Here is a 57,671-nt window from a genome sequence, read left to right on the forward strand (position 1 = left end):
GATTAAAGGAATCTTCTCACCACTTAAGGCAAAAGACACTGTAGGTCGCACACTAACCGTTTTATTAACCACTAAAGGCTCCATGCCACTAGGGTAGGAAGGCACCCGATCTACTGCATTTTTTACTTCCTGAACCATTAGGTCAATGTCCTGACCTTTCTCAATTTCTACAGAAATTGTCCCTGAGTTTTCATTACTCACAGATGTTACGCGGTCAATTCCAACGACACCCTTCAGGTTATCTTCAATTTTTAAAACAATTCCTTCTTCCACCTCAAGCGGCGAAGCACCAGGGTAGGTGATGGATACATTGATGATCTTCGATTCATTCAGCGGAAAGAATGAAGATTTCATTTTAAGTACACCGAAAATACCGAAGGCGATTATGGCGAACATTAAAATGTTCACTGCCACAGAATACTTAATAAAGTAGGAGATAAGTTTTCTCATCGTTTATTTTTCTACGTTACTAGCGCTAGGTGCAATTTTTACCAACATGCCATTATATGCTCCTGGGAGAGGTCTACTGATGATTTTTGTACCATCTTTCAAGCCCCTAACAATGGCGGTTTTATCCGTGAAGTAAACTGCTTCAACAGTTTTTGTAGTGATTTTTCCATCTTCAACAGCGAATATTTCAGATTGGTTGTTCAAGAGATTTCTAGGTATTTCTAAAGCATTTTTTTCAGAACGGGCCGCAATATTTGCTTCCAGATACATTCCTTCAATGAGTCCTTTTCCTTGTACTCCTATATATACCTTCACAGTTTGTGTACTCTGATCTAAACGCCCGTTCACTCTTCTTACAATGCCTTGCCACGTTCTTGAGCTATTCAAATCGCCTAAGGCTACCCGTTTACCAACTCTTAAAATGTCGATGTATTCTTGGTTTACATCAACTTCTAGTTCGAAGTCATTCATCGAAACGAATTCCCCAAGCTTTTGTCCTGACCTGATCAGCGTGCCAGGATTAACTAAGGACTCGGTAAGAATTCCACTGAAGGGTGCCGAAATCTCGTATTTACGATACCTCTCTTCTAAGTTCTTAATGTTGTAGTAAGTAGTAACAATCTGTTTTCCGTTTACAAAGTATTTTTCTTTGTCATTGATTGGCTCTGGTAATTCAGCCAGATCTTTATCTAAATCGAAGTTTTGGAGATAAGCTTCCCAGTTATCAAAAGAATCAGGATAGTCAAACTTCAAATCGGGCATCATGCCAGTGATGATGTCATAAAGCGTTGAGCGCTGCGCTAACAGGCTGGTGTAGAACTCTCTGCTGTCAATATCTAAAAGCACTTGACCACTTTCATAGGTCTGTCCAGCCTTAAATGGAAGGTCAGCTTCCTTGAAAATGCCCTGCACTTCAGAGAACAACTCAATTTTTCTTGAAGCCACCAAATTTCCGCTAGCTTTTACCACTATCGGAACATCTGTATTGAGAACAGGTTGGGTGAAAACGGTTTTAATGGTTTTGGGTACTTCTCTCGCTACCCGTTTGTTATTATCGATAAGTGTTTTCGATACATAGCCTGCACCTACTAAAAAAATGAGTCCTAAAACGACTCCAATAATCTTTCTTACCATGGTTTGTTTATTCGCTGAAATGTACAATGCATTTCATGTGTAAAATGTTCAGCGTTTTTCTGTTTTTTTGTCGAAAATTATACGAATGGGAGTCGAAAAAGACCAAATAGTTTAAGCTAAAATGGCATTAAGTTTTAAGTGGCTTTATAAGGGTAGGGAAGGTCAATTCTTTTTATCAATAGCGTTACTTTCTCATGACTGTAATCCGGTATATTTTTTCTTTTTTCACCTCGTAAATCACTACTAGTTCTATGGCGTCTCTACTTCCCATTCTACCAGTTATTAATTCATGATCTATGACTTGCTGACCTAGCACCATTCTGTTTTTTAAAACTGAATTCAATTCGGGTGATTTTTCAAATAAGTTGGTGTAAAGCGCCCTGACCTCCTTTTCGCCGCTCGCGATTTGTTGACCGTCGGCAAAGTTGAATAATGTTACTTCTTTGTCCATAACAGCCATAAAACCGTCAATATCTCGTGCATTATAAGTGTCCAGTTGTTTTTGAACAATCTGTTCGGGGCTTTGGGCAAAGTTCAGGCTCATAAGTATTAATAGTTTCAGGAAAGTCATGCTTTATTAAAGATATTTAGTGCACGAATTGTTCAAATTCAATGGTTCTTTCAAGATTTTCATTTCTGACGATGATCTAAACCTAATTTTTATTACCTTTTGCACATTCGGCAACTGAGATTTACTCAGGTGCATTTTTAAAGTGTAGAAAAACAATAGATGGAGAAAAAGGGAAGACCGGCCACTAAACCACCTACCTTAAAAGAGGGGTTTTATTTAGATGTAAGAAGTAAAGGATCTAGCTCTGGTGTTAAAATCAGACGTGATACTAAAGCGGATATGGAATTTGCTATCCGTCAGTACGAAAGAAGTAAGACAGTAACTTACTTAGGTGAAGTTCGCGCCGGCAGATGGGTAGATGGTAAAAACGCAGGTAAGAAAACCTAAGCGAGCCATTACTAGCTAACTTTTCAAAAGTTTTTTGATTGTGTTAGCGTAGGTTTGTCCTATGGGAATAAACCTATTAAGAATATTTATTTTACTTCCTTCAATAGCATTGATGTGATTTTTAGCCACAATGAAAGATTTGTGTGTTCTCAAAAATGTGGTTGAAGGAAGTATCTTTTGAAAGTCTGATATCTTTTCAGGCGTTATAATCATTTCCGATTCTAAGTATACCTTGCAATAGTTGCCGTAGGCTTCTATATAGCGTATGTCTGACAACCAGACTTGTCGAGATCTTCTATCCTCTCTTATAAAAATACTTTCAGGCTCACTGGTTTGTGAAACAGACGAACTGGCCAGTGTCTTACTGACATTAATTTTATTAATGGCCTTGATAAACCTTTCAAAAGAGAAGGGTTTGAGCAGATAATCTGTCACTTCGAGTTCGTACCCCTCTAAAGCAAACTCTTGATAAGCCGTAGTTACAATCACTTTTGGAGGGTGGGAAAGGGTTTTAAGTAAGTCGAAACCGGATAACTGGGGCATATTAATATCCAGAAATATTAAGTCAATTTGTTTTTCCTGAAGAACACTAATGGCTTCCATTGCATTGAAGCAATTGTCAACTTTATGCATCCATGTTAATTCTTTAGCATAGCCTTCTATAATCCTATGAGCGATAGGTTCATCGTCAATTATCAAAAAGTTAATCATGCAATTGAAATGTTTAAAGCTACTTTATAAGTGGTTTCATTCGCTGCTATTTCAAGTTGGTGTTGTTTTGGGTAAATGAGTTGTAGTCTTTGCTTCAGGTTTATTAAGCCCATACCCGATTCACCCTTTTCATTTTTAACGTAGTTATTTTCAATAGTAAATTCAAGTTGATGATTGGAAGCCTGAATTTCAATATCGACAAAAGCATCGTCCATTAAACTCTCAATGCCATGTTTAAAAGCATTTTCAAGCAGATTCACGAATAGTAAAGGTGCAATTTCAAGGTCTTGATTGGTAACGGTTTCCTGAAGGTCAATAGACACGTTTTTTTTATACCTGATCTTATGGATTTCTATGTATTGCTTTAAGTGTGCAAGTTCGTCTTTAAGCTTCACACGATTTTTAGCACCGTCGTAAATAGTATAGCGCATTACATCCGATAGTTTCAGGATTATTGGAGCTGTCTCATCAGACTTTTCAATGGCTAAGCCATAAAGATTGTTGAGCGTATTAAAGAAGAAATGTGGATCCATTTTACTCTTTAATAAGTCGAGTTGTGCCTGACTATGCGCTTGCTTTAGTGCCTTATAGGCTGACCACTTTTTGAATAAGTAATCGAAAATGATATAACCAATGGTTAGGAAAAAAATGAGCTGAGCGATCTTAAATTGATTTTCTAAGTTCGAGTTACGACTCATTTCATAGGCTGACTTGAGCTTTGTCATGGCTATAGCTGAAACGAAAAGAATCGCTACAGTAATAATGCCTTTAATATATTGTCTGAGCCAGTTAACCATTTCGCCAATTTAGTACTTCGCCTTATCTCACACAATTTGGACTTGCCAATCCAACTGTTTTTATGTCCAAACCACTTAAATCCGTGATGAACAGGATTTATTGACTAAATGTCATTGTTCATCATTTATCTATTGGTGTTGGTCAAGATTAGAAAAACATGTTGCGATGGAAGGCTAGGTTCGGCTTTTGAACATCAAAAAAATAAAACATGTCAATTTCTCGAATCGCTTATTTAATCATATTCTTAATTACCCTACAAAACCTAAATCTTCAAGCTCAAAATACGTCAGATTTCAGCGTTTTGTCCAGTTCTCTGAAAGAGGAAATTCCAAATCGAATGGCCTCAAAAAATGTCCCAGGTATGGCTATTGCCGTATTTGATAAGGGCAAAGTTGTTTTTCAAAATGGCTTTGGTTATGCCAACGTGTCTACTAAAACGGCTGTCAACGAAAAAACAGGTTTCAATATTGGCTCTATCTCTAAGCTTTTTACTGCTTGGGGAGTCATGAGCCTAGTAAAAAAAGGAAAGGTCTCTTTAGACGAACCTGTGGAAACCTATCTGACCCAATGGAAACTTCCAAAGTCGGATTTTGATGAAAAGAAGGTTACAATTCGCGCATTATTGAGTCATACGGCCGGTCTGTCCGTTCATGGCTATGAAGGCTATAACCCAAATGCAAAATTGCCATCCCTAGAAGCATCTCTCTCCGGAGAGAGTCGTGCTGACGAAAAGGTTGAGGTAATTCTTGATCCTCAAACTGAGTTCAAATATTCGGGAGGAGGCTACACTATTTTACAGCTAATGATAGAAGAGGTGAGCGGCTTGTCATTCCAGAAATTTATGAAACAGGAAGTGTTCATTCCATTGAAAATGTCTAGTACCACATTTGATATTGACAGGAAGACGCTTAAAAAATCGGCAACAGGATATAATGAAGCGGGTGAAGCGATATATTTAGAGCGATTTACTGCTCAAGCCGCCGCTGGACTACATACTAATTTGGAAGATCTAATCAAGTTTGCTCAAGCTACTTTTGATGGTAGTGCAGTGCTTACCAATGAAGAAATAGCCATGATGCGGCAGCCACTTCCTGTTACTAAAGGACGTTATGGTTTGGGATACATGACTTTACCGATGGGGCCTGTTAAAATGGTGGGACATGCAGGTTCTAATGACGGGTGGGAATCGGCCTTCTTATTCGATTTTACTGATAATAGTGGACTAATTATGCTCACAAATGGGTCTTTAGGCAAAGATGTGGCTATCAGTACAATGAGGCAATGGGTGATGTGGAAACAAAAGTCTAGCCGGTAATAGAACTTAACTTAATGTGAACGGCCTTGAAAAGCCGTTCACCTAATACTTCTGCCTTATGTCCATGGAGGTTCTTATCAAAGTCTTCATTCTTCAATAGGAAGTCTTCAGCTATAAACATCTCTCCAGGCTGAAAGTCTCGGTGATCGGCATTGTTGATAGTGATTCTGATGGTGCCTTCTTGTACAATTATTAGGGTTGGGTCTCCGGCGACATGGTAATCCGTTGAATAGCCGGGCTCACTGGCTCTGATCCTAAAATTTAAAGCATCGATTCTATCCGTTAACGTCATTCCACCTTTTAAGTCAGTAGGGTATTGCCGATGACCGAAACAAGATTTACCCAGTCCATCATTTGAAATAGTGGTAATCGTAATCAAATCACTCATTAAGAATAGTTAATTATCATTTTATGGCAGAAGTACATCGTTGATCCAAGTAGCTTGTAAACCTGCAAGCGTTTGATGTACACCATTTATAGAGAAAGAGTAGGCTGGCAAATCACGGCTAAAGGAATTCGATTGTCCCATAGTGATGATGTTTCTACCATCGAATATTAATTCGTCGATTAAATAGTTCACATTTTCAGGGTCATTGCTTAGGATAACTCTCTCTCCAGCTTCATAGTAAAATGCTTCATAAAGACGGTTGTAATCTACTTTCCATCCAGTATAAACTCTGTCGCCATTTACAACCCTCATTTTGGTAATCCCAATACGTCGATACTCTTCGTCGGTAACGATTACCTCTAATTCCCCATTTGTCCAAATGGCCATATACTCTCTTTCAGTTTCACGATCATATACAGATCCACCGATATAGGTAATGCCATCATCAATAGAGATTGAGCTGGCCGACCCACCTTCATATGTTCCTAGTGGGAGTTCTTGCACTGTGCCGTTTTCCCAAATAAGCGGTCTGATGAACCCATCCGTACTGTGAAACGAGCCCACACCGACTACCTCATTTCCCCGGAGCGTCATTTCTTGTACTTCTTGAACGTAGCCGGTAGGCATCATTGGTAAGGCTATTTTAATTCCATTTTTCCAATATACAGGTCTACCCGGGGTAATATCACTTTCACGTTCAATACCCACGACATATAGGTCGTTATTCGCTTCAAAGGCATCAATGCCAAATGTTGAAATTTCGGTATTGATATCAGTAATTGTTCCATCTTCTTTCCATACCTGTATCAGGTTGAAGTATCTGTTATCTCGTTGTTCAAAAGTCAGCCAAGTTATATTGATTTGACCATCTATAATGTCAATACTAATTGGCCTGACGCGTTCTGATCCTGGAATGATCTTTTGAACTCCGTTTTGCCAATAGGCGGCCATGCCAGTCTGACTTACATCATCATAAACCAAACCGACTACATAAAGTGATTCCGTTGGTATGGTGTCATCAGGGGTACAGCTGACAAAGCAAAGGCAAGCAATGATTAAAATAAGACTCAGGTGTGTTTTCATATAATGAAAATAAGGAAGCTATGGCAGAAAGACAATGAAAGTCATGCCTTAGGGCGATAATTTAATTTCTATGCACAGGTTTAAGGGTTGGGAGTAAGTATTCTATTGACTTCATCGAACAGTAATGCGACCCACTGGTTATACATTTTTCCTGATGGATGGAAGTTGTCGCCGCCTAGTAGTGTACTATCATTTACGACTTCACGAGAAATAGGAGTAATATCGAAGAATCGGACGCCCTGGATTGCGCAATTCCTTTTTATTACTTCGTTGTACTGGTCTATTTCGTGGCTAATTTCATCTCCGCCCAAGTATTGGCCAAAGACCGTTTTACCATAATCTGGAATGGAGAGTACGATAACTTTGTTAGGGTTACTGCCTGCAAAGCTTATAGCGGTAGATAATAATCCGGCAAATTCAACTTCGAAGTCAACGACTTGTTGTCCTTGAACTTGGTTGTTTACACCTATCAGCAATGAGACCAAGCCGTAGTTTCTGCCGAGGGTTAAGCCATTAGTCACGGTGTCTTTCAACTGGTCTGTACGCCAGCCAGTTTTAGCAATTATTTTAGGTGTGAGAATGTTAGCACCTGTCTGATTTAGGCTATCTGCCAGTTGATTTGGCCATCTTTCAGATTCATTGACGCTTTCGCCGATTGTATATGAATCACCTAAAGCAAGATAAGAGATAGCAGGTGAAGGTGCTTCTTCATTGGAACAAGCAAAAAACAGTATGCTAAAGATTGATATAAGACCTAGGATGCAAGTACGTTCCACATAAACTAAGATAAACTGTGAATGGTAATTGTTTTAGAAATGGGGCGGGTGTATGTTCTCTTGAAATCTTAATCGGTGATTTCTTCTAATGGAGTGCCGTTTTGGCCCCAGCAATCACCATAAATAGAACAGTATTTTAATTTTAGTCCAAAGAATCCGATTTCTTTGAAAAACAGGTCTTTATTGTAAAATGTGATTTGGAAGAGTACCTTTTCTTCTCCTGGTGCATATACAGTTTCAGTTTTTCTACTTAATCCGAATTTTATCAAGTTGTAATTTTCATCACCAATGAGACTATCCATTAAGTCAACAAATGGTTTGAAAGAATTATAGGGCTTTTCGTGAATGGTCAAATTCATATCGCTGACAATAGCCGGGCCTACACCTTTATTCTTGGCTGACCAGCTAAAAACAATGCTGTCCATCTGTTGAGTATTGGACTCAATCGAATTGAGTTCACTTTCTACAGCAAGATAAGGCCATGCGGAACCCTTCTGTTGCTCTACCATGACTCTTTGCTGATCGGCCATGATTTCTTGTTGATCAGCCATGATTTTGGCTTCTATAATACCAATACCTAATGCGGCAATACTCAGGACAACGGCTAGCATTGAAGCTATATCAGATTTGCTAAACTTATTCTTTGTGGGTTCACTCATTGGTTCAAGTTCGAATACTCATGCTAAGTATATTCAATTAAAACTTGACCTCAAAAAAAGATTCATATGCTAAGCTTACAAACTATCAGATAACAAGGTGTAAAAGCTGAAAAAATGCGATACCGGCTGCAAGTATCATGATAGCGACTAAAGTGTTTTTGGTTTCTACGATTACAGTTTTCATAATATTCATGTTTTGTTTCTATAGTAATGCGTTTGGCCTCCATTTACCCAACCCCCCTAATCTTAAAACTCTTAAAATCTATATGTCATCAATCAGGAAAAGCGCTGCATGTTAATTGTAATATGAATTCAGCTACCTCCTTAAATGAGTATGTAATATAAATGCAATTACGTTGCAATAATCCCTAGATTGTTGTTAATTCCTGTCTTTTAAAACACCTGAAGATTGATAAAAAGCGCTGTAAGATTTATTATTACTCTAGTTTTCTTTATTACCTGTGCTTTTACAGCTTACAGTCAAGAGAAGAAAACGGAACTGTCAATTTCTACCGGTTATGCGACTAAGTTGTCTTTCGATCAGAACGCCGTGGAAGAAGGAAACGGTTTTCATTTAGGCGTAAATCTTTATAAGCGTGGTGCTGAACGCTGGTCGTGGGATGCACAACTTTCAATTAACTTGATAGCTCCAAACCCTTCTCGCGATGAGCTCACAATCAATGCTTTGTACGGTGTGAGGTACTACTTTAATAAAATAAGTAGCCCGACTAGAATCTTTTTTAATGTTTTAGGCGGTGTTGCACTAAGGAATGAATTTGCAGATGATTTTACTGAAACCTTAATTGATGTAGGTTATTCAGGCGGTTTATTCGTAGAGCGAAAACAGCTCCTTTTCGGACTTTCGATTGATGCACCTCAAAACTTAATTTTCAAAGTGGGGTATAGGTTCTAACAATAACTCAAAATCTAAGCCTTAGGGTCTCTTTTATCTGGCATTGGGCCACGCAAATGAATAATTAGCCCATTTAGGAAATTCCGTAAGATTTGATCACCCGCTTCGACAAAATTATCATGATCAGCAGCACGAAACATATCGCCTAAAGCACCTTTGGATATTTCAAAATCTACCAACTTTAAAATATTAATAATGTCATCATTGCGCAGTTTATGAGCCACTCTCAATTTTTTGAGAATATCATTGTTAGTCAGTGAGGCTTTAGTTGTGCTATAATTGATCGGCATATACTTGTTTTCAATTTGCTTTAAAGGGGTATGTCTTAGGTTTGATAAAACCTTAATTCTATTAGGGCATCAATTAACTGTCACGGTGTAAAAATAGCGGTTTAATTGAATTAGAAGATTTTTTAAAGTCTTGAGTATATGAACATAAGTCTTCTTGTTCTATACACCCATGAAGATACAGCGTTCTATTGTTGATTTCAACCTGATTAATACTAACCTCTCATGCTAAGTTAGTAAAGCATGAAAAAGAGAGACTCCTTTTTGATACAGTTCGGGGACAAAAGTTTCTGGGTCGTATCTCTTGCTTTTCAAAGCATTTTGAAAATTCAAGAGTTTTTTTGGATCAATTAGCTCATTATAAAGTGGGGTATTCATTTTTGATTTAATCAGTGCATCAAGGTTGTCCATATCATCTTGATACCGGTTGATTAAGTCCGAGAGGTTTATGCCTTTCTTTTGATAATTAATAACCTTATTAGGTATCTTATCTTTAAATGCTTGTTTGAATAGGTATTTCTGTTCTCCTTTTCTATTAAAAATATGATTTGGGAAAGAGGTGAGCAATTCAAGAAGGTATTTATCTCTGGTGGGGTCGATAAACACAATGTCATAGCGTGTACCGATTTGATTCCACAAACCTAGTCGGCAATGGCTTCCTATTTTTAATTTTTTTCTGAATTTAAATTCTCCTTCGTTAATACGACTTTTCTTACCGTAAAGGTGCTCTTCAAAGAGCTCATAACCATTAACACTCTTGATGAATTCATCAGATAAAAGAGTCATCTTATCTATGATTTTGCGAACTCTTTTCTGTCTAGTTCTTGAAGCTTGATCGAATACTTTTTTCCCACTTGCCACAATCGACTTTGAAAGCAGTACGCAGAATTCTTGTAGATTCAGGTTGTATTTTAACCCTTCACTTAAATCGTTTTGGTATTGCCGAAGACTGCTATGACTTGGGGTTCCCTCAAATGTCAAACTTTGATTTCCTCCCTGGCCAATCATAAGATGTGTCATGCCTTTATCATGACCAGATTCGGCAAGAATATCAGCAAATAGAACTCCAGTCATATGAGGAGGGACACCAAAATCTTTAGTGTACTTTGACATAAAACTCCAGAAAGGCTCACTTTTGGTCACTAAGTCCAAATGTATATTTCCATTGAAATCTGCAGTTGCTTGAGCAAATTCTCTTTCATCACCTTCTTTAATCAGCGTGTCATATTCTTGAACGTTTTTGTAAGTGGGAACAAAACATAAGGCATGTGCAATTTCATTTCTTTTCTTCAAGTACTTTGAAGCTATACCAATTGTGGCGGCTGAGTCTAGGCCTCCGCTAATAGCAAAACCAAAATTTTTACGCCCAGTTAAACGATCTCTGACTGCCCGGTCGAAAGTTTCAAAATAAGCCTCGAAGTATTCAGTGTCATGTTTAAAGTTGACCTTTGGCTTTTCTAGAGGGTTCCAATATTGATTCAATTGTTTTCCTTGCCTTGATACTGACAAGTAATGAGCAGGTTTAAGAAAATGGATGTTCTTATAGAGCGTTCTTGATTCAAAACCAGAAGCAGTAAGTGTCTCCATAAATACCTTTTCTTTATCCAAATCATTAGGGATTCCAGTTACATTGACTAGTCCAGTCAGAATGCTTGAGAAAAAGACTCTATTATTGTCTGCATAGTAAAATAAAGTACCGTCACCATGAGGGTTTCTTGCCAAAAAGAGCTCTTGGTTAAACTTATCCCAAATGGCAAATGCCCAGTCTCCATCTAAATGGTGGACAATGTCTTTATTCCATTTTAAATATGATCTTAAGATAATTTCCTCATCAGAAATTGCTCCTAAATTTAAGTTGATATCCAGTTTTCGGCCTAAATCATCTAGCCGAATAAGCTGAGAGAATGATGCTAGCATAAAGCGCTCACTAATTTCCTCCATAAAGCTGGTCGACTCTGGGGCAGAAAAGCTCTTCGAATATAGATTTGCCATATGTGCCTTGTGATTTCGGGAGTAAAGCGGTTCATAAATACCGTTTATATTTAGTTTATGAGCCATTTGAATGACTATTTCAGGTTTAGTTTGGTTTTCGAAATCGACAAAACCACAAAAATTTCTGGACATTTTCTATTAGCTATTACTAAATGGGTTTGTGAGAGGAATATGATTCGTCTTTAATGTGTTTTATTGTGTGATTTGATAATATTAAAATAAATGTAATTAGTAAACACAATGAGAAATCAGTTTTCTGAGTTTGCGCTAAATAATTTCTTTCTTAAAAGAACGGAAGCACATTTAAACAGAATCTATTAGAAATATTTTATTCATTTTACTTTCAATAGTAAATCTGGAAGCATCATAATATTATTTTCCGACAGCATTATTATTTAGCATATCATGCTGTACTAGTCCTAAAAAGCAAAGTGAATAGATTCAAAAATGAACCAAGAACTGTTACTCTCTCACTATGCGAGCTTTCCTATGCTCAAAATTATTAGGGTTAATTGCAACCTGCCGTGCTTAAATTCTGATAATCAGATAATTGAATTGTAGGAATCTGTTGTGTTGGATCAATTTTTATGCAGCTTAACCCTGTATTTCTAGTGATTCTCAAATCATACAATAATGACAAGGATGAGATGTCTAATTGGCTTAATTCATTTGAAGATGCCCACAGAATTTCTAAGTTTTTGTTGTTAGTCAGATCAAGTGTTTTGATGTCATTGTTACTTAACTTTAAATGCTTTAACAAAGTATGATTAGAAGTGTTGAATTCTGCTATTTGATTACTTGTAGCTAAAATGTATTTCAGGTTTATACAATTCTCTAAATCCAGTTGAGTTATATCATTGTTTTCAACATTGATTCCTTCGAGGGATGGAAGCGATATACTGAGACTTTTCAAATAATTGAATCCTAACCACAGTTCCTTCATTTTGGTGGCATTCAAACCTTTTATTTCCTCAATTAAATTGGCTAAAGCATTGAGTTTAGTCAGGGCAGTGTTGTTGCTTACATCCAAGGATTCCAATTGGTTTCCTTCCACAAATAGGGTTTCAAGTTTTGTCAAATGCGATAAGTCAATAGATTCTAGATCGTTTCTTCCTATCGTAAGAATTGTCAATTCAGTATTGGCGCTCAAATCAATTTGTTTTAATTTATTGACGCTCAAATCTAATTTCTCTAGTGCGGTATTTTGGGATAAATCAACAGTTGATAGCGCATTATAACTTGCAATGAGTTGTTTGAGGTTTATGAACACTTCTATGCCTGTAAGATCAGCGATCTTGTCTTCTGCATTTGAGGTAAAAAGATCAAGGCTAGTGACTTTAAGAGCATCTTCCAGGAAAATTTGACCATTAATTTCTCCATCTGTATCGATTCCCCAATGACCGAGACGAGCCTCAAAATTTTCGTCAGGAATATTTACAGGAGTCTTCTCAAATGGATCTGGGTTAGGTGTTGGAGAGGGTGATGGTTGATCATCGTGTTCTGAACCACAAGCAAATAGAAATGTACATAGTACCGCCAATAGGGCACGGCTGCCTAATTTTTGACCTGTCATTGATTAGAGTTTTTGTATGTTAAAAAATTGACCGAAGATGATTACACGGTTGGTATGAACTTAGGTTACGGAAACTTAAAAATGATTTATAAATCATTTTTAAAGGCTCATAAATAGCTTGAAACCAGTTTATAAGTAATCATGATAGCTTCCAAAAAGTACATGTTATGGCACTGCAACTTTACTTCCCATTACAGCAAGCGCTAAAGATGTTGTTGTACAAATAGATTCGAATCTTATCGGTTTCATTAAATTGTGAATTAAAATAAATGAAATGAAAAACTTTTTGACCCTAATCGCATTGGCCATAACCTTCAATTTGGCGGCTCAAGATTCAACTTATTCAGTCAATTCATATTTGAAGGAGGGAATGAAAGCACCAAATACACATCATATAGGTGATGCCTGGTTGAACTTTTTGACTCAAGCTGATGAAGACTTTACGTATAACATCACTCAAGCCAAATTTGCAGCGAATGCCACATTAGATTGGCATAAGCATTCCACCCCTCAAGTGTTGATTGTAACTGAAGGTATTGGTTACTATCAAGAGAAGGGTAAAGAAGCCATTAAAATCAGAAAAGGAGATGTCGTAAAATGCAAGAAGAATGTCGAACACTGGCATACATCTTCTAAGAAGAGTATGGTTTCTTATATTGCTATTTATGGAAGTTCTCCTACGATATGGACTACTAAATTGACTAGGGAATATTACAACAGCGTAGCTAAAAAGCTAGAAGATCAGTAGAGCCTGTGTTAACTTACTTCCCAATACAGAACTTAGAGAAGATGTTCGCAAGTAAATCATCCGTGGTGATCTCACCAGTAATTTCACCGAGGTAGTGGAGTGAGCGCCTGATGTCCATTGCTACGAAGTCATTGGTGACCGAACCATCGATGCCGTTGATTACGGCCTCTAAAGAATTCTTCGTTTGTAGAAGTGAATCGTAATGGCGGATATTGGTGACCACCGTGTCGCCACGTTTGAATTTGTCTAAGTTGACAAGCTCGAGGATTCGCTCTTTTAGTAGTTCTACTTGCTCGTGGTCCTTCGCCGATAGGAAAAGCATATCGGGATGCTGTTCTTGTAGGCCTTCAACGACAGTTTCGTCTACTTTATCAAGCTTGTTACCCAGTTTTAAGAAAGGCACGCCAGTATTCTCCAATCGGTTAATTTCTTTATTCATCTCCACAGTAGAGGTATCGGCTAAATCGAATAGGTAAATGATCAGCGAAGCTTGCTTCATTTTAGCCTGTGTTCGCTCAACGCCAATCGCTTCAATGGTATCTTTAGTTTCGCGCAGCCCTGCCGTATCGATAAATCTAAAGGCTACACCACCAATAATCAGTTCGTCTTCAATAAAATCTCTTGTGGTTCCGGCGATGTCGGAAACAATGGCTTTGTCTTCGTTCAGTAGTGCATTAAGTAGGGTAGACTTACCTGCATTGGGTTTTCCTGCAATTACGGTCGGCACTCCGTTTTTAATTACATTTCCTAGGTCAAAAGAATGGATCAAGGCATTGATAACTTCAAGGAGTCGGTTCACCAATTTCTTCAAGTCATCTCGGCTGGCAAACTCCACATCTTCTTCGCCAAAATCGAGTTCTAGTTCGATCATAGAAGCGAAATGGATCAATTCTTCCCTCAGATGCTTGATTTCTCCTGAAAAACCACCGCGCATTTGATTTAGAGCAGCGTGATGTGCTGCTTCTGAATCCGCATTAATCAAGTCAGCCACGGCTTCGGCTTGCGCTAGGTCGAATTGGCCATTCATAAACGCCCGTTTGGTAAATTCGCCTGGTTTTGCGGGTCTTGCTCCTTTACGAATAAAGAGTTGGATAACCTGTCGGATAATGAAGTTTGATCCGTGACAAGATATCTCGGCTACATTTTCTTTTGTGAATGATTTGGGTGCTATAAACAGCGAAACAAGTACTTCATCTAGGATTTTGTCGCCATCCCTTATGGTTCCAAAATGGATGGTATGGCTTTCTTGCGCTTCAAGATTCTTCCCTTTAAACACTTTATTCACAAGGCTGATTGCTTCAGCTCCGCTCAGCCTAATTACACCGATAGCGCCAATACCTTGCGGTGTAGCTAGGGCAATAATTGTGTCTTGGTTTGGTGTTAAATCTTGCATACGGCCACAAAGATAATGGGAAAACTTTGTCACTTCTGATTCACATATCCTAAATTCAGAATTCACGTAGGTTATATAAAACCATTTGTATGTCAAACTTTTTAAACTGGTTCAGAAAGCATCTTCAATCATTGTTGTTAACAATGCTATGTTTTACAGTTTTTATTGTTTTTGAATCGTTTCAACAGCTTTTTTATTCGAACAACTTCAACAATGGCGTGCCTTCTGATGTAGGATTTTGGGATGTATTGCAAGGTGGGCTTTACCGATGGCTTATTTGGGGTGGTATTGCTATTCCCTTGGTAATGCTCATTAACCGATATCCGATTAAGGAAAATAAAAGGCAACATCTATTGGTACATAGCCTTTTGATTATCGGAGCACTTTTCCTGAATTTAATGTTGGTTACGAGTACTAATGGAGCAGTTCAAGCCAATTTCTGGGCAAGCTTCCCTGAAGTCTTTGAATTTTACTTTTTCCACAAAGCGCCCATTATACTCGTGGCACTGATCGTTTTGGTCCTGTTGGTCGATTACTTTAAGAATCAGGATATTCTTGAAGTTACACTCAGGCAGGTGGGGGAACTGAAAAAGGCGAATGAAGTCCTTTATCAGGAGCTGGAAAAAGGACAGCTCAGCGAAGATTCTTTAGTAATTGAAGTGAAGACAGGTAATCGTATTCGGTTAATCTCTGAGAATGTAATTCGATGGTTGGAGGCGGATGATTATTGCGTAAAGATTCACGACAATGATGGTAGTATTCATACCCTTAGAAGTTCTTTAAAGGCTTTCGAGCAAAAGCTTCCATCCAGTAAATTTTTAAGAGTGCACCGCAAGGCGATCGTCAACCTTGACTGCATTGTGGAGTATCAACTGGGTACTAACCCTACTTTAAAGCTTAGTGATGGTGCAGAGCTTCCAATTGCTCAATCGAGGGTTAAAGCGTTTAGAAATCAACTCAATTTAGCTTAGCGCTTTCAATTAAATTCCTCTTCATTCCCTGCATTTTGGCCTGTCCTTACTGCAAAACCTTAGGTTTCCTTGTCGCATTCGTATTTGTTGGGTCAAAATTCAAATACTATGATATCGAGAAGAAACACATTACTAGTTTTGGCACTTTTTGCTTCGAATATTCTTTTGGCGCAAGATTATGCGGCTTACGAGGTTAGTGCAAAAAATCCTTTTGGCTTACCAAATCCAAAAGCTCCAATTCAAATTAAAGACTATGCCGATTTGATCGGGATTTGCGATTGCACATCAGAAAGTAAAAACCAAGATCAAACTTGGGCAGAACCAGTGGCCATGACTTGGACTTTTAAATACATTATGAATGGCACTGCTGTTCAGGATGAAACCATAAAAGCTGACGGTTCTAATTCTGGCAGCATTCGCCAATATAGTGCCGATAGTGCTCGTTGGTATGTTCATTATTATTCCATTACCGGTACGCCGCCAGTGCTTCCGGCTTGGGAAGGGAATATCAATAAGGAAAAGGACAAAATAGTTTTGTATAAAGATTCACCCGCTCCAAATGGTATGGCGGGTAACTATCGCATTACATTTTCAGATATTAGCAAAGAAGGTTTTAATTGGTTAGGAGAATGGGTAGATAAGCAAGAAACCATCAATTTTCCGCTTTGGCGAATTAAATGTAAAAAGCGTGAGTCATAAAATAAACGCTGAATGATAGGAGGGCTAGGCTGTTTCTTGGCTTAGCCTTTTTGCCTCTTTTTTCTGAATTACCTTCTTAAATAAGATTCCATTACTCGGAGAGAAGAGATAGGCAATGGCGAATAAGATTCCCGCTACAGTGACAACTGCACCCGCGATAGATCCATCTAGCAGAACGGCTAAGTAGTAACCTAAAATGCTTATGACAATGGCGATGATACAGGTGATGAGAATCATTCTTTTGAAGTTATCCGTCAACAAGTAGGCAGTGGCCGGTGGAGCGACCATAAGGGCAACAACTAATATGGCACCTACAGAATCGAATGCGGCAACTGTTGTCATAGAAACAGAACCCATGAGTAGGTAATTCCATAAGGCAACGGATATGCCAGTAGTAGCTGCAAATGCTGGATCGAAGGTGGTAATGTAAAGCTGCTTAAAGCCGACTCTAACAAAAAGGATGATTAGGATTAAGGTAATGGACGAGATATATAATGCTCTTGGGCCAAGATTTTGGCCAGATTCTGTAATCCATAAATCAATCGGTACATACGCTATTTCTCCATAAAGCACGCATTCTTGATCTAAATCGACTTGACCAGCAAAAACTGATATCAGAATTACGCCTAAGGCAAAAAGTGAAGTGAATGTAACGCCTATCGAAGCATCGGTTTGAAGTTTAGCGCGTTTATGAAAGAATTCTATTAGGAAGGTGCTGAAAATGCCCAATAAACCGGCACCAATGATCATTTCAAAAGAATCTCTAGTTCCAGTTAGTAGAAATGCAATGACTATACCTGGCAGCACGGCATGGGAAATCGCGTCGCCCACCATAGCCATTTTTCTAAGCACCAGAAAGCAGCCTAGTATACCACAAGAAATGGCAAATAGGGAAGAGGTCAATATGATGTAGAGCGCGTCCATGAAATGCTTATCCGATAATATTCTTTGTCTTTTTATTGTTCATAGTTCTACTATTTAATATGGAATTTTCTCTTTATGCGGATCGAATTCTGGGTATTCCAGCATTTGTTCCAACTGTTGTTCTATTTCCGGTGTAATGATGTGTTCTATCGTTTCTGCATCTTCATGAACATGGTCAGGGTCAATTTTCATGTATTTGGAAAGGTATAATTCCCAAAGTCTATGAAGTTTTACCACGCGTTGCCCTTTGGTTTTACCCACTTCAGTATAACGCCAAGCATTATCTAATTTGATTAGATAGCCCTGTCGTTTAAGACGTCTTAAGCCAGAAATAAGTGGTTTTCTTGGGAAATACCTTTCCTCAATAAGTTCGTCGAGGGTTCGTCCTTTATAAAAATCATTGTCTTTTTCACCTAAATGGTAGAGTTCCTTCAAAAGGTTCTCGTCCATTATTTGTTGCTTTAGTTTGTTTTGTTGTACTGACCGGGCAAGAATTCCGCGTTTTGGTGCAATAAAGAAGGATACAATAGCTAAGATGGATATGATGATCACGATCCAAGGCCCTGTAGGCATAGAAGGAGCGACATAGCTCACGTAAGCCCCAGAAAGCCCAGAAAAACCACCTAATATGGCAGCAATGAGCGTCATTCTAAACACATTATTGGTCCAAAACCTAGCAGCAGCCGCTGGTGTAATCAACATGGCGGCCATAAGCACAACGCCTACGGCTTGAATTCCAGTTACAACGGCCAATACTGTCAAGGAGGTTAAAAGTAAGTCTAGTCGCTTTACTGGAATGCCCAGTGCTTTGGCGTAATGACTATCGAAGGCTATCAGCTTCAATTCTTTGAAGAATAAGGCTACCGTAACAATTAGGATAATGGCTACAATGCCAAATATGATCAAGTCTTGGCCGATCAGTGCAGCAGCTTTACCAAATAGGAAAGAATCGAGGCCGGTTTGTTCAGCGTTACCCGAATGCTGAATGTTAGTAAGCATTAATATGCCAATACCGAAGAAAACAGAAAGGATCAGTGCGATAGCGGTATCTTCTTTAATCTTCGATTTGGTTGTAATATGATCTATAATAACCAATGAGAGCCATCCTGTAACGAATGCGCCGATAATCATCCAGATTGGATTTTTGGTACCTGATATTATAAAAGCCAGACATATTCCCGGCAATACCGAGTGTGCAACGGCATCACCAACCAGTGCTTTCTTTTTCAAAAACGTGAAAGTGCCGACTACAGCAGATGATGCTGTCAATAGAATGGCGCCAACCACCACTGAAACGATGCTTGGGTCACTAAAAGAAAAGAATTCCTTGAAAGTTTCCATTCTAGTATTTCTCTCTGCTTGGCACTCTTCTTTTTCTTACTAATTCGCCAACTTCTGCAAGAACAGTAAGCTTTCCGCCATAGGTTTCTTGTAAAAGTTCGTTGTTGAAAACCTTGTCAATAGGGCCTGAGGCAACTAAACGCATGTTTAAAAGGATAATCCAATCGAAAAACTCAGCGGCAGATTGTAAATCGTGATGCACGACCACCACCGTTTTGCCGTTGGCGGTCATTTCTTGCATTATGGCGAGTATAGCCGACTCCGTTGCAGCATCAACGCCTGCAAATGGTTCATCCATAAAGTATAAGTCGGCTTCTTGGGCGAGTGCTCTCGCTAAGAATACTCTTTGCTGTTGTCCTCCTGAAAGCTGCGATATCTGGCGGTTTGTATAGGCTTCCATGCCCACTTTTCGCAAGCAGTTCATAGCCATTTCTTTGTCAGCTTTCCTAGGTCGGGTTAGCAGACCTAGTTTTGCATACCTTCCCATCAGTACAACATCTAAGACGGAAGTAGGGAAGTCCCAATCCACAGTTTCGCGTTGTGGCACGTAACTCACTTTGTGCCGAACCTTATCAAGTGATTGGTCGAACATTTTCACAAACCCGGAACCAAGAGGCAGTAATCCCATAGCTGCTTTTATTAGCGTGGATTTACCAGCACCATTTGGACCGATTATGCCAGTCAAAGCACCTTGTGGCAGGGTCATGTCTATATTCCAGAGCACTGGCTTTTTCTGATAAGCCACGGTTAAGTCATGGAATTCAACTACAGGGTTCTTTGCGTGTATCTTCATTACTTTTTACCTAAATCTTACTTCAATGCCTCTACAATTGTGCTCACGTTAGCTTTTACCATACCGATATAGTTTCCGGCAGCCGTATCCTCGGCACTCATGGCATCAGAGAATAGGTTGCCGCCAATGACCACCTCATGCCCTTTTTGTTTGCAGCCTTCCACAATGGCCTTGATGTTTTTTTCTGAAACCGAAGTTTCAACGAAAACGGCTTTCACTTTCCTTTCCACAATAAAATTTACTAGGTCTACACGGTCTTTTAAACCAAATTCAGAAAGGGTAGAAATACCTTGCAAGCCGCGTACTTCAATGTCATAAGCCCTGCCGAAATAGCTAAATGCGTCATGCGCAGTTACCATTAGTCGTTTTTCCTTTGGAATCTTCTCTACCTCTGTCAAAACCCAGTTGTGCAGTATTTGTAATTCATTTCGGTAGGCCGAAGCGTTGCTTTCATAGTAAGGTTTACTCTCAGGATCGCTCTTTATTAGCGTAGCTACTACTTCATCTATGGTTTTAAGCCATAGGCTTACATCGAACCAAATGTGTGGATCATGAGACCCTTGGAAAACAGGATTGTCAATTAAATTTGAGGTTTCTATCCCTCTCGATATCGGCACGACAGTTTTTATGCGCTCCAGTTTTTCAAAAACTTCGCCCATTTTACCTTCTAAGTGTAAGCCGTTGTAGAAAATGACATCGGCCTGTCTTAGTCTACCGAGGTCTCCTTGTGTCGCCTTGTACAAATGAGGATCAACCCCTGGACCCATTAAAGCATTTACAATGACAGAATCTTGGCCTATGTTTCTGGCGATATCAGCAATCATACCAGTTGTTGCGACAACACTGACTTTTTCAGCATTTGAGGCTTCTTTAACCGAACCGCATGATAATAGGGTAAGGGATAGCCATAAAAAGGTAAATAGCTTTCTCATATATTGGTGACCAGAATGTTTTCTGCTGCTGTTTGTGAAATGGTAATGCTTTTGCCTTGGTTGATGGTGATGTCTAATGAACCGTCAAAGTCGTTTTTATCTTCTATCACCACCTTCGTGCCGATGGTTATGCCTACTTTATCGAGGTATTTCAAAAATGCGGTTCCGGAATCATTTACGGTCACCACCTGACTTACAGCCCCAACTTTGAGAGTTGACAGTTGTACTTTTTTCACAGTTGTAAAAATTCCGTTTTCGTCCGGGATAGGATCTCCATGAGGGTCATGTTTGGGGAACCCCAAGAATTCATCAAGTCTGCTGATCAATAGGGGAGACTTGATGTGCTCAAGTTGCTCAGCAATATCATGTACTTCATCCCAAGGGAAATTAAGCTTGTCTACCAAGAACACTTCCCAAAGCCTATGTTTTCTTATGACTTTTAGAGCCACCTCTTTTCCCTTTTCAGAAACCTTAACACCTCGATACTTTTCATAGTCGACTACCTTCTTTTTTGAAAGTTTTCCGATCATATCACTTACCGATGCGGCAGTGGTCTGCATCTCCTCAGCAAGTGCATTGGTGTTAACACGTGCCACACCATGTTCTGAAAGATGGTAGATGGCTTTAAGATAGTTTTCTTCAGCAAAGCTAAACATAACAGCTGTCTTCATTTAAAATCAAATATACAGTTTAGATATATCTAAAAAAAACATGTGACATGACTAAATTAGGTATAATGTCACTTATATGATTGGTTATTAGTTACTTAATATAGGTAAATAATATTTTTAGACAAGTCTAAATTAAGGGTTTTGCTTGCTGATTAGGCTTAGGAGTTTAGGTGCTTCAGTGTGCCAAAGCGAATCTGAAGTATCTCCTTTTGTATAGAATTCAGAGGACTTCATTTGTTGAATTACATCATCCGCAACGAAGCTGTGAGGGCTCATGGTAATAGCTGCATTAAAGGTTTCGCAGAAGTCGATCCAATGCGGATTGTCAATCAATAAGATCGGCAGTTTATTTGCGGTGTATTCAAAAAGACGCGTAAGTAGCTTTTCGTCATTCATACCATTATTGCCTTTCTTGAAGACAAAGCCGTAATCGGCATTTTGAATGGCCTCGACGATCTCTGAATGCGGAACGAGGTGATCACCGCCGTTTAAAGACACATAGTCAAGGTCCTTAATTTCTTCCTTGAGTCTCATTAAATCACTCTTTAGCGCACAATAACCTACTATTTTTAATTCAATGCTATCGTCTAGTTCATATAAGCTCTTAGTAACAGATAGCGCTTCGAATATGCCATTCGAATCGGCAATAGTCCCTGTAAATACCAGTGTTGTATTGTCTGAATTATTGCGTGTATGCTTTTCGTCAATACGCGCTAAAGGCATGTACTTGTTTTCTATGACTGTCGTATGCTTACTTAAAAAGGGAAGTTGGTTCGCATACACCCTTTCTGCCAGAATATAGTGGTTAACAAACGGCTTAGTAACCCATTCTTTTAACCTAACCCAAGCAGCAATAAAGGGCTTTAAGAGGAAAGGGAAAACGTTCGTGTTACGGATGTTTTTTGCATAGTTTTCTCGAACATCATAGATGAAAGTAGCGCCAAATAATATTTTGTATAGCAATGTAACTAACAGTAATTCATGTGTATTAGCTATAATTACTTTAGGTTTTACTTTAATATATATATTGAAAACTTTGATGGGTTTGAATAACCTCGAAATACTGAGTCTACTAAAGCTGCCAAGCGGGTGAAATGTAATGTTGTCGACCGCTCTTATATTTTTTGAATCAAAGCCTATGATATTAACATCATATGTATTTGTTTCAGCGATTGAAAGACCAAATTTGTCCAACATACGAGTATCGTCTATTGGTTTTAGCAGTGAAGCAATGACTACTTTGGTCTTTTTCATTAGCGCATATTAAGTTAAAAAAATTGAAGCAATTATGGAATTGAGGGATATCATTGAAAAGGCATGGGATGATCGAAGCTTATTGAAAGATAAGGAAGTGATTTTGGCTATTAAAACCATTATCGAAGATTTAGACCGTGGTGATAGAAGAGTAGCAGAGCCAACTGCAGATGGCTGGGTTGTTAATGAATGGATTAAAAAAGCAGTGATTCTTTATTTCCCAATTCGCAAAATGCAAACCATTGAGGTGGGTCCTTTTGAATTTCACGATAAGATGAAGTTGAAAAGTGGATACGCTCAAAAAGGAATAAGAGTGGTACCGCATGCCATTGCACGCTATGGTGCTTATATCAGCAGCGGAGTCATTATGATGCCTTCTTATGTAAATATTGGCGCTTATGTAGATGAGGGTACAATGGTCGATACTTGGGCTACTGTAGGAAGTTGTGCTCAGATCGGTAAAAATGTCCATCTCAGTGGAGGTGTAGGCATTGGTGGAGTATTAGAGCCATTACAAGCAGCACCAGTTATTGTAGAAGATGGAGCGTTTATCGGTTCAAGATGCATTGTAGTAGAAGGGGTGAGAATTGGTAAAGAAGCGGTTCTCGGCGCTAATGTTACGCTTACGGCAAGTTCTAAAGTAATTGATGTCACTGGTCCTGAGCCGGTAGAATACAAAGGATTCGTGCCTGAGAGAGCTGTTGTGATCCCTGGAAGCTATGCTAAAAAATTCCCTGCAGGAGAATATAATGTACCTGCTGCACTAATTATAGGTCAAAGAAAAGAGAGTACGGATAAAAAGACTTCTCTAAATGATGCGCTTCGTGAAAACGACGTTGCTGTTTGATTTAGAGTCTAAAATTCCCCTTTTGGGATAAATAATTTCAAAAAAATAAGATAAGTCGCACATATACAGCGACTTATTTTTTTGGCTTATGGCTTGCTCCCATTTAATCGAAATTGTTGTGGTTTTGATTTTGGGAAGCAAACTAAGGTTTGCACGAGGGAGATCTTTCACCCTTCCCACGGAAAGAGGTCTTTGGACCTCTTTCTTATTTAAAAGCTACTCTGTCACTCACTCGACATCCAAATGAGATCAAACAACGTAAACGTTTAAAACGTTTAGTATTAGTTGCTTGCATTTAATGTGCTATGCTTTTGCAAGATTGACTAAAACCTTACATTTGCGCAGAATTATTGAGGAGAGAAGAATTCATGAAATATTTTAAGACCATAAGCCTTTTAATGGCTCTAATTTTGGTTTCGGCTTGCGGTGCAGATATTACCAGAGAGGCTGATAATCTATATAAAGCTGGTAAATACCAAGAAGCAATTCAGGCCTATAACGAGTATATTGATACTAAGCCAAAAGATATAAAGTCTTTGTACAACAGAGGGAGGGCCTTTGAGCAGATAGGGGACCTTGAAAGTGCGCGTAAAGATTTTACCCGTGTACTTGACCTTGATATCAATAATTTGAATGCTAACCTGAGCATGGGCAAGTATTGGTATGGACAAAAAGACTATAACAAAGCCATAGCCTTCTTTGATAAAGTGATTGAAGTAGATGGAAGAGAATCTATGGCGTATTTGCTTAAAGGACGCTCTTTGCATCAAAAAGCTGATTTTAAGAACGCGAGAGCTAATTATGACTTGGCTATAGATTTTGATAAGAAAAATGCTGAGGCATTTTTATATCGAGGTGCATTGAAAATAGTGCAAAACAAGAAGACAAGTGCTTGCAATGACTTGAATCGCGCTTTAGCTTTAGGTGCAGAAGATGCGAAGGCTGCATTAGCTAAGCATTGTAAGTAAATCTATGTGTTCCATATTGGGACTGTTCTTTTGAACTTCTTGGAAGACTTTTTAAATTGATCCGCAGGAAGAAGCAACCAATTTACAAAAGGTGGCGTCTGTATATCAGAAATAGAAAACTAGTACAAACTCAAACTCAAATGAAAAGATTTACAACAACCTCAAAAACAGCAATTTTAGCCTTTTTATTCTTAGCAGCGATAGCATTTCCAGCGAAACAGAGTGTTTCACAAACTTCGGATTTAGGGATTAACATTCAAGATAAGTACAGCCCAGTAGGAACTTGGGAGTACAAAGTATCTACACCGGATGGTGATCTAACTGACGAAATGACGATCAGTAAAGATGAAGATGGCGATTGGCAAGTATCGATCGAAAGCGATGTTTATGGTACGCTAAACCTTGAAGACATTACCTTTGAAAAGAACGTAATGGAAGCATCTGTTGATTTGAATGGCGATAGCGTAGCTTTCGAATTCGAATTCGACGGTGACTCAATGGAAGGAATGGTTTATGCAGGTGAAGATGAGCTTACAATTTCTGCAGAAAGAAAGCCAAGCAAATAGGTTTTAAAGATTTATCTAAGGTTAGGGAAACATTTGTTTCCCTTTTTTCGTCCACTTTTTGAGAATTACTGCCATATTTAACCAAATATCATAATTCCTATGAATAAATAGGTACGCAATAATTTAATCATACTTAGGAAAAACACGCTGATGAAAAAAATATTAACAATTACCCGATTAACACTTTTAGCTGCTCTTTTAATGACAGCGCCACTATATTCAGGCATTGCAAATCAGATCGATAAGCACAATTCAAGTAAGGTAAACATAATAGCCTATGATCCGAGTGGTACTTGGAATGCTGAAGTTGAAGTGCCAGGACAAACTGTTGAGCTCATTATAACAATTACTAAAGATGAAGATGGTGATTTTGAAGTATCAATGGAAGATACTACTGATAACGAAACCGTAGAGATGGATGATATTTCATTTGATGAGGAAGGGATGACAATGACTGGTGAAGTTGATGCAGACGGTACTATAATCGATGTAGAATTCGAATTTGACGGAGATTCAATCGAAGGTAAGCTTACCGCAGAAGGCATGGAAATGAAGCTGACTGGCGAAAGAGAAACAGAATAAAAAACCTAGAAATAGAATGAAGGGAACTTTCGAGTTCCCTTTTTTTATGCTAAAAGCTAGTTAAACCAAGGTGCTGTTGAAATGCTGCTCTCTAGCGCTTCTTCGAGGTCGTCTGGCATAGATGGAAAAAAATCAAGGTCTGTGAGCTCCTCTATTCGGTTAATGCTTACAACAAAAGAGCTGAGTGCTTCGCTACTTTTCTCATTTTTCATTAAGAACGCAATTGCTTTTATTTCTGGCTTCTGAATATCTAAAACTATTTTGTAATAATATTCTGGAATGGACACCTCTTCTTTTCCAATTGTATTTAATTTATTATTTAGAATAGGGCCTGTAACTATATAGATGTCAGAGTTTTCTGATGCCCAATTTCTCACTCTGTCTTCAAGCTTCTTCCAAATCCCTCTATTAAAAGATGGGTTTTGTGGGCTCATATTACTCATGTAAAACGATTGAGATAGTGCAAACTCATCATATGAAAAATCTGCCGCAGGAGCCAAATGCCCTCTATCGTAACCAGAGCCCTTATAATCGGCAAGCGTGGCAGACCCTGTTCTAATTCTCGGGTCTTTTCGGAAGTCATCTTTCCTTTTAAATTTTTCTTGTTTTAGACTATCCCCTGATAATTTGTAGGCTACCCACATGGCTTGCTCATGTTCCTCATTGTAGCGCAATGTATAATATGGACGTTCTATTATAGCCTCACCGGTTTTATAGGCTGGCCACATAAAGTCAAAGGCATTCGTAAAATATAGGTCAAAGTCATCGAAGTTAATCGTGCTGGAGGTAGGCTTAGTAGACGCTTTACTTTCTAAAGACCCCTCTTCTACGAGAGTTTCAGTAGGTTCGGGTTCTTCCGCTTCTATTTCGGCATTATCGTTTCCAAAGGATGGAATCTCAAATTCCTCCAGAGCCTTTGGCACCAAACGTCCTTCATTTAAAGCAAGACCTGCATATCCAAGGATTACTAGGATAAGCATACCTAAAGTAAACTTGCCAAGGTTAAAACCCTTTTTTGCCGTTTTACGACCTTTAAGAGGCCTTTTGCTTGTGGACTTTCGTCTTGTAGATGATGCTTTTTTAGCCATTCAGTTTTTTGCAATGATAAGTATAAATCCACTTTTCGCGAATTAGTATTTTACTAAATTACATGACTTTTTAAATCCAAAATCAACAACCTATGCAGAGAGTTTACAATACTCGATCGGCAAAAGGCATTCACAAATTGTGTTTAACCATCGCAATGTGTCTTTTTTTAGCCAACCAATCCACTTTGGCATTTGTGCCTTGGCAAGACGGGCAAGGTGATACTACCGAAACCGGACAAGAAAAATTCAAAGATCTGCCACTAAAGGCAGAACGTACCATAAAATTTAATACCACCGAAGGCACATGGCTTTCATTAGACATTAGCCCCGATGGCAAAACCATCATTTTTGATATGATGGGTGATTTATATACCATTCCTTTTACTGGTGGCAAAGCAACGAGAATAACGGATGGGATGGCCTATGATACTCAACCGAGATATAGCCCTGATGGTAAGCATATTGTTTTTACTTCTGATAGAAGTGGTAACGACAATATCTGGACTATGGAATTGGCTTCTGAGGAAACCAAACAAATCACAAAAAGTCAAAATGAGTGGTTTCAATCGGCTGAATGGTCACCAGATGGCGAATACATTGTAGTAGCTAGGGGTAGAAGATCGCATAAGCTCTTTATGTACCACAAAGATGGTGGAGGCGGTTTTCAACTCATAAAATCTCCAAATGGCTTAAAGACTATTGAACCGACATTTAGCCCTGACGGAAGATATATATATTATTCTAGACGAAATGGAGCATGGAACTATAACGCCCAGTTGCCACAGTACCAAATCGCGACATATGATCGTGAAAATGGTCAGAACGCAAATATTACATCAAGATATGGCTCAGCATTTTCTCCCACTTTATCACCTGATGGAAAATGGATGGTTTATGGATCGCGATACGAAGACCAAACTGGCCTAGTATTGAGGGATTTAAGCACTGGGGATGAAAAGTGGTTGGCATACCCAGTACAACGAGATGATCAGGAATCAATAGCACCACTTGGCGTATTACCTGCCATGACATTCACACCGGATTCAAAAGAACTTCTAGCATCATACGATGGTAAAATTCACCGTATTCCTGTTAATGGAGGTAGCGCAAAGGAAATCCAGTTCAATGTTGACTTAGAAATTGATATGGGGCCTAGAGTCAAATTTGACTACCCGATTTCTGATGAGAAAGACATGATTATCACGCAGATTAGGGATGCTGTACCGTCTCCTGATGGTAAAATGTTGGCTTTCACTGCACTGAATAAGCTCTACGTGATGGAAATGCCTTCAGGAGAACCAAAACGTCTTTCTGATGCTGAAATGACAGAAGCGCAACCGGCATGGTCTCCAGATGGTAAATCTTTAGTTTATGTGACTTGGGAAGATGCTGTTGGTGGAAGTATTTATAAAGTAAATGTGGAAGGTAGACCTCGCCCTGTGAAATTGACCAAAACATCTGCCATCTACAATAATCCTGCTTGGCATAAGAACGGGCGATTGGTATTTACTAAGGGTAGCGCTCAAAATTTACGCGATGCTGCAGGTCCGACTGCACCAAGATCGTCTGAAGACCTTGTTTGGATGTCTGCTGATGGTGGAGATATTAATTTCATTATGAAAACGAATGGACGTAGCAATCCTCATTTTGTAAATGCGAACGATAGAATTTATCTGAACAGTTTTCAAGGACTAAGTTCAGTCCGTTGGGATGGTACCGATGAGAAGCGCCACGTATCGATTACAGGAATTACAGTTTATGGTTCGAATCCGGCCGATGATCACTTGAAGCATGGTGCGCTCGGTCAAAGACGACCCGATGTACTACCAATGGATTTGGATGCGAAGGAAAATAATCCGCCATCTCGTGCAAGTTGGATTAAAATGGCACCAGAAGGAGACAAAGCACTAGCCCAAATTAACAATAATGTTTATGTAGTGACAGTGCCTAAAATAGGGCAGACACCGTCTATTTCTGTAGCTAACCCTAGTTCAGCCCAGTTTCCTTCATGGAAATTGACAGAAATTGGGGGTGAGTTTCCGGCGTGGTCTAGTGACGCTAAGAAAGTACATTGGTCGCTTGGTAATGCGCACTTTGTGTATGACTTAGGAGCAGCTAAAGCCTATGCTGATAGTGTATCCACGGCTAAAAAAGCTAAAGAGAAAGCTGAAAAGGCAATGTCGAAAGAGGAGAAGGAGAAGCTGAAAGCTGAAAAAGAAGCTGCTGAAAAGGCTAAAACTGATGAAGAAAAAGCAGCTGAAAAGGCCAAAAAAGAAAATGAAGGTTATCGGGCCGATGAATTTAAAGTTGAAATAACGGCTACAAAGGATATTCCAAATGGTATGGCACTGCTTAAAGGTGCTCGAATCATTACCATGAATGGAAACAAGGTGATAGAAAATGGTGATATTCTGATTGAGAATGCTCGAATCAAGGCTGTTGGGGAATCAGGTTCTCTGACCGTACCTAGAAAGGCTAAAGTGATTGATATGAATGGGAAAACTATTATTCCTGGTATGATCGATACACATGCACACATGTGGCCGGCTTGGGGAATCCATAAAAATCAAGTTTGGGTTTATGCCGCAAACTTGGCTTATGGTGTTACCGCAACAAGAGATCCACAGACAGCGACTACTGATGTGCTGACGTATTCGGATATGGTTGAAACAGGTGAAATCTTAGGTCCTAGGGTATATTCTACTGGTCCTGGAGTTGGTTACTGGATGTATAACTTAAAAAGCTTAGAACAAACCAAGAAAGTCTTAAAGCAGTATTCAGAGTACTACAACACCAAGACGATAAAAATGTATCTGACAGGGAATAGAAAGACCAGACAGTGGATTATTCAGGCATCTAAGGAACAAAAATTAATGCCTACCACAGAAGGTGGTCTTGATTTCAAGTTCAATATGTCAAATCTAATTGATGGTTACCCAGGGCATGAGCATTCCTTGCCAATACATCCATTATATAAGGACGTAACCAAAACCGTTGCAGATTCTAAAATGGCTTATACACCAACACTTTTAGTATCCTATGGCGGTCCTTGGGCTGAAAACTACTTTTACTCAAGAGAGAATCCTTATCATGATAAAAAGCTCCAGTTCTTTACGCCATATGAAGAGTTAGCGCAAAAATCTAGAAGAAGACCTGGGTGGTTTATGGATGAAGAGCATGTATTCCAGAAATTGGCTAAAGACCTAAACTCAATCGTTGAAGCAGGTGGAATAGCCGGTGTCGGTAGTCATGGACAGTTGCAAGGGCTAGGTTTCCATTGGGAATTGTGGGCAATGGCGTCCGGAGGAATGACTCCGCTAAATGCTTTAAAAGTGGCCACTATTCAAGGTGCTGAGGCTATCGGGTTGGAGAAAGACCTTGGCTCTATAGAGGCAGGTAAACTGGCTGATTTAGTGATTTTGATGGAGAACCCGCTCGATAACATCAGAAACACGAACGCCATAAGCCATGTAATGAAGAACGGTAGACTGTATAATGCCGGTACTTTGGACGAAGAGTATCCTAGGAAGAAAAAGGCAGGTAAGTTTTACTGGCACTCAGAAAAGCCACAAGATTTGCCAGGGATTAAGAAATAATCTCTTTAGCACATAAAAAAAGGATCAACGCTTTGAGCTCATCAAGGTTTTGATCCTTTTTTTGTTTTAAGAATTTCTTTTTTTAATGCAGAACTATTGACGGATTTGATCTAAATAAGCTTCCAGAGCTGTTTTTTGCGATTGATCCGCAGCTGAAAGATCAGCATCTAATAAGTTATCGTTTTCGTAAGGATCAGCATTTAGGTTGTAAAACTCTTCATTGCCATTTCCATTCACAATCAGTTTATGACTTTGATTTCTGATGGTCCATTCATCAGTGATTCCGTCAAAAAATTCAGAATAAGTAAAATCTCGGAAATCATTATTTGCTGTACTTAAGAGTTCTTGAAAATTCTGGCTATCGTTGGTACTATTTACTGAAACACCGGCAAATGAAGCTATTGTAGCAAAAAGGTCTGTGGCATTGACCAAGGCATTATCCTCGTCAATTCTTGTCACCCCTTTACCACTGATAAACATCGGCACGTTAATTCCACCTTGATACATGGTGCCTTTCGCTCGTCTTCTGCCATATGGAGCTTGAGAAACCTGGTTTGGAGATCCATTGTCTCCCATAAAAATGATGACTGTGTTGTCTAATTCTTCATCAGGTATACTTTCTAGCAATCGGCCAATCTGAAAATCCATGGCTTCAATACTGGCCATAAAATAGGGAGTAGGGTTTGCGTCGATGGAAGCTTGATCATTCGGCAGTGCGCCCTGAGCATGCATATTGGCTGGTGGTAAATGAAAAGGCGTATGAGGGGCATTATAGGCTAGCCATAGAAACCAGGGCTTGTCTTGCGCGTTGACCCAGTCAATGGCTAAGTCAGTAAATTTAGTGGTAGCATATTCCGTTTCATTGGTGACAATGCCGTCTTCGGTCAAGTTCCAGTCGTAATAATCACCAACTGCGCCAGAATAGAGACCAGCATAGTAGTCTATACCCATATCTTCGGGATTTAAAGTGAAGTTATTGCCCGATAAATGCCACTTTCCAACGATTGCCGTAGCGTATTTGTTATTAGTTTGATTACTGATGTATTCTTGCAATGAGGTTTCGCTACTTGATATTTCATCACCTGGTGATCGCACGCCGGTAGAGAATCCATACTTCCCTGTCAAAATCGTAGACCGCGTAGGGGAACAAACTGAGTTGCTCCAAAAGTTATTGAAGGTTACGCCAGCATTTCGGATTCCATCTAAATTTGGTGTGTTGGCTTTAATGCTTCCTTCTGTGTATCCATTGATAGCGTCTAAGCCTAAGTCATCAGCGATGATTAATAAAATATTGGTGTCATTATCTTCGGGAGAAGTGGGTGAACTCTGATCATCTGAAGAACATGAGGTGAACCATATGCTTATGCAAACTGTGAGTAGGATGTATTTCTTCATAAGGTGAATTTGCTGCTTACAAGACACTTAAAATGTGCTTTGGTTTAATACGTCCTCAAAATACTATCACCCTACTTTAGTTCGAATTGATTTTATTAATAAAATTTAAATATCTAATAATCAATTCATTGTGGTTTATTTTTCAACTGATGCTTTAATGTCTATTAAATCCTGTTCTATAGCTTTGATGGTGGCTTTTTTAAACATAGGTCCAAGTACTGCAGACATGATTTTAGCCATTATGGTTTGTGGCGTGCCATTAAAAGACATGGTTAAAAGCGTGCCACCTTCTATTTCCTCAAGCATGAGTTTTGAAATATAAACTGCTCCGTGACTTTCAGCTCTTGTAAGATAATAATCATTATCCTTAGCATCGGTAATCCACATCGTTTCAGTCGCAGATTTACCAAACATAATTCTCGTTTCCGTCCATTTTAATCCTATGAAACTGTCCTTTGGCTGCTCTAGGATTTCTATACTTTGGATAGCACTAATGCGGTCTTTTGCTCCTTCAATATCACTAATCACCTGCCAAACCTGCTCTTTTGTGGCTTCAATTAAAATGTCTGCTTTAAAATTCATTTGTTCAGTTTTTTAATTTCTCAGCGTTCTAACTTAAGAAACGCCCTTGATTTGATAAACCAAGGTGATAAGAGTAGCAAAATAGGTATTCATACTTAAGTATGATTTTAAGGAAAATTGACCTTGCAGAATAAATTTGTTACTCCAAGGTCATGCTGTAGGCTTGTTCAAGATCTTCCGTAGGGAATTTACAGGTCTTATTCTGACAGACATAAATCATTGTTCTACCTTCCATAAGCTTATTCGCTAGTAGGGGGACATTACCTTCTGATTTACCACCTAAGAAAATAATATCCGGTCTAAAAGATCTGTCAAGTGCTGCTTGAAACTGTTTAGCCCGTTCACCGAGTATAGCAACTTCGTATGGTGGGTTTTCGAGCAACATTAAAGACTGAATCCATTTACCAGTAAAAGCAGGTGCGATGGAGATTTCATTGCTTTCGGCTGCGATCATGCTAAACGCTAAATCCTTCCAGCTACTTCGAGAATCGTAAAACAGTTCGGCTAGTAAAATTAAGTTTTCAGCAGCCTGAGCATTTCCAGAAGGTAAATCGGAATCTAAAGTTGGGTAGCTTGCCATGAATAACTGATCTGTTGAGGCACTTTGCTTGAATAATGGTGAGTCGTCAGTTGTAAAGAGGGAAACTGTCTTAGCCGTTAGTTGTTCAGCCATTTCAACCCATTTTAAGTTGAAATCTACTTGGTATAAGGTGATGAAACTCGCAGAAAGCTGTGCGTAATCTTCTAAAAACCCAGCTTGTGATTGATCGTTGGTTCTTGAAAGAAATCCGTCACTGTTGATGTGATTTTGAAATAAGTAACTGGCTAATTCGTCTGCTTCTTGCAAGTATTCGATATTTTGAGTGGCTTTATAAAGCGAAACAAAACCTTGAATTACTAGGGCATTCCATCCAGTAATTACCTTTTCGTCCTTTGGTGGCGCATCTCTTCTAGATCGTTTTCTCAGCAAATCTTCTTTAGAAGAGGTTTTAGTCCACTTTAAGTAGTCTGCCTTACTATTTCCATTCGCAAAAAGCACGTTCTGATTATTCTCCCAGTTTCCCGCTTCGGTAATGTTGAATAATTCGATGGTTTTCTGGCTATCATCAGTTGATTCAATTTCGTTTAGCGTCCAAGTATAATAGCCGCCTTCTACTTCATTACTCACCGCATTAATGGACGAATAAAAGCCACCGTTCTTATTTTTAAATTCTGTTTGAAGGGAGTTGGCCGTACTTTCTGCGATATATAAGTAAAAAGGATCGTTGTATTTACGATAGGCCTTTGCGTAAACATCCATCAATTGCGCATTGTCGTAAAGCATTTTCTCGAAGTGAGGAACCTTCCAATCTTCATCGGTAGAATATCGGGCAAAACCACCGTTTAGATGATCGAACATGCCACCTAAGGCCATATTGTTTAAAGTTTGTCTTAAGAAATTGTCTAGATCTTTACTCGGTTTATAAAAAGTATAGTCTAACAAGGCGGACAAATAAGGCGAGTTAGGGAATTTCTGAGTGCCCTTAATACCTCCGACAATTGTATCGCTTTGACTCAACCAAAGCGCCTCAAATTCGGATAAATCCAAGTCGATGCCTTCTCCTTTTATGCCAGACTGCGCTTTAAGAGATTCGGCCAAAACGTTCGCTTGACTTAAGATTTCTTCTGGATTTTCTTTGAATAGATAGTCTGCACGCTGAAGCACAGCCTGCCAGTCGCTATTTTCAAAGTATGTGCCAGCAAAGAGTGGTGTGCCATCGGCAGTCGCTACTATGTTTAGTGGCCAACCAGAACTACCAGTCATTTTTCGAGCTGCTTCCGCATAAACCTGATCAATATCAGGCCTTTCCTCTCTATCTACTTTGATAGAGACATAATTGTCATTCATCAACTTGGCCACAGTTGTGTCCATAAAAGTCTCTTTTTCCATAACTTGGCACCAGTGACAGGCATAATAGCCAATGCTAATCACCACAAGTTTATTTTCATTTTTAGCCTTGTCAAAAGCTTCGTTACCCCAAGGAAACCAATCGATAGGATTGGTGGAATGTTGCAATAAATACAGGCTGCTTTCAGAGGCTAATCTATTCTTTGGTAGTATTTTTTTACCATCAGCACTACAACCATAAGCGAATAGTAAAATTCCAATAAGAAGGAAGGAATTAATCGTCTTCATTCTGTTACATTTTTTCAATAACAGCGTATTTTTTATACCCGAAACTTCTATCTTGAGCCTTTTATTGGACATTTGAAGTGATGTGTGGACTGATGTTACAAGTATACAGAACAAATCGTAAAAGACTACTTTTTACTTTTTCCGTGATTCTAGGTATTTGCTTGTTTTTTTCGTGTGGTTCGAATGAAACAATTGAAGAAAAACCAAAGGATATTCCTACAGAGACAACGCCTCCTGTGTTCAGCGAAGTGTCCTATGCGCTGTCTGGCATCAACTTCATTAACACCATTAGGGAGAATGAAACCCATAATTTTTTCAACTACAACTACATCTATAATGGTTCTGGTCTGGCGGTAGCCGATTTCAATAATGACGATCTTCAAGATGTTTATTTTGTATCCAATCAGTTTGGCGCGAAACTCTTTTTAAATAGGGGAAAACTAAAATTTAGGAATGTTACGGATAGCGCTGGGGTAAACGCGAGTGAGGGTTGGAAAAATGGAGTGACGATTGTAGATATTAATAACGATGGCTTTAAGGACATCTACGTATCAAGATCGGGTCGGTATGAAAAAGAGGAAGAGCGCACGAATCTTCTTTATGTAAACAATGGTGACTTAACTTTTACTGAGCAATCTAAAACATATGGCCTGGACGATCCTGGTTACGGGGTTCAGGCTTATTTCTTCGATTTTGACAGAGATGGCGATTTAGATATGTATCAGGTAAATCACCGGATCGATTTTGAGAATAAGAATACCATTAATATGCTGGCCCGGACTGATGACTCGGCGAGTAAATATGCCAGGGATAGGCTGTACGAGAACAGAGGAGGTAAGTATAGAGATATTTCTGATAAAGCAGGCATTGTGAATAATGCTTGGGGGCTTAGCGCGGTTTTAGGAGATTTTAATGAAGATGGTTGGGATGACATCTATGTGGCGAATGACTACTTAATGCCCGATTATCTATACATCAACCAAGGAAACGGCACTTTTAAGGAATCGATAGGAGATCACTTCAATCATATTTCATTCTACAGTATGGGTAGCGATTGGGCGGATATAGACAATACAGGTCATTTCGATCTTTTTACACTAGATATGGCACCTGAAGATCATGTAAGGTCTAAAAGGTTAATGGCCGCAATGAGTAATGATGTTTTTTGGACTATGGTAGATCAAGGATATCAGCATCAGTATATGGTCAATACTCTACAATACAACCATGGTAAGGGTAATTTCAGCGAAGTTTCTCAATTGGCGGGCATTAGTAAAACAGATTGGAGTTGGACAGCACTTTTTGGAGACTATGATGCTGATGGACTCAAAGATTTATTTGTAACCAATGGAATTCGTAAGGATATCACCGATAATGATGCCATGACGGCTACAGATAAGCTCTCAGCTTCTGGAAACCTCAAGTTAGGCCAGGTCCTTAACCTTTTACCTAGTGCAAAGCTTCAAAATCCGATTTTCAAGAATCGAGGCAGTCTAAATTTTGACAGATCGAATGATAGCTGGGGCATGAAGAATGCTTATAATTCAAATGGTGGTGTTTATGCCGATTTGGATAATGACGGCGATCTAGAGATTCTCACGAACAATATGGATTTGAATAGTAGCTTATTCAAAAACCTTACGGTTGAAAACACAGGAAGAAAATTAAAGAGGCTAAAGGTTATTGGTCCTAAGGAAAATCGAGATGCATTGGGTACAACGCTAAAGTTAGTTTCTGAAGACGGTAGTGTGAGGATGGAAAAAATCCGAGGCAGTAGAGGCTACTTATCGAATTCTGATCCAAGTGTTTTCATAGCAGATACAGATAAGGTTAAAGAAGTTCATGTGATTTGGCCTACTGGTAAAACATCAATTATCAACTTAACAGGAGATGATCTTTTGGAGGAGATCGACTATAATAAACTTGAATTTGTAACGCCTATTGTATCAAAAAGCGACACCTACTTTACAGAAACAAAGGATTCTAAAATAACCTACAGCCATCGAGAGAATGATTTTGATGATTTTATTGATGAAATTTTGTTGCCACACCGTCAATCCGAACATGGTCCTTTTATTTCAAAAGCTGATGTAAATAAAGATGGTTTGGAAGATGTGTTTATTGGTGGTGCTAAAGGCCAATCGGCATCATTATACGTTCAACAAGCGAACGGACAATTCAAGAAATCGTCAACCAGTACTTTTAGTAATGATAAAGGGCATGAGGATATGAATTCAGTATTCTTCGATGTGGATGGTGATAATGACCTTGACTTATATGTAGTTAGTGGTAGTGGTGAAATGTACAATGGTGCCAATGCTTTATTGAGGGACAGGCTCTATTTAAATGACGGGAACGGGAATTTTGAGAAATCACCGCAAGGTAGCTTGCCAAATGATCTTGCGGCAGGTAGCAAAGCACTGCCTACTGATTTAGATGATGATGGTGATGTAGATTTGATTGTTTTGAATAGAAATGTACCTGGCAAGTATCCATCAGGGCCAAAGAGTTTTATCTACGAGAATAACAATGGCCGTTTTGTGAATGCCACTAAACAGTTTTCCAATGACTTCTTCGATGCCAGAGATATGCTTGTTGATGGCACGCTTACAGATTTAGATGGTAATGGACATGAAGACCTAATAGTAGTTGGGGAATGGACAAGTCCAAAGATTTACTTGAATAATGGTGATGAGCTGGAATTAGCTTCATCGAAATTTGACGACTTGAAAGGGTGGTGGAATAGGATAGTGCATACCGATATTGACAACGACGGTGATATGGACTTTGTCATCGGTAATGTTGGCTTAAATAATAAGTATCATCCAACAGCAGAATCGCCACTTTACTTGTTCTACAATGATTTCGATGACAATGGTTTGGGAGATATCGTATTATCGAAAAGCAATGGAGGTGAATTACTCCCAGTAAGAGGGCGGGAGTGTAGTTCTCAGCAAATGCCATTTATTCTCCAAAAATTCGATAATTATGAGAAGTTCGCTAATGCCGATTTAACGGCTATTTATACGGAAGAACGATTAGATGAATCACTGAAGCTTGAAGTGAACAATTTTGCATCGGGGGTTTTAGTGAACAATGGCGATATGGAATTTGACTTTGTGCCTTTTCCTGCATTAGCTCAGTTTGGCTCTATGAAAGACATTATTCTAAAAGACGTAAATAACGATGGTTTGACCGATTTCATTACTGCCGGTAATTTCTATGGTGCAGAAGTTGAAACGGTTCGCTATGATGCCAATATGGGTTCTATAATTCTTAATAAAGGGAATGGCGCATTCGAGGTTATAAGCCAAGAACAGGCTGGTTTGTATTTAAAATCAGATGTTAGAGACTTAGCCACGATTACAATTCAAAACGATGAATACCTTATTGTAGCCTCCAATAATGATGAATTGAAAACTTACAAAGCCACTAAGTAAGTCTAACATCTGATTTATAAAACGTTTACACTTCTACAGTTTTCCATTTGCCTTTCTTAAAGAGGACGATAGAAACAACCGCAATCAAAATTTCAGCAAACGTAATGGCACTAAATACGCCAATAGGTCCCCAGTCGAACGTAATTGCCGCGAGGTAAGCAAAAGGCAATTGGAATACCCAAAAGCAGAAGAAATTAATGACAGTTGGTGTTTTCGTATCACCAGCCCCATTGAATGACTGCGTTACTACCATGCCATAGGCATAAAAGATATACCCGGCTGCAATCACTTGTAAGCTTAATGCACCATTTCTAACCACTTCCTCTATATCGCTAAAAAGACCAATAATGCTGTTAGCAAAGAAGAGGTAGACCAAAGAAATTACCATCATAAAAATGGCGTTATATTTCCCAGTTTTCCAGACTGATATTTCCGCGCGATCAGGTTTTTTAGCCCCTAAGTTCTGACCAACGAGTGTTGCCGCGGTATTACTCATTCCCCAGGCCGGCATTAAGGTGAACATCATAACCCGAATTGAAATGGTATAGCCTGCTAAAACATCGCTACCAAATTCAGACATAATCCTCATCAGGAACACCCAACTAGACGTACCAATAAGAAATTGACCTATGCCGCCAAGCGACACCTTAATCAAGTTCACCATCACGGCGAGATTGAGCACAAAGTCTCTAACGCCAATTTTAATTCTGCCCCATCCAAAGAACAGGATCATGAATTGGCCTGTTACAGCTACACCACGTCCTATGGTAGTGGCAATTGCTGCTCCTTCTACGCCATAAGCTGGTATAGGGCCTAGTCCGAATATGAAAATCGGGTCTAAGATGATGTTAAGGCCGTTAGAAAGGACTAATGTCCACATGGCAACGGAGGCATCTCCGGCACCTCTAAATATGGCATTTATAAGGAATAACATCATGATGGTGATGTTACCGCCAAGTAAAATGCGCGTATATCGGTAACCTTCCTCTATAAGCGACGCTTCGCCACCCATTAAACCAAGGATTTCCTTAGGGTAAATTATCCCGAGAACGCCCAGTATAACGGCCACTATGGCGCCTAAAAAGATAGCTTGAACGGATGCTTTTGCCGCACCTGCCTTATCTTTTTCACCAATTCTTCTTGCCACCACCGCTGTGGCCGCCATGCTTAAGCCAATGGCTACTGCATAGAGGAGTGTAATTACTGATTCTGTTAAACCGACCGTAGCGACGGCGTTGACCGAAATTCTGGAAACAAAGATGATATCTACCAAAGCAAAGGTAGACTCCATCAACATCTCTAAGATCATCGGTATAGAAAGCATGAATATCGCTTTCCGAATACTTCCAGAGGTAAAATCTTCTTGTTTACCTGCTATGGCCATTTTAAGGTATTGCCAAAACCTAATAAATCTATTACTCGATAATTGAGTCATTACGTGAGAATTAATAAAATAAAAAAATGAAATAAATGATGTGCGCGAAAGGGATTAACCGCACGCGTTCAGGACCAGGATTTTCGGTTCGGTCGATATGAACGTGATAATTCTCATAACTTCATGATGACACAAAGCAAGCACTATTTTTTTTGATTTTCAAAAAGAAAATTTTAAGAACCGATAATTTCCTTGAATTCTTGCATTCCAGCAGTGGCATTTTTCTGAATAAAAGTCACTTCATTCGAAATACTTGAAATTGCCGATTTAGGGTCGATTAAGTACTTTTTAGCCTGTTTTGGAGCGAAGTCAATTAAGCCTGCTGCAGGGTAGACTTGAAGGGAGGTTCCGACGATTAAAAAAATATCTGCTTGACTGGTAATTTCTATCGCCATGTCCATCATGGGGACCGATTCTCCGAACCAAACGATGTTCGGACGGAGCTGACTTCCTTTTTCACAAAGGTCGCCTATGCCTAATTTCCAATCGGTCATTTCATATATTATGGACTCTTCGACCGTGCTTCTTGATTGGAACAATTGACCATGTAAATGGTGCACATTTTTACTACCAGCCTTTTCGTGAAGATTATCTACATTTTGAGTAACGATCTGTACATCATACGCTGCTTGCAGTTCAGCAAGCACTAAATGTGCATGATTGGGCTTAGCATGCAAGGCCTGTTTTCTTCTTTGGTTATAAAACTCAAGCACCTGAGCAGGATTTTTAAACCAGCCTTGGGGTGAAGCTACTTCCATTACGTCATGACCTTCCCAAAGCCCATTTGAATCTCTGAATGTTTTAATGCCGCTTTCTGCACTAATTCCAGCCCCAGTAAGTACTACGAGTTTTTTCATTTGATCAGCTTCTTGTCAAAAATAAGCTTTTATAGAAGTTAAAAAGGCAGAAAACCTTCTTTGTCTCTCACTAAGGGCGTATTTTGAGGAATAAGCCAATGACACTCAAAACAAGCCGTTCTATTCTTGTATCAATCAAGCTCTTTTTATGGAGCATGTGCTTTATGGCCTATACGAGCCAGGCGCAAACCGGTACAACTGAAGGAAGGGAGTTTTATGTTGGCTTTATGGTAAATGGGGCAGTAGACAACCCAAATAAAAACACCATAATTATTAGTAGTAAAATCGCTACTCAAGGTAGAGCGGAGATTAGTGGAACTAGCTTCTCAAGACCTTTTACCATTGGTGCCAATTCAATCCATGAAATTGAAATACCAGAAGAATTTGAACCTTCTGGAACCCACGAGAACGAAAAAATATCAATACGAATTCGAACGAATGATCCAGTGAGTGTTTTTGCCTTTAATCAAGATCAGGCAACGTCCGATGGTACTATGGTATTGCCAGTTAACTCTTTGGGAGAGAATTACTTAATTAATGCCTACAATAATGACTTTTTTCTGCCTGGTGTAACTCAAAATGAGATTGTTTTGGTGGCTACGGCTGATTCTACCATTTACGAAATGCTGCCAAGCGCTGATATTCTCAATACAGATGGCGATGTAATTCACAGAAGAAATGTATCGTTTAGGGATACGCTCTTTTTAGGCGATCAGGTATTGTATTTTGCTAATGACAACTTATCAGGAACTTCGGTAGATGTGGTCAATGATGATCCAGATATTTTCTGCAAACCGATTGCTGTGTTTTCAGGCCATGTAAACACTTTAGTTGATGATTGCCAATCTGCTGACCATTTATATCACCAGCTTTACCCGACAGGAGATTGGGGTAAATCCTATGCAGTAGTGCCGTTTGCAACGAGAACCGGAGGAGATGTTGTTCAAATTCTCGCCGCTGAAAACAATACTAGTATTTCAACGACGAATGGCTCGCGCGTGCTGGATAAAGGGGAGCGCTGGGTATTTAAGACAGCCGTTCCAACTGCAATTGAAGCGAATAAGAGGATATCGGTTTTACATTTAAGCAGGGGCAAGGAATGCGATGCAGCTGATCGTGGGAACAATCTTGCAGATCCGTTTATGATTGTTTTGAGTCCTTCTAATCAAATCATAAAGGACATTGTCTTTTATGTGGCTTCAACCGATCGAACGAGTAAGTATTTTGTGAATATGGTTTCCGAAACTTCTAATCTGCAAGTGAGCTTTGAAGGAGTGGATATTTCGAGTCAATTTAGCCCGATACCCGGTAAGCCTGAATTATCGCAAGCAACGATAGAAACAAACAAAGGGTCAAGGTCGCTTAAGAGCACCAATGGCGTTGTTGCCCATGTTTATGGTTTCGGAGAATCCGAATCGTTTGGTTATGCAGTTGGCGGTAATCTTGGCGAATTTGAAGTGCTGATAAACGATGAACAGTTGGGTGTCGTAAATGAATCAATTTGCGAGGCATCTTTAGTCAGTATGAAGGTCACTTCCGACATTTCCATTTTAAAGGAGACCTATACCAGTTTTAGGTGGGAAATAAGCGATGGTACAATTCTTTTTGGCGATGACGTCACTCATGAATTTGCTGAACCGGGAGAATATGTCATTGACATGATCGCTTCTAAAGAAACCAGTCAATGTAGTAACCTGATTGTCAGGAGAACAGTGAATGTTATTCCCGATGGAATTGAAAGAATTTTGGGCCCAATATCTATTTGTCCGAGTGCACAAGACATTGTTTTTGAAGCTGATGGTATACTTCCTGGCTATACCTATGAATGGTTTGTTAATGGTGGAACTATAGATGGGTTACGATATGGTAATCAAGTTGTTATAGACTGGAATGTTGATGACAATAATCCACAAGTGCAGGTGGTAGCTCGCTCGCCGAATGGTTGTTTGAGCGATACGGTTACTTATGATATTCTTCTTAACGAAACACTGGAACCACTTGCGCCTTTTGGACCAAATCAGTTGTGTTCTGACGATGTACGAGAGGTACGGTATTGGACACCTCAGTCCACAGGATCGTCCTATACTTGGGAAGCTGTAGGAGGTGCTATAGTAGATGGACAAGGTACCAATGAAGTGCGGGTTACGTGGAGCTCTTTGGGGCAACATACTTTACGTTTTTACGAAACCACCACAGTAAACTCCCAATGTGATGGCGTATCTCAAGACTTGCTTGTGACTGTTCTGCAGCCTATTTCATTTACTTCCATAGAAACATCTGTTTCTTGTTTTGGAGAATCAGATGGTAAGACAGAATTGAGTATTGATGGAGGTTTAGCACCCTATACTGTCATTTGGGGTCATGGTGCTTCGGGAACACGTTTAGGTAACTTATCAACGGGTATATATAGTTTTACTATTACTGATGCGCTGAATTGTACATTGGAAGAATCCATTACCATAACATCGCCTGATCTTCTACAAGCTACTATTAATGCAATACCTGCAGTTTGTAATGGTTCAAGCGGAAAGGCAATTGCGAATGTAATAGGAGGAACAGCGCCTTTTCGCTTTAATTGGAGTGATGGGCGGTCTACAACCTTAAATGAAATTGGTGATTTGCCGGAAGGCAATTACTCAGTTCAAGTGCTTGATGCGAATGATTGTGAAACTTTAGTTAATTTTTCTATCGACGAACCGAGTGAGCTTGTAGCAATTTTTGAGGAAAAACAAGCTTGCCCGGGTGAATCCGATGGCATGTTGAGTATAGCCGTTTCTGGGGGTACTGCACCATATACTTTTAATTGGCAGATTCGTCCTAACAATCTACAATCGTCTATTGATCTGTTGAGTGCAGGCACCTATGAAGTAACCATTGTTGATGCCAATGGATGTGATCTGTCGGTTACTGCTGATGTTACTAATATTCGTCCTTTAGTGCGCTTTCCAACCGCATTTTCACCCAATAATGACATGATTAATGATACATTCGGTGCGGTTTTTAACTGCTCAATTGATTTCAATATGGTTGTTTACAATCAATGGGGTACGGTTATCTTCAGCACCAATGATATCAACGAACAATGGGATGGGACATTTGAAGGTAAAAAAGTGCCTTCGGGAACGTATTCTTATGCAGCGAGCTATCAGGCCGAATTCAATGGGAACCCATTTAGTGAGCGAGTGAGGGGCAGGATAAGCGTAATTTATTAGGCTATCCTATTTCGAGTTCAGTCTTATGTGCCGCTAAAACATCAATAATAAACTGAATATGTTCCGTTAAATCTACTTCCAGTAAATCAACTCCTGATTGAATTTCATCTCTTTCTACTTTCGCCGCAAAGCCTCTACTTTTTAGCTTCTTTTTAACAGATTTAGGGGTTAAACCAACAATTCCATCTGGTCTTACTTGACAACACGCTACAATAAAACCAGTCAGCTCATCACAAGCCAATAAAGCCTTATCCAATTTCGTATCATAGCTAACGCCCCATTTGGTGTAGTGAGCTGATATTGCATGTGCTATTTTGTCTTCACCCTTTTCTTGTAGCATTTTTACTATCCTGTTTGGGTGTTCTTCTGGGTAAGCCTCATAATCGGCATCATGCAAAAGTCCCGTTATAGCCCATTCATCTGCATTTTCACCGAAATGTTTGCCATAGGCCTCCATCACAATTTCTACCGTTCGGGCATGTCTTAGTAAGCTAGCGCCCTTGGTCATTGAACTTAGAATTTCTCTAGATTCTTCTCTGGTCATTACTTCTTAAGGTTTTGCTCGAAGAAATTTTTAATGAGCATTCTGAAATCTGGATTTAAGGGTAAATCAGGGTTTCCGTAGGTCGCTAAATTTTGTTGCCGATCGGCAGGTGCGTTCTTCAATACATGATTCATGCCATCGATAATGAACTGCTTAGACTTCGGATTCGCTTTGTATAGTCTATTCGCATCTTCCATCGTTACCTGAAAATCGGTAGTTCCATTAACGACAATAGAAGGGATGCTTAGTTTTTTGAAAGTTGATAGTGGATCGTATTTCATCCAAGCTCGCATAAATGGTTGAATACTTGGACGGAAAAGACTGGCAAAATAGCTCGGAACATTTTCAACTGCCTCACCTTTTCGAATGGAAGACATAATGTCTTCTGCTTCTTTAATTATGCTCTCAGGGTTGTTGGGGTTGGCCTTTAATTGTGACATTATGGTTTCAGAAATGTTAAGAGATGGGCCTGCTAAAGAGGCGAAAGCTGAAACATCTTCATCACGAGAAATGAGCATGCCGATCAATGATCCTTGACTATGACCAATTACACCTACTTTAGTAAATTTCTTGTTATTCAAAAGAGACTTTAGCCATGTTTTAGCATCTTCTACAAAAATGTCAAAAGTAAGGTCTGCTTCGGCAATCGCTGCGGATTGACTCATGCCCATACCACGTTTATCGAACCTTAAGCTAGCTATTCCGGATTCTGCTAGCGCTTCTGCAAGCATTTTTAAGGAATTGTTCTTTCCAGGTAATGCTGCAGAATTACCGTCTTTGTCAGTTGGGCCTGAGCCTTGAATAATTAATACGGCTGGTGTTTTTTTCTTGGTGTCAGGGTACATGACTACACCACCCAACGATCCATTTTCAACATCGATGAGTACTTCTTCTTCCTTAAAATTTTGGGCAATACTAAACGAGGAACTCGCAAAGCATATCAGGCAAATCAGTAGAATGTGTTTCATAGCTAATGGTTACTGAAATTTACTAAAATCAGTGTTAACAATGAAAAGTGGAATAGGGTGTAAGGCTACTTTTTCTTTTTAGCCTTCTTTTTAGTGGGTTTATTCTTTTCGATTAAGGCTTGAGCCTCTTCCAGAGTCATATCTGTAACATCGACAGTCTTTGCTAATTCAACTTTAAACTTACCCTGAATTACATGATGTCTTCCCCAGCGGGCTTTTTCAACTCTGATGCCTTCCGCTTCCCAGTGGTGGATAAGTTTATCCTTCTCCTTCTGAATTTTGTCTTCAATAAGCTGGACGATATCGGCGTCTGAAAGATTATCCCAATCATACTTTTTGTTCACATTAATGAACATGTTATTCCATTTGATAAAAGGCCCAAAACGACCTTTACCTTTTTGAACGGGCTTATCATCATATATGTAAATAGGAGCGTCTGCCGCCTCTTTTTCTTTAATAAGCACTATCGATTCTTCCTCGGTAATGCTCAATGGGTCGGCGCTTTTTGGCAGGGATACGAACTTTTCATCGTACTTAATGTAAGGTCCAAAACGACCAATTGCTACAATGATTTCTTTGTCGTTGTAGTGTCCTACTTCTCGTGGAAGTTTGAAAAGCTCAAGGGCATCTTCTAGCGTAATGTTTTCAATAAACTGACCAGTTTTTAGGCTCGCGAATTGAGGTTTGTTCTCTGGATCGTCAGGATCTGTTTCGCCAATTTGAACTAAAGGCCCAAATTTACCCAATCGGGCTATCACTGGCTTACCACTTTCCGGGTCAATACCCACTTCACGACTAGAACCTACTTCGCTACGGCTTATTTGCTCAGTTGCTTCTACTTTTTCATGAAAACCTCCGTAGAAGTTTTTAATCATTTTCTCCCATTCCTGACCACCTCCAGCAATATTGTCGAACTGTTCTTCTACCTGTGCTGTAAAAGAAAAGTCAATCACATTTGGAAAATGTTCGACAAGGAAATCATTCACCACCATGGCAATGTTGGTAGGGAAAAGTTTGGCTTTTTCAGCTCCGGTAATCTCAGTTTTTGTTTCTTCGGCAATCACATTATGTTGTAATGTCAGCTCAGCATATTTGCGTTCAACACCTTCACGGTTCTCTTTGAGTACATAATCTCTTTTTTGAACCGTAGAAATAGTTGGAGCATAGGTAGATGGTCTTCCGATGCCCATTTCTTCAAGTTTCTTTACCAAACTCGCTTCAGTATATCTGGCCGGAGGTCTTGAAAACCCTTGTCGCGCTTTGATATGATCTAGAGATAAAGACTGACCTATGTTAAGGGGAGGAAGGATGCCTTTCGCTTCTTCATTAGAATCATCATCATCGGTAGATTCGATATAAACTTTCAAGAAACCTTCAAATTTGATCACTTCACCTTGAGCGATTAATTTTTGTTCGTTACCTGAGATGTCAATCGTAACAATAGTCTTTTCTAATTGGGCCTCGGCCATTTGAGAAGCCACCGCTCTTTTCCAAATGAGTTCGTAAAGGCGCTGCTCATTATAGTCTTTTCCAGCAGTGCGCTGAGAAAAATTCGTAGGTCTAATCGCTTCGTGAGCCTCTTGAGCAGATTTTGATTTCGTTTTAAACTTTCTTGTTTTGACAAATTCTTCACCGAAAGATGATTTTATCTCGTTAACCGCTCCTTTAATGGCTTCATCCGATAGATTCAAGGAGTCTGTTCTCATGTACGAGATTTTACCTGCTTCATAAAGCTTTTGTGCTACCGTCATGGTTTGGACCACAGAATAGCCAAGTTTTCTACTGGCTTCCTGTTGTAAGGTAGATGTAGTAAAAGGAGCAGCAGGTGATCTTTTTGCAGGTTTTTTCTCGAGGTTCTCAATCGTGAACTCAGCGTTCACACAGTTGTCCAAGAATTCTCTAGCATCTTCCTGTGTGTTGAATCTTTTGGGTAGTTCTGCTTTCAATTCTCTGCCTTCGACATTGAATATTGCGCTAATCTTGAAAAAAGATTGTGTATCGAATTGATCGACTTCTCTTTCTTTTTCAACGACGAGTCTAACCGCTACAGATTGTACTCTACCTGCGGATAACCCTCTTTTTATTTTCTTCCATAAGACAGGAGAAAGTTCATACCCAACAAGCCTATCTAGGATTCTTCGCGCTTGTTGTGCGTTAACCAAATCCACATCAATATCGCGAGGACTGGACATGGCCGCTTGAATCGCTGACTTGGTAATTTCTCTAAAAACGATCCGCTTGGTGTGGGCAGGGTCTAGTTTTAAAGCTTCTTTCAAATGCCAACTGATGGCTTCTCCTTCACGGTCATCATCACTCGCGAGGTAAATTGTTTCTGCTGATTTGGATAATTTCCTAAGGCCCTTGATAACCTCTTTCTTATCAGCAGTAACTTCATAAGTAGGTTTGAAGTTGTTTTCTATGTCGATAGCCTTATCTCCTTTAGGTAAATCTCTAATGTGGCCATAACTGGAGACCACCTTGAAATCTTTACCCAAATATCCTTCAATCGTTTTCGCTTTAGCGGGAGACTCAACTATTACAAGGTTTTTCGACATACTTAACTGTTTATTTACACTCAGTGCGCCCAAAGATGCGCATAAAACTTTCAAAAAAACAAATGAAGATTTAAACGACTTTGTTCAGGATATATCAAAAAAGATTATTTCTCGTTGTCATAGCATCAATCAAAATATCAATACTATGGTCAAAAACATCCTTTTGATTCGGCATGCCGAAGCCGGATTTGGTTCAAGTCAAGAAAAAGACTTCCAAAGAAAACTTACTACAAAAGGTAGGAGTCAGGCGACAATATTGGGCGAATATGTAAATGCTCTGCCTTTAAGGCTCGATGCTTTTTATGTAAGTCCTGCCACAAGAACGCTTACTACTTGTGCACTTGTCAACGAGCAGCTAGAATATGAGCCAAGAATTATGGATGCAGAAGAGCTATATGAAGCCACAGAAAATTTGATGAAGGCTTTTTTGAAAAGAATCGACCCATTATTTAAAACAATTGCCATTGTAGCGCATAATCCAGCTATCGCACAAGTCTACTCTTATCTGACCATGGATTTTAAAGATTTCTACCCAGGTACTTGCGCATGGTTAGAATTAACCGTAGACGATTGGAAACATACATCTTCTAACGTTGGCATTGAAAAGGATTACTATTACCCGGGTATGAGCCGATGAAGTCTTGGAAATTTTTCTCTTTTTAATGAAGAGTCATTCAGGAAAATGATATTAATTTTGGCGCATGGCGTCATTAGGTAGACATATCATTGTGGAGTATTATGACTGTGCTCCAGAAGCTCTGAACGATGTAACTCATATTGAAAAGAGTATGGAGGGAGCCGCTGTTGAAGCAGGGGCTACTATCATTAACTCCACATTCCATCACTTTTCTCCTTATGGAGTGTCTGGAGTAGTGGTTATAGAAGAAAGTCATTTGGCTATTCACACATGGCCGGAATACGGGTATGCTTCGGTAGATTTATTTACTTGTGGCGAATCTGTTGATCCTTGGGTTTCTTATCAATATTTAAAAGAAGCCTTTAAAGCAGCTCACGGTTCCGCTGTTGAGTTGAAACGAGGTGAACTGGCACTTCTATCCAAGAAGGATTTCGATATTCATCAATTAAGAGACGAAAAGAGTACTGATGCTGGCGAGCCTATTCGTACAAGAGATGTATGGTTTACCGAACGTGATGATAAGATTGCACTTTCCATGAAACACAATGGCAAGTTATACGATCAGCAATCGGCCTTTCAGCGTGTAGAAGTTTACGAAACACAGGCCTACGGTAATATGCTAACCTTGGATGGGATGGTTATGACTACGGAGAAAGATGAGTACGTCTATCATGAAATGATAGCGCATGTGCCTGTACTAACACATCCAAATCCTAAGCGCGTACTGATCATTGGAGGAGGAGATGGCGGAACTGCTCGAGAGATATTAAGGCATACCGATTTGGAAGAGGTGGTGATGGTAGAAATTGACGAAAAGGTGATAGAGGCTTGCAAGCTTCACCTGCCAAACATTGCTTCGGCCTTAGATGATCCAAGACTTGACCTTATTGTGGATGATGGGATTAAATATGTAAATGAAGCACCTGATGGTAGTTTCGATGTTGTGATTGTCGACTCAACCGATCCTGTTGGACCAGCGGAAGGTTTGTTCTCCATCGACTTTTATAAAGAGGTATATAGAATATTATCTCCGAATGGCGTAATGGTTACCCAAAGTGAATCCCCAAGATTTAATAATAAAGTCTTTAAAGAAGTTTATCAGGTATATCGATCGATTTTTGGATTGGATAAAGTTCACTGTTATTTGGCTTATATTCCTACCTACCCAACTGGAATGTGGTCTTTCTCCTATAGCACAAAAGGAGCGTCGCACCCATTGAAAGGGTTCGATTTAAATAAGAGCAAGGAATTTGCAGAAAAGAATGGTTTAAACTACTATAATGAAGATGTTCATTCGGCCGCATTTGCTTTGCCTAACTTTGTGAAACAAATGATTGATCAATGAGCGCAATAGATGGTTTCAACCCGAATGGTGTTGGTGTAAAAGGAACGCTCTTTGGACTTCCGTTCAATACTGACAACGCCAAAGTAGTAGTAATTCCTGTTCCATGGGATGTCACTGTTTCTTATGGTTCAGGCACCGCTCATGCGCCCATGGCAATTTTGGCCGCATCATCACAAATTGATTATGAAATCCCTGATATTCCTGACGCTTGGAAGTTGGGAGTGGCTATGGCCGAAATCCCAGATGTTTGGTATTCACTGGCAAAGACACTAAGGCCAAAAGCTGAGCAGTACATTACTTGGTTAGAAAATGGAAGTACCTCTGATTTGGAGTCTGATATGAAAAATATATTGGATGAGATCAATCGAGAATGTGATCAATTAATGACTTATGTAGAGCAAGAGTCTAATTACTGGCATAAGCAGGGTAAAATGACTGTTTTATTGGGGGGCGATCATAGTACACCTCTTGGGCATATTCAGGCTTGTGCAGCGCGCGAGGGGAGTATTGGCGTATTGCAAATAGACGCTCATGCAGATTTAAGAAATGCTTACGAGGGTTTTAAATATTCTCATGCTAGCATAATGCGAAATGTGATTCAGAATGAGGCAATAACTCATTTAGTACAAGTCGGTATTCGTGATTATTGTAAGGAAGAAGCTGATGTTGTTACGGCAAGTAATGGACGCGTTGTTAGTTTTTACGATCAGCACCTTAAAGCAGCACATTATCAAGGGATTAACTGGGAAAAGCAATGCAATGAAATTGTGGCTGCTTTGCCTCAAAAGGTCTATATCTCATTCGATATTGATGGTCTTGATCCAAAGCTGTGTCCAAATACGGGTACACCAGTACCGGGCGGTTTTGAGCTAGATCAAGTCAATTTTTTATTCATGAAAATAAAGGAGAGCGGTCGAAAAATCGTAGGAGCAGATCTAACAGAAGTATCACCAGGTACTAATGAATGGGATGCTAATGTGGGCGCGAGAGCCTTATACAATCTTGTAAACCTATTTCACTAGACCATTAGTCTCTACAGTTTCCAGAACCTAAGTCTTCTTTATTCGGGTTGAACGCGTTTTCTCTTGTCAAAAACTCACCAACAAAATCTTGATTATTAATAAGATCAGAAATAACGCAGAAGTCACTCAGCAGTGGATTGTTTATAAAAACTACTCTACTAGAACTATTTAAACTTTGCAAGGCATCTATATTTTCCAAATTCTCATTTGAGGAGATTACTAAATCTTCAACCGTATTGACATTATTAAGTCCGTCCAAGTTTCTGAGGTTAGAAGCGAGCCCAATCACCAATTCGGTACTCACACTTCTAAGGTTTTCCAAGCCACTGAGGTCGGTAATAGGTATTAGCGCAATATCTAAAGATTCAAGTTCAGTGATTCCCTGAAGGCCGTCCAAACTACTAAGTTTTTCGTTTGCTTGAATAACTAGCCTTTTTAATGAATTTATACCAGAAAGTCCCGAAATACTCTCTAAAGCTGGGTTTTGGTTAATGAAAACACCAAAACCTAGCTCATTTAGACGCTCAAAACCATCTAAGCTCATAAGCCCTATGTTAGAATATACTCTTAGCTCTGATAAACTGTTTACACTTTCAAAACCAGTTAGGTTTGACAGTAGGGGATTAAAAGAGATATCTAAAATACCTTCAACTACACTTAATTCATTGATGCCGTTAGTGGCTATGAGGCTTTGATTGTTAAAGATTCTAAAATCACCACCAATAGATCGTAAACTTCCTAAGCCTTCAAGGTTTGATAATAGGTTATTGTCTTCAATTCTAAAATCTCCTAATATTTCCTCAAGCTTATTAAGCCCTGTCAATGAAGTAATGGAACTACTCTTAATTGTTATGTCCAAGTCAACCGATATTAAATCAGCCAATGGACTTAAGTCTGTAATTGGATCATCAGTACTTATCGACTCAATGGCCAGATTTCCTTTAATGATTTGGTATCCATTCATACCAAAAGCGTCAACTTCTTCTTGACTAGTTAGATAAATACTTTCTTCAATGGTTGGATTTGAGTCGTTGTTAGAACAGCTGTTTAATAACAGGGCTAAAAACAATATGCAGGCTGAATACTTGAAGGTTGATTTCATTATTTCAATAATATTTGATTTAATCTAGGTTTTATAATCGGCTTACGAAACAATAATTACACCAGAAATAAGATAATATCTTATGAGGGGAATTTCTTTCTAGAAGCTATCTACCGAAAGTAAAACCGCTCAATCCCATTTGTGCTAGTTGCTTAAGAATGAACGTGACGAATTCGTTGGGTGTTCCTGGCTCTGCTTTAATTACAATTCGTGTATTCTTAGTCGTTACATTTCTATAAGCCAATCTTTCTATTTCTTCGAATAAAACAGCCTCTAGACTATTGATCGGAACATTATCTCCTTTAAATTCTAAGAGCCTTTTCTCTGTAAGTATCAGTTCGAACTTGGAAAAATTAGAAGAGAATAGTTGGTAATAGGTAAACAGGGCAATATTCACCTGCGAAGCTTCATTGAGTGAGAGGATATCAATATTGGAGATGAATTCTTCGAAAGGGTTTTTGTCTATTACACCCTGAATGCCAAGGTCTAAGGGGTTTACGGATTCTTCAATGGCTGATAGTTTATCGTAGATAGCAGTTGTGCTATTGAGTTCTTCCTTTGTCAAAACCTGATTAGAAACTAATGTCTTTTTGAATTTTTGAAGTATTTGATCGACATCGATATCGAAATTGGCATCACTGTACGCACGTTGAATGGATTTTGAGATGGGTTCCTTGGCTTGAGAAACGATCAGCACAAAACAAATGATGAAAGCAGGAAGGATAATTAGTAGTTTCTTCTTCATATCATAAATAAACTAATTAATTAGTTATGACAATAAGGAAAATAGAATTTTCAACAGATCTCTCTAATCGTTATCACAGTCTTCGTCAATAATTTCCTGTAGGGTAGGGTTCTCGGCATTATCGGCAATTACGATTGGTAATTCTGTTCCTTCGGCTTCTACAAATTCTTGTAGTTGACAAAAGTCGTCCAAGAATGCATTGTCTCGAATAGATAATTCTCCGGTAATCTCATCTAAGTTTACGAGCCCATCTAAACTCATAAGAATTGTATTTGAATGAATTTGTGCCCAAGCAACCGTAGTCAAGCTTTCAAGGCCTGTTAATGATTCAATGTTTGTTCCCGTAATGCTAAGGAAGCCGTTGACACTTTGTAAAGAGATTAGGCCCCCAAGGCTACCTAGAAATGGGTTACCATTAATAATAAGGTTAGCAGAAATGGTATTGACATTACTCAAACCAATAAGACTAATCAGTTTAGTGTTATCTGTCACTTCAACTGTGGAAAGCGCGGTGAGTTGTGAAAGTGTATTGAAGTTTTGTAGTTCAGCGTTGCGCGCTATTGATAGTGCATTTAAGCTCTTAAGGTTTTCAAGGCCATCGAAGTTTATGAGTAGGGGGTTGTCATGAATGAAAAGCGAGCCACTAATTTCTTGTAATTGATTAAGTCCATTCAATTCTACTAAGTTGGTATTGGCTATTTCTAATATTCCTTGAATGTTTGTAAGACTCGCTGGGTTAATCACCGTAATATTCGATTCCTGGCCATCGTTTGAACCAATTCTAACATCACCGATTACAGTGGTATAACCTTCCACGATAAAATCGTCTAGTGCTTCCTGAGTATTTAAAAACAAATCGCCCCTAAAGACGAGTTCCGTTTGAGGTGGGTCATCAGAACTGCAAGCTGAAATAGATGCCAAAAAGATGACTAGTGTAAGGAAATTACCGATTCTCTTTTTCAATGAAATATTCTTAAGGTTAGCTATGGTATAACTGTGTGTTCGCTTATAGTAACGCAATTCGAATGCATTTCTTTTACTCTTTTTATAGGGTTTTAGTGTGCCAGACATTAAACTTCGCCTGAAGTTTAACGCCAATCTGGACTAAAAAAGTCGGACCACTTACCGTTCTACATAAGAAGTCTACTAATCGCATAGGGTATAGGCACAATTATATCATTCCGTTTGTATGACGGCTTCATAAGCACTATTATGCGTGCTGAATTAAAACGAGGTTACATTGGAAGTTATAGAAACCGCAGTACGGGATTTTAGTAATTGGATTTGGGGCATACCATTGCTCATCTTAGTGATGGGAGGAGGACTGTTCTTTATGGTTTACTCAAAGTTCACCCCTTTTCTTTATTTCCGACATGCCATTAATGTATTGCGTGGTAAATACGACGAAGATGATAAAGAGGGTCAAATAAGCCACTATGAAGCACTTTCTACGGCCATAGCCTCTACAGTTGGTATGGGCAATATAAGTGGTGTTGCGGTGGCCATTACCGCTGGTGGTCCAGGTGCTATTTTCTGGATGTGGGTCTCCGCATTCTTCGGAATTGCGACAAAATACTTTACATGTACACTGGCTGTAATGTACCGTGGTAAAGATTCTGATGGTGAAGTACGTGGTGGACCGATGTATGTTATTACTGAAGGGCTGGGACAAAAGTGGAAACCCTTAGCTGTTTTCTTCTGTATTTTCGCGCTAGTAGGGGCTTTGCCGATTTTTCAAGCCAATCAATTGACTGCTGCTTTAAACACCATTTTAGGGCCAGCTGTGGGTTACGACACAGCGTCTTCATTTTCGTTCTTAGGGGCTAATATTTCTTATGCTTCACTTATTACTGGCTTAGTGCTGATGGTATTAGTTTCTACCGTGATCTTCGGAGGAATTAAAAAGATTAGTAAGGTAGCTTCCAAGTTAGTGCCAGCCATGGTAGTGATTTACTTCATTTTAGTAATTTTTATTTTGCTTCAAAACATTGCGGCAATTCCCGGTATTTTCGGTTCTATCATTGAAGAAGCATTTACAGGAAATGCTATTCTTGGTGGTGGTTTAGGTGCTATTATTATACAAGGTGCTCGAAGAGCGGCTTTCTCAAATGAAGCTGGAATTGGTACAGCACCAATGGTTCATGGAGACACTAAAACAGACGAACCAGTTAGAGAGGGTCTTGTTGCCATGCTCGGGCCTGCTATTGATACTTTAATTGTATGTACGCTTACTGCTTTAGTAATCCTAAGTACGGGAGTTTATGAACCATATTTAGGAAAAGGTGTAGAGGGAATACCTGTAACTCTTGAAGCTTTTAACTTGGCTATTCCAGGTGGGGCAGGAGGATATTTACTTGGCCTATGTATTATGATTTTTGCGATATCTACTTTGCTCTCATACTCATATTATGGCGTAAAATGTATGTCATTTATGTTCGGAGCTGAAAAAGGCAAGCTTTATAACTACATCTACATTGGTACTATTATGCTAGGGTCAGTAGCATCTCTTGACTTTGTATTTACACTAATTGACAGCAGTTTCGCGTTGATGGCGATACCTACAATTCTATCGGCAATATTACTTGCACCGAAAGTGAAAGCAGCTTCTAAAGATTATTTTAAAAGACTTAAAAGTGGGGAAATGAGCTAATTACTCTCTTGGCTTTCTTCTGATAATTTGATCAATAGTTTGCGGAAACGTCTAGTATTATAATTGGCCATTCCCGTATGTCTTACAACAACTTCTCCCTTTGGAGAAATAACAAAAGTAGAAGGCACATAGCCAGTTTCGTACATGTCAGGTAGTCTACCAATCGTTTTATGAATTGGAAGATCAAAACCTTTTTTGTCAACCCATTTTATAGCAGTTTCCATATCACGATCCTCTGATATCATCAAGTACTCGATATTATCATAATCTACTAGTTTCTTCTTTAGACTGTTAATGCTTGGCATTTCTGCCACACAAGGTGGGCACCAGGTTGCCCAGATATTGATAAAAATAGTCTTTCCTTTAAGAGTACTCACATCTATAATATTCCCATCACGATCGGTTACTTTGAAGTCTAAATCTGCACTAAAGACAGCTGTTTCATCTAGCTCGGATGCACTCACAATGCCAGTTTCAAGAAATACCTGCTGTACTTTTCCAAAAACCTCTGCTTGTGCTCCCGTAATATAAATGATAGCGAAAATGGAGACGATTACCGTTAATTCGATAATGTCTCTTTTAGTCACTTTAGCTTTTTTGGGCTTCTTCATACCATTATGTTACATCAAATCTACTGAAGTAGTTCAGTTTAAGAAAAGTAATTTGTCAGCAACACAACGAAAATAATTGAAACCTTCATGCATTGTCCTTGTTATTGTTGAATATCGCGACAGAAATTGTATCGAAGCGAAAACCTTATTAGAGCAAACGTAAAATGAGATTATTTAAAAAACTTTTTGTCATCCTGATTATTATTTCGGCAGTATGGTCTTGTGGCCAAGAAGAAGGGGTGTCTTTTGAGAACCTTGAAGATGGACAGGAAGTAAATAGCCCATTTTTAGTAAAAATGGGTATTAGTGGAATGGAAGTTCAGCCAGCTGGTGAAGTAGTAAAAGGCACTGGACACCATCATATGATTATTGACGGAGGGTTCATTAAAACAGGTGATCCTGTACCAGCAAACAGTACGCATATCCACTATGGAAAAGGACAACTAGAAGCTGAACTTGAATTGGCTCCTGGAAAGCATACATTAACGCTCCAATTTGCAAATGGAATTCACCAATCTTATGGTGAAGCGTGGAGCAAAACCATTACGATAACCGTAAAATAAATTCTTGAAAAAGATAGTTGCAGATGGTGCGCCTAAAGCGCTCGGACCTTATGTTTCCGCTGTCAGAACAGGGAATTTAATTTTCTGTTCTGGGCAAACAGGGATTAACCCAGAAACGGGTAGGGTAGAAAAGACCTGTGTTGAAGGACAGACTAAACAGGTAATGAGAAACTTAAAAGCTGTACTTGAGTCACAGGGCCTAACGCTTCAAGATATCGTTAAATGCAACGTATACCTGAGTGATATGGCCAATTTCGAGAAGATGAACATTGTTTATGGTGAAATGTTAGAAGGTCATACGCCTGCTAGAACCACTGTGGCTGTAGCAGGGCTTCCTTTAAATGCTCTTGTAGAAATTGAATGTATCGCCGAGCTTAAATGGCTACTTTATTCTTTTTAGTCCTTCTTTAGCCAATTGCATTTTTGGATCATCCTTTAAGGAGTCATTGTAATACTTTTTGGCTTTAGGCTTATTGCCCATTTTTTCGTAGATCATGCCTAATCGCATTTTTGCTGCTGCGTAAGACGGTGCACCTTCTTGAATCGGTAGTGTTAAATAACGTTCTAAAGATTGAATTCCTAATTCCGTTTTTTCACCTGATAAAGCACTTGTACGTCCAAATTGATAAAGCGCATTCGTGTTTTCAGGTTGAGCAACTTGCAAAGCCACAAAGTGCTTAAAAGCTTTATCATACATTTTTTGATTTTGATAAAATGTACCAAGAGAAGTCGCATATCGACTATCGAGTGAAACAAGCTTAATCAGCGCCTCTTCAGCCTTACCATATTCCTCTTTCTTTTGATAAACAGTTGAGAGTGCTAGATAGCCTTCTTTTTCATTAAAGCTTTTTATCGTGTTAGCCGTCACAAGTGCTTTGTCTACACTACCCCCCATAAATGATGGGGCTTGCGTATAGTATTGAATTAAGCCTTTTTGGGCGTCAAGATTTTGAGGATCAATCGCAATTGCCTTTTCATAGTTCTTTCTGATTTTTGGAGCGATAAATCCTTGTCTTATCTTACTTGAATTTTGAGCATAAACACCATAGGCATTGCCAAGCCAGGTGAAGTAATCTGAATTTTGATCGTTTCGTTTAATTATAGTTTTGAAATGATCAATGGCTTTACTGTAGTCGTCGGCATCGAAGGCAATTCTTCCTAAATAATATTGCGCCTCTTCATAATCTGCTGAACGAGACTTTACCTCCTGGAGTATCCCTTTGGCGGACTTTGATTCTCCGTTGTTATAAAGTTTGATGGCTTCTTGAAGATTTTGAGCTATTCCCGAAGTAGATAATAGCACTAAGGAGATGTAAATAATTGACCGTTTCATGACTTGAGCTTTACAATCAGATGCATTATTCTATCAAAAGGTTGTCTAAGTTCCTATCTGAAGGTCACAGTCTAGAAAGTAAGGACATA

At 39.2% G+C, this 57,671-nt stretch carries 52 protein-coding genes (1 of these 52 only partly in view); 19 read left to right on the forward strand and 33 right to left on the reverse strand.

What is annotated here, in order from left to right:
• From JXQ92_RS17625 to JXQ92_RS17635, 3 genes are all read right to left on the reverse strand, one after another.
• Window positions 1-450, reverse strand: partial view of an efflux RND transporter permease subunit gene (locus JXQ92_RS17625; RefSeq protein WP_421987963.1) — the start only. The gene continues 2,739 nt to the left of window position 1, outside the view; the window shows 450 of its 3,189 coding nt (coding positions 1-450); it begins with the start codon at window positions 448-450; its stop codon lies beyond the left edge, outside the window.
• A 3-nt stretch (window positions 451-453) separates the two neighbouring features.
• Window positions 454-1,584, reverse strand: a complete 1,131-nt coding sequence (locus tag JXQ92_RS17630; RefSeq protein ID WP_421987964.1) for an efflux RND transporter periplasmic adaptor subunit — start codon at window positions 1,582-1,584, stop codon at window positions 454-456.
• A 184-nt stretch (window positions 1,585-1,768) separates the two neighbouring features.
• Entirely contained in the window at window positions 1,769-2,128 is a 360-nt protein-coding gene (locus JXQ92_RS17635) for a nuclear transport factor 2 family protein (protein ID WP_421987965.1), read from the reverse strand.
• Window positions 2,129-2,314: 186 nt separating this feature from the next.
• On the opposite strand from JXQ92_RS17635, the gene JXQ92_RS17640 reads away from it, so the two are divergent.
• Window positions 2,315-2,542 (forward strand): hypothetical protein, encoded by a 228-nt coding sequence (locus JXQ92_RS17640; RefSeq protein ID WP_069835897.1) that lies wholly within the window; start codon window positions 2,315-2,317, stop codon window positions 2,540-2,542.
• Window positions 2,543-2,557: 15 nt separating this feature from the next.
• Here the strand turns inward: JXQ92_RS17640 and JXQ92_RS17645 are convergent, their stop codons facing one another.
• Together JXQ92_RS17645 and JXQ92_RS17650 are read right to left on the reverse strand one after the other, a co-directional pair.
• A complete protein-coding gene (locus JXQ92_RS17645; protein ID WP_421987966.1) occupies window positions 2,558-3,253 on the reverse strand; it encodes a LytR/AlgR family response regulator transcription factor in 696 nt (231 codons plus the stop codon).
• Window positions 3,250-4,050 (reverse strand): sensor histidine kinase, encoded by an 801-nt coding sequence (locus JXQ92_RS17650; protein ID WP_421987967.1) that lies wholly within the window; start codon window positions 4,048-4,050, stop codon window positions 3,250-3,252. Before JXQ92_RS17650 ends, JXQ92_RS17645 begins: the two co-directional genes overlap by 4 nt.
• A gap of 209 nt (window positions 4,051-4,259) precedes the next feature.
• On the opposite strand from JXQ92_RS17650, the gene JXQ92_RS17655 reads away from it, so the two are divergent.
• Window positions 4,260-5,366 (forward strand): serine hydrolase domain-containing protein, encoded by a 1,107-nt coding sequence (locus tag JXQ92_RS17655; protein WP_421987968.1) that lies wholly within the window; start codon window positions 4,260-4,262, stop codon window positions 5,364-5,366.
• On the opposite strand, the gene JXQ92_RS17660 is transcribed toward JXQ92_RS17655, so the two are convergent.
• From JXQ92_RS17660 to JXQ92_RS17675, 4 genes are all read right to left on the reverse strand, one after another.
• On the reverse strand, window positions 5,356-5,754 hold the full coding sequence (locus tag JXQ92_RS17660) for a hypothetical protein (protein WP_421987969.1): 399 nt from the start codon (window positions 5,752-5,754) through the stop codon (window positions 5,356-5,358). The two genes, JXQ92_RS17655 and JXQ92_RS17660, sit on opposite strands and share 11 nt — an antisense overlap.
• Window positions 5,755-5,775: 21 nt before the next feature.
• On the reverse strand, window positions 5,776-6,837 hold the full coding sequence (locus JXQ92_RS17665) for a hypothetical protein (protein ID WP_421987970.1): 1,062 nt from the start codon (window positions 6,835-6,837) through the stop codon (window positions 5,776-5,778).
• 80 nt (window positions 6,838-6,917) lie between these two features.
• Window positions 6,918-7,613, reverse strand: coding sequence for an SGNH/GDSL hydrolase family protein (locus tag JXQ92_RS17670; RefSeq protein WP_421987971.1), 696 nt, complete (start codon window positions 7,611-7,613; stop codon window positions 6,918-6,920).
• A 68-nt stretch (window positions 7,614-7,681) separates the two neighbouring features.
• Window positions 7,682-8,272, reverse strand: coding sequence for a hypothetical protein (locus JXQ92_RS17675; RefSeq protein WP_421987972.1), 591 nt, complete (start codon window positions 8,270-8,272; stop codon window positions 7,682-7,684).
• A 409-nt stretch (window positions 8,273-8,681) separates the two neighbouring features.
• Here JXQ92_RS17675 and JXQ92_RS17680 point away from each other — a divergent pair, with 409 nt between their 5' ends.
• Window positions 8,682-9,185 (forward strand): hypothetical protein, encoded by a 504-nt coding sequence (locus JXQ92_RS17680; RefSeq protein WP_421987973.1) that lies wholly within the window; start codon window positions 8,682-8,684, stop codon window positions 9,183-9,185.
• Between the two features lie 14 nt (window positions 9,186-9,199).
• Here JXQ92_RS17680 and JXQ92_RS17685 read toward each other — a convergent pair whose 3' ends face one another.
• The 3 genes from JXQ92_RS17685 to JXQ92_RS17695 all read right to left on the reverse strand — a co-directional run bounded on the left by JXQ92_RS17685 (window position 9,200) and on the right by JXQ92_RS17695 (window position 13,037).
• Complete coding sequence (locus tag JXQ92_RS17685) at window positions 9,200-9,475, reverse strand: DUF1456 family protein (protein WP_421987974.1); 276 nt, start codon at window positions 9,473-9,475, stop codon at window positions 9,200-9,202.
• A gap of 225 nt (window positions 9,476-9,700) precedes the next feature.
• Window positions 9,701-11,596 (reverse strand): asparagine synthase-related protein, encoded by a 1,896-nt coding sequence (locus tag JXQ92_RS17690; protein WP_421987975.1) that lies wholly within the window; start codon window positions 11,594-11,596, stop codon window positions 9,701-9,703.
• Between the two features lie 376 nt (window positions 11,597-11,972).
• Complete coding sequence (locus JXQ92_RS17695; protein WP_421987976.1) at window positions 11,973-13,037, reverse strand: leucine-rich repeat domain-containing protein; 1,065 nt, start codon at window positions 13,035-13,037, stop codon at window positions 11,973-11,975.
• 274 nt (window positions 13,038-13,311) lie between these two features.
• Between JXQ92_RS17695 and JXQ92_RS17700 the strand changes: the two genes are divergently transcribed.
• Window positions 13,312-13,785 carry a cupin domain-containing protein gene (locus JXQ92_RS17700; protein WP_421987977.1) on the forward strand — a complete coding sequence of 158 codons (474 nt, stop codon included), beginning with the start codon at window positions 13,312-13,314 and terminating at the stop codon, window positions 13,783-13,785.
• A 13-nt stretch (window positions 13,786-13,798) separates the two neighbouring features.
• Here JXQ92_RS17700 and mnmE read toward each other — a convergent pair whose 3' ends face one another.
• On the reverse strand, window positions 13,799-15,178 hold the full coding sequence (gene mnmE / locus JXQ92_RS17705) for a tRNA uridine-5-carboxymethylaminomethyl(34) synthesis GTPase MnmE (protein WP_421987978.1): 1,380 nt from the start codon (window positions 15,176-15,178) through the stop codon (window positions 13,799-13,801).
• Between the two features lie 89 nt (window positions 15,179-15,267).
• Between mnmE and JXQ92_RS17710 the strand changes: the two genes are divergently transcribed.
• Complete coding sequence (locus tag JXQ92_RS17710) at window positions 15,268-16,149, forward strand: LytR/AlgR family response regulator transcription factor (RefSeq protein ID WP_421987979.1); 882 nt, start codon at window positions 15,268-15,270, stop codon at window positions 16,147-16,149.
• A 108-nt stretch (window positions 16,150-16,257) separates the two neighbouring features.
• Window positions 16,258-16,848 (forward strand): hypothetical protein, encoded by a 591-nt coding sequence (locus tag JXQ92_RS17715; RefSeq protein ID WP_421987980.1) that lies wholly within the window; start codon window positions 16,258-16,260, stop codon window positions 16,846-16,848.
• A 24-nt stretch (window positions 16,849-16,872) separates the two neighbouring features.
• Here JXQ92_RS17715 and JXQ92_RS17720 read toward each other — a convergent pair whose 3' ends face one another.
• The 6 genes from JXQ92_RS17720 to JXQ92_RS17745 all read right to left on the reverse strand — a co-directional run bounded on the left by JXQ92_RS17720 (window position 16,873) and on the right by JXQ92_RS17745 (window position 22,763).
• Window positions 16,873-17,772, reverse strand: a complete 900-nt coding sequence (locus JXQ92_RS17720; RefSeq protein ID WP_421987981.1) for a metal ABC transporter permease — start codon at window positions 17,770-17,772, stop codon at window positions 16,873-16,875.
• A 54-nt stretch (window positions 17,773-17,826) separates the two neighbouring features.
• Window positions 17,827-19,113, reverse strand: a complete 1,287-nt coding sequence (locus tag JXQ92_RS17725; protein ID WP_421987982.1) for an iron chelate uptake ABC transporter family permease subunit — start codon at window positions 19,111-19,113, stop codon at window positions 17,827-17,829.
• Between the two features lies 1 nt (window position 19,114).
• Window positions 19,115-19,906 (reverse strand): metal ABC transporter ATP-binding protein, encoded by a 792-nt coding sequence (locus JXQ92_RS17730; protein ID WP_421987983.1) that lies wholly within the window; start codon window positions 19,904-19,906, stop codon window positions 19,115-19,117.
• A gap of 17 nt (window positions 19,907-19,923) precedes the next feature.
• Window positions 19,924-20,838, reverse strand: coding sequence for a metal ABC transporter solute-binding protein, Zn/Mn family (locus JXQ92_RS17735; protein ID WP_421987984.1), 915 nt, complete (start codon window positions 20,836-20,838; stop codon window positions 19,924-19,926).
• Window positions 20,835-21,509, reverse strand: a complete 675-nt coding sequence (locus JXQ92_RS17740) for a metal-dependent transcriptional regulator (protein ID WP_421987985.1) — start codon at window positions 21,507-21,509, stop codon at window positions 20,835-20,837. Before JXQ92_RS17740 ends, JXQ92_RS17735 begins: the two co-directional genes overlap by 4 nt.
• A 132-nt stretch (window positions 21,510-21,641) precedes the next feature.
• Window positions 21,642-22,763, reverse strand: coding sequence for a glycosyltransferase (locus JXQ92_RS17745; protein WP_421987986.1), 1,122 nt, complete (start codon window positions 22,761-22,763; stop codon window positions 21,642-21,644).
• Window positions 22,764-22,797: 34 nt separating this feature from the next.
• On the opposite strand from JXQ92_RS17745, the gene JXQ92_RS17750 reads away from it, so the two are divergent.
• From JXQ92_RS17750 to JXQ92_RS17765, 4 genes are all read left to right on the forward strand, one after another.
• Complete coding sequence (locus JXQ92_RS17750; RefSeq protein ID WP_421987987.1) at window positions 22,798-23,610, forward strand: 2,3,4,5-tetrahydropyridine-2,6-dicarboxylate N-succinyltransferase; 813 nt, start codon at window positions 22,798-22,800, stop codon at window positions 23,608-23,610.
• A gap of 368 nt (window positions 23,611-23,978) precedes the next feature.
• Window positions 23,979-24,578, forward strand: coding sequence for a tetratricopeptide repeat protein (locus tag JXQ92_RS17755; protein ID WP_421987988.1), 600 nt, complete (start codon window positions 23,979-23,981; stop codon window positions 24,576-24,578).
• Window positions 24,579-24,718: 140 nt separating this feature from the next.
• A complete protein-coding gene (locus tag JXQ92_RS17760) occupies window positions 24,719-25,144 on the forward strand; it encodes a hypothetical protein (RefSeq protein WP_421987989.1) in 426 nt (141 codons plus the stop codon).
• A 150-nt stretch (window positions 25,145-25,294) separates the two neighbouring features.
• A complete protein-coding gene (locus JXQ92_RS17765; RefSeq protein ID WP_421987990.1) occupies window positions 25,295-25,726 on the forward strand; it encodes a hypothetical protein in 432 nt (143 codons plus the stop codon).
• Between the two features lie 56 nt (window positions 25,727-25,782).
• On the opposite strand, the gene JXQ92_RS17770 is transcribed toward JXQ92_RS17765, so the two are convergent.
• The gene (locus JXQ92_RS17770) at window positions 25,783-26,814 is read right to left on the reverse strand and encodes a DNA/RNA non-specific endonuclease (protein WP_421987991.1); all 1,032 of its coding nucleotides are present in this window, start codon (window positions 26,812-26,814) and stop codon (window positions 25,783-25,785) included.
• A 92-nt stretch (window positions 26,815-26,906) separates the two neighbouring features.
• Here JXQ92_RS17770 and JXQ92_RS17775 point away from each other — a divergent pair, with 92 nt between their 5' ends.
• Complete coding sequence (locus JXQ92_RS17775; protein ID WP_421987992.1) at window positions 26,907-30,410, forward strand: amidohydrolase family protein; 3,504 nt, start codon at window positions 26,907-26,909, stop codon at window positions 30,408-30,410.
• Window positions 30,411-30,503: 93 nt separating this feature from the next.
• Here the strand turns inward: JXQ92_RS17775 and JXQ92_RS17780 are convergent, their stop codons facing one another.
• The 3 genes from JXQ92_RS17780 to JXQ92_RS17790 form a co-directional block, all read right to left on the reverse strand.
• On the reverse strand, window positions 30,504-31,805 hold the full coding sequence (locus tag JXQ92_RS17780; RefSeq protein ID WP_421987993.1) for a sulfatase-like hydrolase/transferase: 1,302 nt from the start codon (window positions 31,803-31,805) through the stop codon (window positions 30,504-30,506).
• 135 nt (window positions 31,806-31,940) lie between these two features.
• Window positions 31,941-32,387: an SRPBCC family protein gene (locus JXQ92_RS17785; protein WP_421987994.1), complete on the reverse strand. Its 447-nt coding sequence runs from the start codon at window positions 32,385-32,387 to the stop codon at window positions 31,941-31,943.
• Window positions 32,388-32,526: 139 nt separating this feature from the next.
• Window positions 32,527-34,563 (reverse strand): thioredoxin domain-containing protein, encoded by a 2,037-nt coding sequence (locus JXQ92_RS17790; RefSeq protein WP_421987995.1) that lies wholly within the window; start codon window positions 34,561-34,563, stop codon window positions 32,527-32,529.
• Window positions 34,564-34,655: 92 nt separating this feature from the next.
• On the opposite strand from JXQ92_RS17790, the gene JXQ92_RS17795 reads away from it, so the two are divergent.
• Window positions 34,656-38,003, forward strand: a complete 3,348-nt coding sequence (locus tag JXQ92_RS17795; protein WP_421987996.1) for an FG-GAP repeat domain-containing protein — start codon at window positions 34,656-34,658, stop codon at window positions 38,001-38,003.
• Window positions 38,004-38,028: 25 nt separating this feature from the next.
• Here JXQ92_RS17795 and JXQ92_RS17800 read toward each other — a convergent pair whose 3' ends face one another.
• Both JXQ92_RS17800 and JXQ92_RS17805 read right to left on the reverse strand, forming a co-directional pair.
• Window positions 38,029-39,438: an MATE family efflux transporter gene (locus JXQ92_RS17800; RefSeq protein ID WP_421987997.1), complete on the reverse strand. Its 1,410-nt coding sequence runs from the start codon at window positions 39,436-39,438 to the stop codon at window positions 38,029-38,031.
• Between the two features lie 173 nt (window positions 39,439-39,611).
• Window positions 39,612-40,295, reverse strand: a complete 684-nt coding sequence (locus JXQ92_RS17805) for an SIR2 family NAD-dependent protein deacylase (protein ID WP_421987998.1) — start codon at window positions 40,293-40,295, stop codon at window positions 39,612-39,614.
• A gap of 98 nt (window positions 40,296-40,393) precedes the next feature.
• Between JXQ92_RS17805 and JXQ92_RS17810 the strand changes: the two genes are divergently transcribed.
• Entirely contained in the window at window positions 40,394-43,507 is a 3,114-nt protein-coding gene (locus JXQ92_RS17810; protein ID WP_421987999.1) for a gliding motility-associated C-terminal domain-containing protein, read from the forward strand.
• 1 nt (window position 43,508) lies between these two features.
• Here JXQ92_RS17810 and JXQ92_RS17815 read toward each other — a convergent pair whose 3' ends face one another.
• From JXQ92_RS17815 to topA, 3 genes are all read right to left on the reverse strand, one after another.
• A complete protein-coding gene (locus JXQ92_RS17815) occupies window positions 43,509-44,051 on the reverse strand; it encodes an HD domain-containing protein (protein WP_421988000.1) in 543 nt (180 codons plus the stop codon).
• Window positions 44,051-45,019 carry an alpha/beta hydrolase family protein gene (locus tag JXQ92_RS17820; RefSeq protein ID WP_421988001.1) on the reverse strand — a complete coding sequence of 323 codons (969 nt, stop codon included), beginning with the start codon at window positions 45,017-45,019 and terminating at the stop codon, window positions 44,051-44,053. Before JXQ92_RS17820 ends, JXQ92_RS17815 begins: the two co-directional genes overlap by 1 nt.
• Window positions 45,020-45,084: 65 nt before the next feature.
• Window positions 45,085-47,574 (reverse strand): type I DNA topoisomerase, encoded by a 2,490-nt coding sequence (gene topA / locus JXQ92_RS17825; protein WP_421988002.1) that lies wholly within the window; start codon window positions 47,572-47,574, stop codon window positions 45,085-45,087.
• Between the two features lie 145 nt (window positions 47,575-47,719).
• Between topA and JXQ92_RS17830 the strand changes: the two genes are divergently transcribed.
• The 3 genes from JXQ92_RS17830 to JXQ92_RS17840 all read left to right on the forward strand — a co-directional run bounded on the left by JXQ92_RS17830 (window position 47,720) and on the right by JXQ92_RS17840 (window position 50,578).
• Window positions 47,720-48,211, forward strand: coding sequence for a SixA phosphatase family protein (locus JXQ92_RS17830; protein ID WP_421988003.1), 492 nt, complete (start codon window positions 47,720-47,722; stop codon window positions 48,209-48,211).
• A 64-nt stretch (window positions 48,212-48,275) separates the two neighbouring features.
• On the forward strand, window positions 48,276-49,556 hold the full coding sequence (gene speE / locus JXQ92_RS17835) for a polyamine aminopropyltransferase (RefSeq protein WP_421988004.1): 1,281 nt from the start codon (window positions 48,276-48,278) through the stop codon (window positions 49,554-49,556).
• The gene (locus JXQ92_RS17840) at window positions 49,553-50,578 is read left to right on the forward strand and encodes an agmatinase family protein (RefSeq protein ID WP_421988005.1); all 1,026 of its coding nucleotides are present in this window, start codon (window positions 49,553-49,555) and stop codon (window positions 50,576-50,578) included. The genes speE and JXQ92_RS17840 overlap by 4 nt, the downstream gene beginning before the upstream one ends.
• 4 nt (window positions 50,579-50,582) lie before the next feature.
• On the opposite strand, the gene JXQ92_RS17845 is transcribed toward JXQ92_RS17840, so the two are convergent.
• The 3 genes from JXQ92_RS17845 to JXQ92_RS17855 form a co-directional block, all read right to left on the reverse strand.
• The gene (locus tag JXQ92_RS17845) at window positions 50,583-51,680 is read right to left on the reverse strand and encodes a hypothetical protein (RefSeq protein ID WP_421988006.1); all 1,098 of its coding nucleotides are present in this window, start codon (window positions 51,678-51,680) and stop codon (window positions 50,583-50,585) included.
• A 106-nt stretch (window positions 51,681-51,786) separates the two neighbouring features.
• Window positions 51,787-52,425 carry a hypothetical protein gene (locus tag JXQ92_RS17850; protein ID WP_421988007.1) on the reverse strand — a complete coding sequence of 213 codons (639 nt, stop codon included), beginning with the start codon at window positions 52,423-52,425 and terminating at the stop codon, window positions 51,787-51,789.
• Window positions 52,426-52,488: 63 nt separating this feature from the next.
• Window positions 52,489-53,496: a hypothetical protein gene (locus tag JXQ92_RS17855; protein WP_421988008.1), complete on the reverse strand. Its 1,008-nt coding sequence runs from the start codon at window positions 53,494-53,496 to the stop codon at window positions 52,489-52,491.
• Window positions 53,497-53,665: 169 nt separating this feature from the next.
• Between JXQ92_RS17855 and JXQ92_RS17860 the strand changes: the two genes are divergently transcribed.
• Window positions 53,666-55,075 (forward strand): alanine/glycine:cation symporter family protein, encoded by a 1,410-nt coding sequence (locus tag JXQ92_RS17860; protein ID WP_421988009.1) that lies wholly within the window; start codon window positions 53,666-53,668, stop codon window positions 55,073-55,075.
• On the opposite strand, the gene JXQ92_RS17865 is transcribed toward JXQ92_RS17860, so the two are convergent.
• Window positions 55,072-55,686: a TlpA family protein disulfide reductase gene (locus JXQ92_RS17865; RefSeq protein WP_421988010.1), complete on the reverse strand. Its 615-nt coding sequence runs from the start codon at window positions 55,684-55,686 to the stop codon at window positions 55,072-55,074. The two genes, JXQ92_RS17860 and JXQ92_RS17865, sit on opposite strands and share 4 nt — an antisense overlap.
• Window positions 55,687-55,850: 164 nt before the next feature.
• Here JXQ92_RS17865 and JXQ92_RS17870 point away from each other — a divergent pair, with 164 nt between their 5' ends.
• Both JXQ92_RS17870 and JXQ92_RS17875 read left to right on the forward strand, forming a co-directional pair.
• Window positions 55,851-56,249, forward strand: coding sequence for a DUF4399 domain-containing protein (locus JXQ92_RS17870; RefSeq protein WP_421988011.1), 399 nt, complete (start codon window positions 55,851-55,853; stop codon window positions 56,247-56,249).
• A 4-nt stretch (window positions 56,250-56,253) separates the two neighbouring features.
• Window positions 56,254-56,649 carry a RidA family protein gene (locus tag JXQ92_RS17875; RefSeq protein ID WP_421988012.1) on the forward strand — a complete coding sequence of 132 codons (396 nt, stop codon included), beginning with the start codon at window positions 56,254-56,256 and terminating at the stop codon, window positions 56,647-56,649.
• Here the strand turns inward: JXQ92_RS17875 and JXQ92_RS17880 are convergent.
• A complete protein-coding gene (locus JXQ92_RS17880) occupies window positions 56,632-57,582 on the reverse strand; it encodes a tetratricopeptide repeat protein (RefSeq protein ID WP_421988013.1) in 951 nt (316 codons plus the stop codon). The genes JXQ92_RS17875 and JXQ92_RS17880 overlap by 18 nt on opposite strands.
• Between the last annotated feature and the right edge of the window lie 89 nt (window positions 57,583-57,671).

The sequence above is a fragment of the Roseivirga sp. genome (assembly GCF_049099775.1).
GTDB lineage: Bacteria > Bacteroidota > Bacteroidia > Cytophagales > Cyclobacteriaceae > Roseivirga.

Excerpts from the sequence above, each read along its gene's own strand:
- JXQ92_RS17775 (WP_421987992.1), top strand. The coding sequence starts at position 26,907 with ATGCAGAGAGTTTACAATACTCGATCGGCAAAAGGCATTCACAAATTG.
- JXQ92_RS17765 (WP_421987990.1), top strand. The coding sequence starts at position 25,295 with ATGAAAAAAATATTAACAATTACCCGATTAACACTTTTAGCTGCTCTT.
- JXQ92_RS17870 (WP_421988011.1), top strand. The coding sequence starts at position 55,851 with ATGAGATTATTTAAAAAACTTTTTGTCATCCTGATTATTATTTCGGCA.
- JXQ92_RS17750 (WP_421987987.1), top strand. The coding sequence starts at position 22,798 with ATGGAATTGAGGGATATCATTGAAAAGGCATGGGATGATCGAAGCTTA.
- JXQ92_RS17690 (WP_421987975.1), bottom strand. The coding sequence starts at position 11,596 with ATGTCCAGAAATTTTTGTGGTTTTGTCGATTTCGAAAACCAAACTAAA.
- JXQ92_RS17655 (WP_421987968.1), top strand. The coding sequence starts at position 4,260 with ATGTCAATTTCTCGAATCGCTTATTTAATCATATTCTTAATTACCCTA.
- JXQ92_RS17800 (WP_421987997.1), bottom strand. The coding sequence starts at position 39,438 with ATGACTCAATTATCGAGTAATAGATTTATTAGGTTTTGGCAATACCTT.
- JXQ92_RS17770 (WP_421987991.1), bottom strand. The coding sequence starts at position 26,814 with ATGGCTAAAAAAGCATCATCTACAAGACGAAAGTCCACAAGCAAAAGG.
- JXQ92_RS17665 (WP_421987970.1), bottom strand. The coding sequence starts at position 6,837 with ATGAAAACACACCTGAGTCTTATTTTAATCATTGCTTGCCTTTGCTTT.
- JXQ92_RS17740 (WP_421987985.1), bottom strand. The coding sequence starts at position 21,509 with ATGAAGACAGCTGTTATGTTTAGCTTTGCTGAAGAAAACTATCTTAAA.
- JXQ92_RS17880 (WP_421988013.1), bottom strand. The coding sequence starts at position 57,582 with ATGAAACGGTCAATTATTTACATCTCCTTAGTGCTATTATCTACTTCG.
- JXQ92_RS17630 (WP_421987964.1), bottom strand. The coding sequence starts at position 1,584 with ATGGTAAGAAAGATTATTGGAGTCGTTTTAGGACTCATTTTTTTAGTA.
- JXQ92_RS17735 (WP_421987984.1), bottom strand. The coding sequence starts at position 20,838 with ATGAGAAAGCTATTTACCTTTTTATGGCTATCCCTTACCCTATTATCA.
- speE (WP_421988004.1), top strand. The coding sequence starts at position 48,276 with ATGGCGTCATTAGGTAGACATATCATTGTGGAGTATTATGACTGTGCT.
- JXQ92_RS17760 (WP_421987989.1), top strand. The coding sequence starts at position 24,719 with ATGAAAAGATTTACAACAACCTCAAAAACAGCAATTTTAGCCTTTTTA.
- JXQ92_RS17730 (WP_421987983.1), bottom strand. The coding sequence starts at position 19,906 with ATGAAGATACACGCAAAGAACCCTGTAGTTGAATTCCATGACTTAACC.
- JXQ92_RS17865 (WP_421988010.1), bottom strand. The coding sequence starts at position 55,686 with ATGAAGAAGCCCAAAAAAGCTAAAGTGACTAAAAGAGACATTATCGAA.
- JXQ92_RS17810 (WP_421987999.1), top strand. The coding sequence starts at position 40,394 with ATGACACTCAAAACAAGCCGTTCTATTCTTGTATCAATCAAGCTCTTT.
- JXQ92_RS17820 (WP_421988001.1), bottom strand. The coding sequence starts at position 45,019 with ATGAAACACATTCTACTGATTTGCCTGATATGCTTTGCGAGTTCCTCG.
- JXQ92_RS17635 (WP_421987965.1), bottom strand. The coding sequence starts at position 2,128 with ATGAGCCTGAACTTTGCCCAAAGCCCCGAACAGATTGTTCAAAAACAA.
- JXQ92_RS17840 (WP_421988005.1), top strand. The coding sequence starts at position 49,553 with ATGAGCGCAATAGATGGTTTCAACCCGAATGGTGTTGGTGTAAAAGGA.
- JXQ92_RS17780 (WP_421987993.1), bottom strand. The coding sequence starts at position 31,805 with ATGAAGAAATACATCCTACTCACAGTTTGCATAAGCATATGGTTCACC.
- JXQ92_RS17830 (WP_421988003.1), top strand. The coding sequence starts at position 47,720 with ATGGTCAAAAACATCCTTTTGATTCGGCATGCCGAAGCCGGATTTGGT.
- JXQ92_RS17725 (WP_421987982.1), bottom strand. The coding sequence starts at position 19,113 with ATGGAAACTTTCAAGGAATTCTTTTCTTTTAGTGACCCAAGCATCGTT.
- JXQ92_RS17790 (WP_421987995.1), bottom strand. The coding sequence starts at position 34,563 with ATGAAGACGATTAATTCCTTCCTTCTTATTGGAATTTTACTATTCGCT.
- JXQ92_RS17645 (WP_421987966.1), bottom strand. The coding sequence starts at position 3,253 with ATGATTAACTTTTTGATAATTGACGATGAACCTATCGCTCATAGGATT.
- JXQ92_RS17640 (WP_069835897.1), top strand. The coding sequence starts at position 2,315 with ATGGAGAAAAAGGGAAGACCGGCCACTAAACCACCTACCTTAAAAGAG.
- JXQ92_RS17850 (WP_421988007.1), bottom strand. The coding sequence starts at position 52,425 with ATGAAGAAGAAACTACTAATTATCCTTCCTGCTTTCATCATTTGTTTT.
- JXQ92_RS17675 (WP_421987972.1), bottom strand. The coding sequence starts at position 8,272 with ATGAGTGAACCCACAAAGAATAAGTTTAGCAAATCTGATATAGCTTCA.
- JXQ92_RS17855 (WP_421988008.1), bottom strand. The coding sequence starts at position 53,496 with ATGTCTGGCACACTAAAACCCTATAAAAAGAGTAAAAGAAATGCATTC.
- JXQ92_RS17710 (WP_421987979.1), top strand. The coding sequence starts at position 15,268 with ATGTCAAACTTTTTAAACTGGTTCAGAAAGCATCTTCAATCATTGTTG.
- JXQ92_RS17845 (WP_421988006.1), bottom strand. The coding sequence starts at position 51,680 with ATGAAATCAACCTTCAAGTATTCAGCCTGCATATTGTTTTTAGCCCTG.
- JXQ92_RS17745 (WP_421987986.1), bottom strand. The coding sequence starts at position 22,763 with ATGAAAAAGACCAAAGTAGTCATTGCTTCACTGCTAAAACCAATAGAC.
- JXQ92_RS17650 (WP_421987967.1), bottom strand. The coding sequence starts at position 4,050 with ATGGTTAACTGGCTCAGACAATATATTAAAGGCATTATTACTGTAGCG.
- topA (WP_421988002.1), bottom strand. The coding sequence starts at position 47,574 with ATGTCGAAAAACCTTGTAATAGTTGAGTCTCCCGCTAAAGCGAAAACG.
- JXQ92_RS17720 (WP_421987981.1), bottom strand. The coding sequence starts at position 17,772 with ATGGACGCGCTCTACATCATATTGACCTCTTCCCTATTTGCCATTTCT.
- JXQ92_RS17795 (WP_421987996.1), top strand. The coding sequence starts at position 34,656 with ATGTTACAAGTATACAGAACAAATCGTAAAAGACTACTTTTTACTTTT.
- JXQ92_RS17755 (WP_421987988.1), top strand. The coding sequence starts at position 23,979 with ATGAAATATTTTAAGACCATAAGCCTTTTAATGGCTCTAATTTTGGTT.
- JXQ92_RS17685 (WP_421987974.1), bottom strand. The coding sequence starts at position 9,475 with ATGCCGATCAATTATAGCACAACTAAAGCCTCACTGACTAACAATGAT.
- JXQ92_RS17815 (WP_421988000.1), bottom strand. The coding sequence starts at position 44,051 with ATGACCAGAGAAGAATCTAGAGAAATTCTAAGTTCAATGACCAAGGGC.
- JXQ92_RS17700 (WP_421987977.1), top strand. The coding sequence starts at position 13,312 with ATGAAAAACTTTTTGACCCTAATCGCATTGGCCATAACCTTCAATTTG.
- mnmE (WP_421987978.1), bottom strand. The coding sequence starts at position 15,178 with ATGCAAGATTTAACACCAAACCAAGACACAATTATTGCCCTAGCTACA.
- JXQ92_RS17785 (WP_421987994.1), bottom strand. The coding sequence starts at position 32,387 with ATGAATTTTAAAGCAGACATTTTAATTGAAGCCACAAAAGAGCAGGTT.
- JXQ92_RS17805 (WP_421987998.1), bottom strand. The coding sequence starts at position 40,295 with ATGAAAAAACTCGTAGTACTTACTGGGGCTGGAATTAGTGCAGAAAGC.
- JXQ92_RS17660 (WP_421987969.1), bottom strand. The coding sequence starts at position 5,754 with ATGAGTGATTTGATTACGATTACCACTATTTCAAATGATGGACTGGGT.
- JXQ92_RS17715 (WP_421987980.1), top strand. The coding sequence starts at position 16,258 with ATGATATCGAGAAGAAACACATTACTAGTTTTGGCACTTTTTGCTTCG.
- JXQ92_RS17695 (WP_421987976.1), bottom strand. The coding sequence starts at position 13,037 with ATGACAGGTCAAAAATTAGGCAGCCGTGCCCTATTGGCGGTACTATGT.